Below are 54,249 nucleotides of genomic sequence, written 5' to 3'. Positions count from 1 at the left end.
TTAGATTTTTAAGTGGGGATAAAGAGTAGGAGCTTTACTCCTACCCCAACATTTGACTTAGAACCATTTTAATTTGCTTAGAGGTTTTGGCCTGGTCTTCAACATTTTTTCTATTTTATGCTAGGTATGGGTTGCAATCGAATTTTTGGTTTAAAATCGGAACGGTTTTATTTTTCATTACTGGCGTGATTCCACAAGTGACGATGGGTATCATTAACTTTATTGTCAACCGGGAAGTCGATATATTTACTGTAGTCATTGTGCTGCTTATTATTTATGGGGCTACAATTGGTAAAAAACAGGTCCGAAAATTAGATGCTTGGGCTCAGAAGAAGTTTCAAAGAGATTAAAGAAGCTGGGATAAGCTTCCTTGGGGGATGTGGTTTGAAGAGAGAAGTGTCATTTCCTAATTTAGAGAGTATCGTTAAGGATAGCAGGAACTTTTGGTAGAGAAGTTGAAGGTTATAACTAAGTTTCTTTACTATCCATTTAACCTAGATTATAGTTTGTTCTATTCTATTGAATAATCTTTTCAATAACGCCTATGATTATTTAAGCGATTTAAAGGAATTCGGAAATAGGGCAAATAATCTTCTAAAGACAGTCTGAATCTTATCTTCTGGAGTTTCACTTTTAATTGTCTCCTTGCTTTATCAAAAAATAATATAAGGATAAAAACTCGAATAATTGGAGGATGAATACAATGAGAAGCGAATCTGAAATGATGAAAATGGCAATAGACTTTGCTAGGCATGATGATCGCATTCGATTGGTGACATTGGAGGGTTCCCGTACAAATAAAAATATTCCCCGTGATGCCTTCCAGGATTATGATATTTCTTATTTTGTCACTGAGATGGACACATTCAAAGAAAATGACAAATGGCTCGATTTCTTTGGTAAGCGCTTAATCATGCAAAAGCCAGAAGATATGGAGCTTTTTCCACCAGATTTAGGAAATTGGTTTTCTTATCTGATGTTATTTGAAGATGGCAATCGCATAGATTTAACCCTTATTCCGATAAATGAAGTGAATGATTATTTTTCTAATAGTGATGGACTAGTAGAATTGCTGCTTGATAAAGATTCGCTCATCAAGGAGGATATCATTCCTAGTGATCGCAAGTATTGGATCCAAAAGCCAACAGCTAGAGCATTTGATGATTGCTGTAATGAATTTTGGTGGGTTGCAACCTATGTAGTCAAAGGATTGGCCCGAAGAGAGATCCTTTTTGCGATGGATCATTTACATGAGATTGTTCGGCCGAATGTGTTAAGAATGATGTCTTGGCAAATTGGACTAGAAAAAGGCTTTAACTTCAGCGTGGGTAAAAACTATAAATTTATCAATCACCATCTTCCCAAAGAAGATTGGGAAGTACTTCTTTCAACATATTCGCAGGAAGACTACTCAAAAATGTGGCTTGCTTTATTTACATGTTATGAATTATTTAGAAAATACTCTAAAGCTGTAGCGAAGGACCTTGGGTATAGGTATCCAGATTATGATGAGGCGATTACGGAATATACGACAAACATTTATAAGTCCCTGAACGGATAGAGGGAGAGGAGTAAATATCAAAAAACAAATGGTCGTTCCAATGACCGTTCAACAAAAAGCGATGAGTTTAGGTATTGAGGGTGAACACTGGCTGAGGGATCTAGGTGAGGTCATTCAGTTATTAGAACAAAGATGGAAAATACGGATTGGCCCAAGCTTAAATGGTGGATCTGAGGCTTTTGTTTCTGAGGTTACAACAGAGTGTGGAGGTCAGGCAATACTAAAATTATCCATGCCATCAATGGAAGGAAACACAGTATTCGAACAGGAAATAGCAGCTTTATCTATTGCTGATGGAGAGGGTTATGCCCGATTGTTGAATCATGATCTGAATCATCGTGGAGTTTTATTAGAAAAATTGGGTTCTCCTCTAAAAGATCTAGGCTATTCCATGGAAACTCAGATTGAGATCATTTGTAAAACGCTGAAAAAATCATGGGGAAAATCTATACCGAAGGACCATAAACTACAAACAAGTAAAGACGTTATAAATTGGTTTGCAAATTTTGTTCCCGAACTTTGGGCAGAGCTTAATAGTCCATGTTCCAGACAGTTAATTGATAAAGCTCTAGAATTCTTAAGTTCTCGTTTATCTCATAGCAGCATTGAAACCTCCGTATTGATTCATGGGGATGCCCACAGTGGAAACATACTACAGGATAATATACAACCTCACACCTCGTTTAAATTGATAGATCCTGATGGTTTGGTTGCTGAACCCGCTTATGATCTTGGAGTATTAATGCGTGAATGGCTCGATGATTTATCCAATCATCCACTTAAGAATGGCTGGAAGCGGTGCCTCTTTCTAAGTGAAAAAACTGACGTAGATCCCAGGGCGATATGGGAGTGGGGATTGATTCAGTCAGTATCGACTGGGTTGTTCCTAATAAAAACCGGTCAGGAAGCCATGGGATTACAAATGCTAACTATTGCTGAGGCTTGGGAAAAGGGTTAACCATTTTAAGTTACTTTTCACGGAGGAAGAGCATAGGGGTTTTTAATAGAAGAAATCGTCAGCATGTATAATTTTATGGAGAATTTTACAAGGGTAAATTTGGATTTCGTCATTAAGGCTTGGCAACAAACCTTAATATGTGAGTACGAAAGCACGAACATCAGGCTGTACTTAACGAAGCGGTGAAGTCTAAGCCGAGTTTTCTAAAAGGAGAGCTTGTGATGAATAAGAAATTATCTTTTGATGAAATCAAAGCTTTAATAAAAATACATTATCCTCATGTGACCTATATTAAAGAACTAAGTGGTGGTTTGGCTTCACAAACTTATTTATTTGAAGTAGGTGAACAGCGTTTTGTTTTTCAAGTAGGTAGTGATTTGGAAAGCTATAAAAAAGAAGGCTTCATTGCTAAAACGTTCAATGCAATATTGCCAGTTCGCTGTGTATTAGAAGTTCACAGGACAGATGATAGGATGGCCTATTCTATATCCAAATATATAGAAGGTGACAAATTATTTGACCTCAACAGTCAACAGTTGTTCGATATTGTCCCTGCTGTATTAAACACCTTAGAATCATTGGAATCCATTGAAGTGTCTAATGATCATGGTGGGTATGGTTATTTTGATAGTACAGGTCATGCTCCGTATCCCACTTGGTTAGATTTTGTGACGGCAGTTTATAACAGCAACATTTATAGTTGGGATGTGTTAGAAGAAAGAGGGCTGGATTCAGAAGTTGTAAATAAAGCAATGGAAGAGTTGAAGACCCATATTAAAAGTATTCATTTTAGCGATAAAAATATTGTTCATGGAGATTTAGGGTCATATAACTTATTGGCAAAGGATAATCAAATCACAGGCATTATTGATTGGAGCTTGTCAATGTATGGAGACCATTTATATGATAAAGCAAATTTCCTTTTTTGGAATGAAGAAAAGCTACAACCCCTCATTAAGGAAATAAAAAATCAATATATGACAACCACCCAAACAAAAGAAATCATTTATTGCTATATGCTTCGGATTGGATTAGAAGAAATCTATAACACTGTCATTCGTCATGAGGTGGGCTATGACATCGACTGGGTAACCAATAGGTTGAATGAAATTATCGATCATTTTTTGTAGCCACTTGCAAAGATAGCTAGCCAATATAAGATGGATTCTTATTATGCTAGCTGTTCGGAAGTGTTGAGAATAAGAAGAGGCACAGGTGAGTTGAATCCAATAATAAATATAGGAAATAGCCTAATTTATTTTGAAACTGGGCTGTTATATTTTATTTTTAACAAGGCCTCGTGTTGCTTTGTACTTTAGTTGACCGTTCACGCTTTGCTTTTTCAAGCAGCGCGCTCATTTTGTAGTAGGTGTCTCAAATCAAACGGTTTGAATTCCACCAAAAAATGTTAATCACTCTCAATTGATATCCATATCGTCTTAGTGCCAGTCTTTCCTGTTCAATTCTTTGATATCACGGATATTTCTACTCCATTTTCTTTGCCTCATTTATTTGATCATAGTAAAGTATATAATGTTCGAAATTTACTATCGTTTGATTAAAAGTACTTGAATCTGCTATAAGTGTAGAAGGAGCATTAGCTTTTGCTTTGGAATTTTTGGACGAAGTTTGACCTGGTATATAGTAAGGAGAGAATGTGAATATGATCGATAATTTTTGGCGTGATTTGCCACGACCATTTTTTATACTTGCACCTATGGAAGATGTGACGGATGTTGTTTTTCGTCATGTTGTGAGTGAGGCGGCAAGGCCTGATGTGTTTTTTACAGAGTTTACGAATACGGTGAGTTATTGTCATCCAGAGGGGAAGCAAAGTGTGCGTGGGCGCCTAACTTTTACAGAAGATGAACAACCCATTGTGGCCCATATATGGGGAGATCAGCCTGAACATTTTCGGGAAATGAGTATTGGTATGGCGGAACTGGGATTTAGTGGCGTGGATATTAATATGGGCTGTCCGGTCCACAATGTGGCAAGCAAAGGGAAGGGAAGCGGCCTTATCCGACGCCCAGATGTCGCTGCCGACATCATCCAAGCGGCAAAAGCAGGAGGATTACCTGTTAGTGTGAAGACAAGGCTAGGTTACACGAAGGTAGACGAATGGCGAGAGTGGCTAACCCATATATTGAAGCAGGACATTGTGAATCTTTCCATACATCTGCGGACAAGAAAGGAGATGAGCAAATTCGATGCCCATTGGGAGCTGATTCCGGAGATTAAGAAACTTCGTGATGAAGTAGCACCTGATACACTATTGACGATCAATGGTGATATTCCTGACCGTCAAACGGGTTTGGAGCTTGTTCAGCAATATGGCGTGGATGGGATCATGATCGGACGGGGTATCTTTAAGAATCCATTTGCCTTTGAAAAAGAGCCGAAAGAGCATGGCAGTGAGGAATTCCTTGAGCTCCTAAGATTGCAGCTGGATCTTCATGATAAATATTCAAAGGAATTTGAGCCACGTCCATTCAAACATCTTCTTCGCTTTTTTAAGATATATGTTAAAGGATTTCGAGGGGCGAGTGAATTGCGAAATGAGTTGATGGACACGAAGTCTACAGACGAAGTGCGCACATTGCTCGATCGCTGGGATGGGACGGAGGGACAGGTTCCTTGTCCCACAGAGTATAACTCTCTAACAGAAAACTAAGGTGTCAAAACAGTCCATCATTTTCAACCCTGAGATCGTGAAAAGTTATTTTTCCGGTTTCGGGGTTTTTTGTAACATCAGCGGTTATAACTTTTCGGAAGAGCTTATAAGAGCAACTTTGGTTTTTGCCATTATGGCTTAGCGATAAATCAAGTTTCTAATGGGTAAAAACATGAAAAGGCATCCCACATAGAAGATTGAAGAAAAAACACCGTATATAATAGTGAAGAAATACGTGAGAAAAAGTATGGATCACCCTTATCCTACTTCTTATCTTTACCTCTACTCTACAATTTAAAATCATTGTATAAATGCAATTGTGTTTTATATGAGTACAATATAATTAAAGCATGTTGAATTATTCGGAAAATCTGTCGAAATAGGAACACACGTTTGTTATGATGAAGTAAAGAACGAAGGGAGCGTTTTGATGAGTAACATACTACTTCGGAATGTGATTGAGGATGATCTTCGTATTTTTTTTAACTACCAACAGAATCCTGAAGCCAATTATATGGCTGCCTTTACAAGTAAAGATCCCAGTGATTGGGATGGCTTCATTTCACACTGGAACAAAGTTCTTATGAGTGAGAACATTATTAAGCAAACAATCCTTGTCGAAGAAACTGTAGTTGGGAATATTTCAAGTTTCGAGCAATTTGGGGAGCAAGAGGTTAGCTATTGGATTGGAAAGGAATTTTGGGGAAAAGGGATTGCAACTAAGGCTTTACAGGAATTTTTAAAATATGTTACAATTCGTCCGCTTTATGCTCGCGCAGCAAAAGACAATATTGGATCTCTCAGAGTTCTCAAGAAATGTGGATTCATGCTCACTGGTGAGGGTAGTGGGTTTTCGAATGCACGTGGCGAAGATGTGGAAGAGTTTATTCTCACACTCAAGTGAATCTAAGGTATGTTTCTATTTTTACATTTGAATATATTTTGCTAAACTGTCAGATTACAGATATATCGGCGAACAAATGAATAGAATTTAAACTTTTTCTCAAAGGTAACATCAATACAAATGTAAGTGGCTTCTAATAATGGAGCTTTTTTTTATGTTGACATATTCCTATAAGGACTTGGTGGTTAAGTTGCTCAAAATAACAATTAACAATATCAATAACAAAATTAATTTTTTTAATAAAAGATGTTGATTTTATTAATTTTTTTATATATAATTTTAACAAAATAATGAAGGGTGTTATTATGAGCTATCCAATGCTTACGACTTGTCCAGTATGCAATGAAGCATTGACAATTACTAAATTGCAATGTACCCACTGTCATACAACGATTGAAAATGAATTTCAGCTATCGAAACTCGCCTCTCTTTCCCAAGAACAGCTTTACTTTGTTGAAACATTCCTAAAGTGCCGTGGAAATATAAAAGAAGTTGAAAAGGAACTCGGCATTTCTTATCCCACTGTACGGGCAAAATTAAATGACATTGTTGAGGGTCTTGGGTATACAAAACAGAAAAGTCAAGAGAGTGAAAGTAAAGTTATTTCGATGTTAGAAGCTGGGGAAATTACCCCTGATGAAGCGATAAAAATGCTAAAAAAGGATTTATAATCCACTAACAAAGGAGCTTGTCACTATGAAAGAGGAAATTTTAAAAGTGATAACCATGGTTCAAGAAGGAAAGATTGATTCTGAAAAGGCCTCTGAACTCATTGCAGTACTCAATGAAAAAGAGACAACAGCTTCTCATAACCCCTCTTCTGATTACCTAGATAAAACATTGAAAATTCGTGTTTCGTCGGAAGAAGGGGATAATGTTAAGGTAAATTTACCTGTGCGTTTAATCAAGGTCGGTTTAAGAACAGGGCTAAGCATTGCCGAAAAAATTCCAGAGTCTGCTAAATACATTAAAGATATTAACTCTCAGGACATTGAGCTTATCTTAGAAGCTATCGAAAATGAAATGACTGGACAAATTGTGGAAGTAACAAGCCCAAATGGTGAAAATGTCTCCGTTATTATTGAGTGAGCGATATGATTAAAATTAAGTTAAAATTAAACAATAAACGGTTTACCTTCCCCATTCCATATATCTTCTTGCGATTCGGTGGGCGTGTCATATCTTCACGTGTCTTTTATAAAGTGATTAATCGGTCACTCGATAGAAAAGGCCAATTAGAGCCCTTCCTCCTAGACTCGATTGATCAAAAAGTAATGAAGGAATTCTTAAAAACAGTCCGTTATTATAAAGGATTAACAATCGTGGAAGTAAAAGAGAAGAACGGGACAGAGGTTATTATAAGATTATAATAAATAAGGACTTGTGTTGAACCCATCTCCTATCACTTTGAAAAAGAGATTATATTAAAAAGACATGGCGAAATGGATGACGAGGCTATTCGATTCTGTTACAGTACTAAGCTTTAGTTTAAAAACTGCTCATGATGCATAAACGTTATCATTATGCTATAATGCTTATAGATAAAATATTCAGTCATAACTAATAAAGACCGCCACATGCTGGAACGTGGGCGGTTACAATAGACCTAACCCATCAAGAGGGGCTAGGCGTATAAGGAAAAATAATCCCTCAAGGCCTGGCTAAAGCACATGAGGGATTATTTTTTGTGGTTTTTATTGATTTTAAACCATTCGTATAGGTGTTAAGTGGTGAGTCATTCAATGAGACTTACTTCCTCTAACAGTTTAACTGTTTTTTCCTCCTGCGAAAATCACATTTTTATGTCAAATAAATTTTGCCTTACCAGCCCTAGCTTCGTGAAAAATGCTTTTTCCGATTTTGGGGCCTTTTCTTTTATCTCTTGTTCTTCCTGTTTTAAATTCGTTATTAGGATAGGGGTATAATGTGATAAAATCTAATATAAAGAGTGTGAATTTTATAATTAAGCTCATGGTTTAAAAGTCGGATGAGGATTAATGATGACATCCACAAAATTATAGGGGAAGTATAATGGGGACATTTAATTGGATAGTACTCCTATGGCAAATATCATTAGTGATTTCAATAGCGACTTTCATTTACGGTGTATTTAAAACCTCTTGGATTTCGATGCTGGTAAGTCTTATAGCATTTTTACCCATAGCGTACTACTTCAATGGAGCTGAGAACGGTTGGAGATTAGTGGCTTTAATCCCAATATTTTTATTGTGGCTGACTTTTGTTTTTGGGAGAAAGCAAAGATCATTAAATTAATGTTGTCACTTCGAGGGGCTATTTCTCTTTCCTTTAAAATAAGACTTTATTACTCAGGATTGTTGCTTGAATATTATTAACATTATAAATATTAACAAGGAGTTGTTTTATATGAACACTCAAGTCTCTACGAAAATGAAAATATTAAAGCCAGCAAGTGATGTTTTTGAAGCGATAGTGAATCCTGAAAAAATCGGGAACTTCTGGTTCTCAAGGAGCTCTGAAGGTTGGGAACAAGGGAAAATCATTACCTTGAGCTATGATGAATACAATGCTCAAGGAGATATTAAGGTATTAAAAGTAGTTGAAAATAAGGAAATCGTATTCTCGTGGGGAGAAGACGGGCAAGAAACTGTTGTTAATATAAAACTCATTGAGTTGGATCATTCGACCACGATTATAGAAGTAAATGAATCAGGTTTGAAAGAAGATGACCCAGAAATCGTAAACAAAATGATGGGACAAAAAGAAGGTTGGGTGTATACACTAACGTGTTTAAAAGGATACTTGGAAAATGGCGTGAATACATTAAGAGCGTCATTAATTCATTAGTTAAGTGCAATGCCTGACTATTCATCATCTACATAGGTGTTAAACGCGTAGGGTTCCTTCAAAGAGGAGAAACACATAATCGTACGGCATTTATAGATACTGTTGCTCGTTGGCTATTGAGGCAGAAAGGGAGGAAACAACGATGGCAATGAATAAAGAGATAACTCTAGAAGGAAGTACGGTTTCGCTCATTCCTCTTGATATCACATATAAGGAATCATTGTTTGAGGCTTTACAAAGTCCTGAAGTATGGAAGTATACTTGGCGAGAAGTTAATACGGTGGATGATTTGGAACAACTATTAATCACGGCTGTTGAGAGTAAAAAGGAAGGTAAACAAATCCCTTTTATTATTATGGATAAGGTGACAGGTCAAGTCGTAGGGACAACCCGTATTGGTGATATTGATAGAGTCAATCGAAATGTTGAAATAGGATGGACGTGGCTATCACCAGAAGTTTGGAGAACAAAGGTCAATACCGAGTGCAAATTTTTATTACTTAAGTATTGTTTTGAAGACTTGAAGGTCATTCGTGTCCAATTTTCAGTGAGTGGACAAAATTTGCGTTCTCAAAAAGCGGTTGAACGCATAGGGGCAACAAAAGAGGGGACCTTTCGTAAACATAGAGTAAAGGCAGATGGCAGCATTCACGACAATATTTTTTACAGTATTATTGATAGTGAATGGGACTCAGTGAAACAAAGGTTAATAGATTTATTAGCGAAGGAATATTAATAAAGATGCGTCTATACCCCTGCTTAACTCCTTATTAGCAAAATAGAATTTAGCAAGGAATATGTCCGCATCCATTAGATTTTCTACAAGTGAAAATAATTTTTACTAGAGTGTAAATGACGATCACTCATAATTGGTTCCCATAAATTGTGTTGACTTCCTCTAATAATCTCCTTTAATAACAAAAAACGAGCCTCGGATGGTGCCTGCGAGTTTTGATTTCTGACGAGCAAACTTAAACTTGCCTTCTAACTCTTTTGGAACGTCCATCCCCTCAGACAGCTTGAAACCAACGGCTCGTTTCTTAGGGTCATCAACTGTGTACATGACGTTGATCCCAAGACCATCCTCATAAAAGACGTAGGCAAATTTGATATTTTCCACTTGAAAGCGTGATGTTTCTAGAGGTTTGGCGGCAAATTCAATCTCGCGTTCTTCCTTCAAGATGTGATTGACATAGTCAAGGGTCTCCTGGCTTTCGCTCGCCGGTACTACTGTAAATTCATGCTTGTATTTATTCATAAAATACCGGGCTTCATTCGCGCGTAACCCCGCAAGTGCTTCTGCTACTGGTGAAGATTCTAGACCTACTGTAGACACATTTTTAAAATCAACGGTATAGGACATTCCCACTACTCCTTTTATCTCTTATTTCCTCACAACAGGAATCCACATTTCACCGTATACTAAACCGTCGCGTTGCTCGATCTCAACCGTTGTATTAGGTCCACCCACATAGGCAACTTCCTTTGCTTCGGGTAGGGCTTGACCAAAGGCGATACCAGTCAGTGTATCGCTCAACTCATCTGGGGTCTTCGCTTCACCTTTAACCACGAGGTATTCCCCCTTAGGAAATTGGATCACTCTAGTGGCCTCTGGTAATGATGTATCTGTCATGACCCCAGCATAATGCATCATCTTGTTATTTACCGCTTCGTTGACGGCAAAAATGTAGTCATTGGTGGCTACCGCTTTTAAAGTGTCAAGCGTTCCGTCCTCTTTGATAGTCCGCCAAAAGTCTGCCTTTTCCTTACTTATGCCAGCAAAGTCTGTGTAGTCGCTTTTAAGCTCGGTACCAAAACCTAAAACGGTAAAGCCGTCTTTTTCTTCTAAAGTATAATCCGTCATTTTTCCAACCCTTTCTTTAAGTAAAAGTTGTGTTCTTCCTTTGATAATTATATGATAGCTTTAAATCATGTCAAAAAATGATACTGTTTAGGAGTTCCGATGAAAAAAATTGAACGAATTAATACCATTATGCGCTATATCAACAATCGTGCCCACTTTACCATTTCTGAAATCATGAGAGAATTTAATATCTCGCGTTCAACAGCGATAAGAGACATTCGAGAAATAGAGGCCATGGGTATGCCGCTTGTCGCTGAAGTTGGGCGGGACGGGGGCTATTTCGTCATGCGGAACGCTGTCCTACCTGATGTTCATTTCACAGATAATGAGCTTAAAGCTCTTTTTATTGCCTTTATGGCCACACGAAATCAACAGCTCCCTTATCTCAAGAGTCGCCAGTCTTTGGCGGAAAAATTACTGGGCCTTATTTCAGAAAATCAGCAAGAGGATCTGCTCATTTTAAATGAGGTTTTGCTTTTTGAGGGGACTAACCCCAATAATCCCGATCTGCTCGAGTTGTCAGATCTTCCTCACCCCATGTTAGAAGAACTCATCCAAGCACTGCTTTCAGATCGCTATTTGCTCGTGATCATCGAAGCCGAGAGGGGAACTCAGTCGTTTCCTCTTTATCTCTTGCACCTTTACAAGGAAAAAAGTATGTGGCTGATCGAAGGCTTTCACTTAAACGAGGAAAAGAAGATGATTTTTCCCGTTGATCATCTTATTCATGTCGAACCCTTCCCGACCAAAAAAAGATTAAGTAAGAAAAAGATGTTAGAAAAACTAAATAAGCAAGAAGAGGCGATCAACCTTGTCCTTGAACTCGGTCCAAAAGCAATCGCCCAGTTCAAAAAATACCATCCTTTAAAGGTTTCCATTTCCTACACCGATCCTTATCAAGCCACCGCCATTTTAAAGATGTTTATCAATGTGAATAATCCAGAGGAATTGACTGAAATTACAAATTGGCTGCTTTTCCTCGGTGAAGATATCGAGGTCAGGGAAGTGCCAGAAGAGGTTTTGAAAGGTTTACTTGAGAGGTTAAACTTATACGGCCCAAAGGGTTAAATTTTGTGTTATTAAGTAAAAAAATTGCAACGTTTTGATGGCTTGCTAGGTCTAACCAATAGAATGTGAAAGGAGGAGAAGATTTGTGGCCTTTCGGAGAAAAGTAAAACCTCCAAAAGATAAAATGGAGAGGACCTTTGAGGAGCTAATACGGCAAGAAAAGAATAAGCTTTACCGAATCGCTTTTCTTTATTTGAAGGATAAGAATGATGCGCTTGAAATTGTTCAAGAAACCCTATTTAAAGCTTTTCGAGGCAAGGAAACATTAAAAGAGCCACAGTATTTTTCAACTTGGATTACCAAGATCTTGATCAATACCGCCTTAGATTTTATTAACCAAAAGAATCGGGTCCAACTTTTAGAGACCATCGAGAAATCAAATGACAGAGAAAGTGTGTCTCTTGAAGAAAAAATTGATTTAGTGAATGCGATACAGCGATTAAAGGAACCTTACAAATCGGTGATTATTCTAAGGTACTATAGGGACTTCACGATAAAACAAATAGCTGAGACGTTGCATTATCCAGAAGGCACAGTCAAATCTTATTTACATAGAGGGATGGGAGAGTTAAAGGTTGATTTAAAGGAGGATATCAAATGAGTGCGTGGTCAAATTACTTTAAAGAAGAAATTGACAAGATTCAAGTTCCTCAAGACGAGTTAGATATATTGGTAGAGAAAACGTTTAAGAAGGCAGGCAAAAAAGAGAAGAGTATAGACTTAAAATGGATAACCGTATCTGGAGTGGCTATTTTGCTCATTGGACTCTTTATTAGCTCCACCTTTGTCTCTCCCGCAATGGCCAAAGTGGCTTCAAAAATCCCCATCATAAAATTAATGTATCATCCGGATTCAGAGAGGATTATCAGTGTTGTTCAAAGTAAACTGAAAGAAAAAGGATATAAAGTCGATTCAGTAGGCTACAGTGTAAATCCCAAAAAATTATATATTCATATTGATGGTTCGGCAGCGTACATGAGTGAAGTAAAAGCAGCGGTGAAAAAGGAGACGCAAAACATCTTAGACGCTAAAGGCTACGACGCTTTTTCAATAAGTGTTAGTAATAGCTCTAAGAAATTAGAGGATGACGAAATAAATAACGGACAGAACCAAGAGAACACACCGCTTGCAAAGCTTGTTTCCACCAAATTAAAACAATTGGATTATCCCGGATCTGTTTCTGTTGATGAGAATCGAAAAATGATAGATATTACGTTGGATTTGAATGATTTTAAAGGAGATTTTAAAAAGGCGAGAAAGGCTATACCGAAGCAAATCAGAGCAATGTCTGAGTTTAAAGAAGGGTATTCAGGCTATGTGATTAATGTTATGGGTATGAGTGTTTCTAAGACGGATCCAGCTTCAACAGTTCTTTCTGACTTAAACGAAATCTTAATATCTAAAAAGGATTACAAAGTGACTGGGACAGGATACAAGAACCATCCATTGCAGTTTATGGTTTATACAGCCGTATCAAGTTCCGATCCCAATGTTAAAGCATATACTCATCACTTAGAGTCAGCCATTCAGCAATATCTTAAGTCAGATGATGTTTCCAAAATCTTGGACGGTAAAACGTATAAACTCATCATATATAGTAAGGGAGGGACAAAGATTAATTAAAAGTAACTATAGGAGAAGTGAATCAGAGCCACCCGGTCACACGGGTGGCTCCAATTTGGAAGAAAGCATGAAGGATCTTTGTGTCCAGCATAGATGTCATAAAAAAAAGTCGTCATGGCAAACGCCGTTCTTTGGAGAGCAAACACAGTGGTCAGAACTTCTCCTTGCTTCTCCGCAAAAAGCTTGCTATTCGGTCGTTTTCTTTACTTTAAATTGGGAAAACCCTGTTGGCTCAAAGCCTCATACACCAATATAGCCGCTGTGTTTGAAAGGTTCAGTGAACGCACATGTTCACTCATAGGGATTCTCAGAAAGTGATCCTCATTTTTTTCTAGCAAGTTTTTAGGTAGGCCCGTTGTTTCACTGCCGAACATAAAATAATGCTCTATCGATTGATCACTAAAATCAAAGGCTGAATGTACCTTTTCACCAAAGGTCTCAATATAATAGAACTCTCCTTGATTTTTGGAAAAAAAGTCATCTAATGAGTCATAATACGATAAGTTAACAAACTCCCAGTAATCGATACCTGCTTGTTTGATCATTTCTTCATCGGTTGAAAAGCCGAGCGGTCGGATTAAATGCAAGGCTGTATCTGTAGCCGCACACGTGCGTGCAATATTTATAGTATTAGATGGAATTTCAGGTTGATATAGTACAACATGTATTGCCAAGAGTGGTCACCTCAATTATTATTTACTCTCAAATTATAGCATAGTGATGATGAGGAGATGTACGAAAGATAACGGGGAGGTATCTGAATAAAAGTGTCCTATGGAGAAGAATACATAAAGCCTCTAAAATGATTTGTTTTATATTCGCAATAATATTATAATTTTTATAACTTTATAGAAGTGGGTGAGATGAGTTGAGAAGAGTAGAGCAGAGCGATATGATAACACATTATAGAAAGGCAAGAAATAGTGATAAGGAAGCATTATATGTCCTTGCAAAGTGTTTAGCTATGAGCTTTTATGTTAATCAAGATGATTTTTCAAATGTTTTTAATGCCCTGATTATAGACATCAATGTTGATGTTATTGTTGCTGAAAGGGACCAAAAACTGATTGGATACGTCTTTGTACTTCATCATCCTGCTTTTTATGCCAATGGCAATATCAGTTGGGTTGAGGAGCTTTTTGTAATGGAAAAACATAGAGGGCAGCATGTGGGGAGACATTTGATGGAAGCAGCAGAGCAGCTTTCAAAAGAACGTGGCTCTAAATTAATTGCACTAGCGACGAGAAGGGCCAGTCAGTTTTATAAATCCATTGGGTATAGTGAATCTGCAACCTATTTTAAAAAACATTTTGATTAAGGGAAGTTGCTTTTAAATAAGATAAGAAAGACTGACGAAGGCAGCAAGTATATCTATCTACTTGTGATGCTTTTTCTTTTACAGGGAAACTTTACAATGACTTTGAAACGTTTATAAAAATTTCATATAAGGTCATGATGATTCAATATCTTTCAGTGTATAATTTAAAACTATAATAATAGGATTGCGGTGATTATGAGAGTGAATAAAATAAGCGTTGAAGACTTAGTCCAGCAGTTTTCATTGAAAGTATTAGCGGGTCAGGACCATCTACAAAAATCGATTACTCAACCTCGTGTGCACCGACCGGGTTTAGAATTTGTGGGTCATTTTGATTTCTTTCCAACTGAACGCATTCAAATTTTAGGGAGAAAGGAAATCAACTTTTTACATAAACAAACGAAAGAGGAACGTAAAATCCGTATTGGGAATATTGTTCATTATCATCCCCCTTGCTTTATCGTGACGACGGGTGAAGATGGGCTGACCTATTTAAGGCATCATTGTAATGAAGAAGGTATTCCACTGTTAGTCACGGAGATCCCTGAAACGACATCAGAATATATCACAAAACTAGATACCTATTTAATCAATAAATTAGCAGAAGAAACCTTTATTCATGGCGTTTGTTTAAATGTGTTTGGGATGGGCATTCTCCTGCGAGGAGATTCTGGAGTAGGGAAAAGTGAAACAGCGCATACGCTTATTGGTAGAGGGCATCGACTGGTAGCTGATGATATCGTCAAACTAAAGAAGCTTAGTCCACAAACCCTTTTAGGGACACACGATGAAAAAACAAAAGAATTTTTGGCACTTCGAAGCATCGGATTAATTAATGTTGTCCGTTCATACGGGCTGAAGGCTTTTCAAAATGAAACACGCATTTCACTCGATATTAAATTAACCCGATGGCAAAAAGATTCGTTGAACAATGAATTAGAGCAGCACCCTGAATTCAAGGAATATCTAGGTGTTAAAGTGCCTTCAATAGAAATACAACTTCAGCCCGGGCGAGACGTCGCTGGATTAATTGAAGCCGCTGCAAACAACTGGTATTTACGACAACAAGGCTACAGCGCCGCCTCAGACTTTATGAACCGAATAGAGGAAGAAGGGACATAGGGACAGGTTTATTGTCCCAGCCTCTAATAAGGCGGAGCGGGAAAACTTTTTAACAACACATTTTTTGTAACTTTTTTTGGCTTTCCTTAAAACTTAGGTTTTAGGAAGCCTTTTTGATTTTAAGTTAGGTTGGCGTCTTCGCCTTTTCATATCACAGGTATATCTGTTCATGCTCTAAATTCATCTAAGGATGGCCATGCAGGAATAAATTATCAAGGGTAAGAAAAATGAAAAATATAATATTGCATATTTAGTGAAAATTCTTTACTGAAGTAATACACTATTTAGAGTGGCACTTTGTTCTTTTCTTCTTTAGTGATTTTAAGAAATAGATGGCGCAAGAGGGTTCCTGTTAACAATGGCTCAGCATAAGTTTCTAGTTAATTGGAGTGGGGGACGAGAAGTCCTGCGTGAAGCAGGCAAACATGTTGACTTATGTAAAGCAGGCACCCTGGAACGGTAATTAATACAAAATTCTGTGTAGAAAGGCGATAGAAAATTGAACACATTGTCAAAGGCTAAACGATTACAATTAGCTTTACTGTTGGGATCACTTTCACTTTTAGGGCCATTTACCATTGATACATACTTGCCCTCATTTCCGACGATTGTAAAGGAATTGCATACAAATGCTTCTTTAGTACAAATTAGTTTAACGACGTGCTTGCTTGGTTTAGGATTGGGGCAATTAGTTATAGGACCAATGAGTGACGTAAAGGGTCGGCGCAAGCCGCTGATTATTTTTCTCAGCTTGTATCTAGTGTCATCGTTCATTTGTGCAGTTGCACCTAATATTTATACGTTAATTGTTTCTCGTTTCATACAAGGCTTTGCAGCCGCTGGTGGTCTTGTCATTTCAAGAGCGATTGTTCGCGATCTCTATAGTGGAAAGGATTTAACGCAATTCTTTGCGCTGTTGATGTTAGTCGGGAATCTTGGTCCGATTGTTGCGCCAATAATGGGAGGGGCAATCCTCACTTTTGCCAATTGGAAAGGCGTTTTCCTTGTCCTAGCTTGCGTTGGTATTGTTTTAACTTCCATAGTTTCATGGAAATTAGAAGAAACATTACCCACTGAAAAACGTATCCCAAGCAATTTTAAACAAGTCGTTAGCAATTTTGTTTCTTTATTAAAGGACCGCGAATTTGCAGGTTATGCCTTCACACAAGGGTTTACTTCTGCAGGAATTTTTGCTTATGTATCGGGGATATCTTTTGTCTATCAAAATATTTATGGTGTATCACCTCAAGTCTTTAGTTTATTATTCGGAGTCAATGGTTTAGGTTTAATCATAGGAACGCAGCTCGTGGGGCGCCTCACTGATGTTATTCCTGAGAAAACGTTTTTAAAGGTTGGTTTACTTATCTCCAACTTAGCTGCTGTATTATTACTTGTCGCTCTTTTTCTAAAGGCACCATTAGTGGCTGTGGCCATTCCCATTTTCTTTTTGGTAACGTGTATTAGTATTATTGGCACATCGTCATTTTCTTTGGCTATGGAAACCAAGGGGCATATTGCAGGAAGTGCATCAGCTTTATTAGGGTTGTTACCCTTTTTACTCGGTTCTTTAACCGCGCCACTTGTTGGAGTGGGCGGTGAATATACAGCCATTCCAATGGGTATTGTGATTTTCTCAGCAAGCTTTTTGGCGTTTTTATCCTATTTCCTATTGGTCCGAGGCGCGAGATTAAAAGTAAAAACGACAAAAAAGCTGTATCAATAACGCGCACATTAAGTTTTACGGCTTGGAATCAATAGATGAGTAGAAAAATAGAACCCTGATATCGTGAACATAAAGACTTCCGATGTCAGGGGCCTTTTATTAATGGGCGTGTAAGCAAACCTGCCAATGCCCATCGCAATCATTAAAGAGACCATTCCGGATAGAAGAACAGAGAAGGGACTCATGACTCCCATCCTTTTCTACTGCTTTTGATAAGCTGTTCCACTTGAGCCACGAGGTCGGCGATCAGTTCACCTGCTGGTAATGGCTTGCTTAAGCGCGGATTTTGCCCACACCATAAGGACATCCATTCAGGTCGATTTTGTTTAGCGGCTTCACTTCGGATCGCTTTTGTTAATGTGTTTTGAATGGGGTACGGAGGAAGCTCTTTTTCATGTTTAGCCATTCTGGTTATGAAGGCATTTCGAATGCCTCTTGCTGGTTTTCCACTAAATGTTGAAGTCACAACCAATTGATCTTCACTGCTTGTCAATATCGCTTCTTTATGTGGATTTTGTGCGCCACTTTCTAGGCTGGTGACGAAGGCTGTACCCATTTGAACCGCTTGGGCTCCCAATACCATAGCAGCCAGAATACCTCTCCCGTCCATAATACCACCTGCTGCAATCACTGGAATGGTGACATGGTCCACTGTTTGTGGGACAAGGGCCATTGTTCCAATCATGGCTTGTTCAAAAGAGCCCATAAAGGTGCCACGATGGCCTCCGGCTTCACTTCCCTGGACAACCACCATATCCATTCCGTTTTCCTCATTGACGATGGCTTCTTTTACACTCGTTGCAGTTCCAATGACCACAATCTCTCGCATTTTTAGTCGCTGGACTGTTTCTTTTGATGGGATGCCAAAGGTAAAACTGCATACGGGCACATTTTCTTCAATAATGATGTCTATTTGTTCTTGGAAAAGGGAAGCGGTTGGTTTTTCCACCTCTGGTTTTTCCGGTAAACCTAAGGTCTCTCGGACAGGCTGAAGCCACTCGTTTGCCTTGGCAATTTCTTTATCGGACATGTCTGGTATTTCCGGGATGAATAAGTTCACACCAAAGGGCTTGGTCGTGAGCTGTTTGATTTTTCGAATGTCCGCCCGCATGTGTTCGGGGCTCATATAGCCAGCTCCGAGAGTGCCAAGACCACCGGCATTGGAAACGGTTGCCACAAGCTCAGGTGTGGTGATCCCACCAGCCATTCCTGCTTGAATTATTGGATATTGAATTCTTAAACCTTGGGTCACTCTATTGTCATACCACATATTAATCCTCCTCGGTATCTTCAAATCCTTTACTTACACTATAAATGGAGTAAAATATCTTGTAAAATGATGGTTTTTGGTAGTTATCATCAAAAATAATGATATTTAAAGCGTTAAGGGGGTCTAGACATGAATCTTGAAGATCTGCGCGTCTTTAGGGAAGTGGCAAACGAAGGGAATATCACAAAAACAGCTGTGAACTTAAATTTTGTTCAATCTAATGTCACAGCAAAAATGAAGCGATTAGAACAAAAATATGAAACAAAGCTGTTTTATCGCCACAAGCATGGGGTCACGTTAACGTCTCCGGGTAGAGTCTTGTTATCTTATGCGGAACAGATACTTCATTTGATGGATGAGGCTGAAAAAACGTTAAAAACCTCTGGAGTCCCGAGTGGCACTTTATCTTTAGGGTCTATGGAGACAACTGCGGCGACACGCTTACCCGATATTTTATCAACTTATCACGATCACTATCCACAGGTTGAATTGTCGCTCCAAACTGGGACGACAGAGGAACTGATCAAGGCGACTTTGGATCGCAACATTGAAGGCGCCTTTGTTGCAGGTGGAGTTAATCATCCAGAGTTGGAAGTGACTGAAGTGTTTGCGGAGCAACTCATTCTCGTTTCAAAGGAAAATAGCCTTTCGAGCCTAGAGTTTGACCAATTGAAAGATCAAACGATTATCGTCTTTAAGTCGGGTTGCTTTTATAGAGAGGTCTTTGAAACATGGTTGAGGTCCAAAGGGATTCGGCATGCAAGAATGATGGAGTTAAACACTTTGGATGGTGTCATAGGCTGTGTTAAAGCTGGATTAGGTATTTCGCTGTTAACAAAATCGGTAGCTGATCAGTTGTGCAAAAATGATCATATTCAACAGATGCGCCTGCCAGGAGAAGTCAGTACGATTTCTACTAAGTTTATTAATCATAGGGAGATTGTGAAAACCTCTGCATTCCATGAATTTATTAAAGTTATCGATTCAGCTGCAGGTCTAAATATTCCTTTATAAACTGCAAGCGGCAAGGGAATCAGGGGAAAAAGCGGAAGGGCCATGATGGTGAACGATGTGGCCCTTCTGATGCCCGTTTTCCAAATTTTAATGAAAAACGGTCACCAAGGGGCCATGCTGATGCCCGTTTTCCAGACTCTAATGAAAAACGGTCACCAGGGAGCCTTTCTGATGCCCGATTTTCAGATTTAAATGAAAAACGGTCACCAAGGAGCCTTTGTGAAGCCCGATTTTCAGGTTTCTTTGAAAAATGGTCACCAAGGGGCCGCACTGAAGCCCGATTTTTCAGATTCTAAAGAAAAATGGTCACCAGGACCCCTCGCTGATGTTCATTTCCCTGTAATGGAGGAATTTACAACTCAATGGAAAGACCTTTATAAGGACAACTTTGGCTTTTGCTATTTAGGCTCGGAGGAGTCAAGTTTTCTAAAGTCGCTTAGTGGGCCACCGATACGGACGAGTGTTTCATCTGGATCCGACAAGGCAAATTCATACATGCCCCAAGGTTTATTTTCAGGAGTAACTCCAAATGCTTTAGCCAACGCATCGACATTCTCGCTATAAAGGTACACTCCAAACGGATTTCGGCCTGGGATGAGCCAACCCTCCACAGCCTGTGTTAGATGAATGCGGGCTCCTTTCCCATCCGATAGTATGCGGTAGTCTGGTTCTCCTCCTCCATTGATCTTGAATCCGAGTTTCGCGTAAAAGGCTTCACTTGCGTCAATATCATTACTGGGAAGGATGGCCACGAATGAGTTTGAATCCATTAGTATTCCTCCAATCTTTTGATCAGGCTTGATGTAACCATACAATGCGCCATAGGATTTGCACAATAAAATTTTTCCCATACTCTTTTTCAAAGAAAGACCTAGTTAGGCTTTCGTTGCTCCGGTTCATTACTATTTGATACTTATTCATTATGCAAAGTATTATTGTCTTCATGAAAATAATACTTTGCTTTTTTATAACGTCATCAGTAAAGAAAATTTCTGGTCATCAGGATGATGTGGTGTGGATTTACGCTTCAGAACGCTCGCTTTCCTCATGCCCACACGACTAAGGAAAGCTGCTAAGAGAATAATCCTCGCAGAAAAATCGTGTTTTACGATTTTTTGATGTGGGTAGGGTCGGCGTTGTCACAGGACGTGACGTTTTTAGCCGATCGTCCTTAGTGGCCTCAGCTAACTTGGGATGATAATCGAGTTTCCCAAGTGGATCTTCGGACACGTGCTGTTCCCGAAGGAGCCAGAGCGTCTTCAGCTCCAATCCACTTGATATTACGTTGCCTTTTGGTTTAATGCTCAACTGAATGAGGACCGGGCATGCAGTTCATTTTCGCCCGGTTTTTCTAAAAGAATAAGAAAGCTGTCAAAGCAATAAAGAGATCGGTAGAAAAATTTGTCTTCTCTGATAAGGATTTAGCGGAAGCCAAGTTTTCTAATGACCTTCGGAAGTAGGTATATGGTTATTTTCGTCCTTTCGCAGGCTGGCCTCATAAAGAGTTTTAATTTTTTTGTGCGCTGGAGGGATTGACTTTATAATCACACCGGTGTATATTGTGCATATACGATATACACAATTAATTAAGGAGGTCCACTATGCTGGCCTTAGATGTTCGACATTTAAATAAAAGCTACCAAAATTTTGGGTTGGAGAATGTATCGTTTCAACTGGAAAAAGGTTATATTATGGGCTTTATCGGTGCCAATGGCGCAGGGAAAACGACGACGATCAAATCCATTTTAAACATGATTCGCCCCGACAGTGGTGAGGTTCATATTTTTGGCAAGAATATTGCTGAACATGAGATTGAATTGAAGCAGGATATCGGCTATGCCTTTGGAGATATTGACTTTTATACACGAAGCAAAATGAAGACATTGACTGATGTGATTAAGAAATTTTACACCCATTGGGATGATGAAACCTATTATAACTACTTGCGCAGATTTAAATTGGATGAAAACAAGAAAATCATCGACTTATCAACGGGAATGAGGGTCAAATACAATTTGGCACTGGCCTTATCTCATGGGGCAAAGCTTCTCATTCTCGACGAACCGACAAGCGGACTCGATCCGGTCGCTAGAGATGATCTGTTAGATATTTTTCAAGAACTCGTAATGGATGGAGAGATCAGTATTTTTTTCTCTACACATATTACATCTGACTTGGAGAAATGCGCGGATTTTATAACCTTTATCGAAAACGGGAAAATTATTCAGAGCGCCGAAAAGGAAGAATTTATGGAATCGTATCGCCTGTTGAACGGTAGTGAAACCCAGTTGAGTCAGGTGAGAGAAAAATTAATTGCCTACAAAGTAAATTCATTCGGCTTTACGGGATTGATTCATGCTAGAGATTTTGATTCCTCTTCTGATATTAAAGCAACCACGCCGAGTCTCGAGGAAATTATGATTTATTTCGCAAAAAGGGAGGATATGTATGTATAACTTAGTGATTAAGGATTTAAAATTAGGCGTTAATCCTATGTTTTTTGTGTTTCCCTTTCTGATAGGCGCTTTAATGCTTGTTCCTGGCTGGATCTACTTTATTGTTCCACTGTATTTTTGTTGGATAACAATACCAAATATGTTTAGCGGATATAGAACTCAGAATGATTTAATATTTACTACTATGATGCCTGTCACTCGAAAAGATATGGTGAAAGCAAGACTGTTTGTTATTGTTCTTCTAGAATTGATGCATATTGTGATTGCCATGATCTATGGTATGATAACGCTCCGCATATATCCAAATGTGAACTATTATTTCTTCGCGCCACACATGGGTTTTTGGGGACTCTGTTTTGTTATGCTGGCGATCTTTAATGTGATCTTTATTCCCATGTTTTACAAGACGGCTTATAAACATGGACCGGCAGCATGGGGTGCTATCACCGCCACTATGGTTTTTGCTGGAATTGCCCAGTGGCTTGGCATCCAAAATGATTTTGTATCAGATGTTTTTAATGGGAGCGGTGCTGATAATAATGTGCTTCAAGCCTCTATTTTGATCGTGGGAATCGTAATATTTATTGCCTTTAATGTGGTCGCCTATAAAATGGCACTCAAGCGCTTCCGGCAAGTAGAGATAAAATGAATATAGCGATTTCGAACACCTCTGAAAAGCCAATTTATCAGCAGCTTTTTGAACAAATCAGCGCCCAAATTTTAAAAGGCGATTTAGAAAGTGGCTATGGCTTGCCACCGATCCGACAAGCGGCCAAGGAGCTTGGAGTCAGTATCATCACTGTAAAGAAAGCTTGGGAAGAACTCGAACGATTAGGATTGATCAATACCATCACGGGTAAAGGCTGTTTTGTAGCCGAATTCTCATCTGATGAAATGGTAAAATTACGCAACGAAATGGTCCTAAAGCAAATGGTGAATGATCTTTCATATTACAAATCTTTTGGTCTCACACTAGAAGAAATGATAGAGCTCTTGAAGCAGGCTTATGACTTTGAATAAGCTGTTGTGGGACTAAATTCTAAATGTGTTTTGAGGTGGGGGAGAGATACTCCTTTCCATTGAAATCAGTGAGAATTGCCCCGATCCTTAAGTTCCAAGACTCCCTTGCTCAAAAATGAAGTCCTTTATATTTAGATTCTGATTTTCATAGTTTATTCCTCAAAATCCCTGATGTTGTGGAGCAGCCTTGTTCACAACTTTCAGGGGTTTTTCTCTTTTATCTCCTTTTTGTCTTTGACAATATAGAGCTATTGTAAGAATATTGTATCAAGTGAGAGACTGAATAAACAGGACCTCTTTACATCTCATTAAACTGTTTCATTAATGATTGAAAGGTGTGATAGCTTATGGCATATAATCCAAAAGCAAAGGGTTTTGCTACTGGAAAATATTCAATGCTAAGGAGATGTCCTATTGAAAACAGACAAGCTGCAATCAGAAACAGAGCGATTAGCTTTACGGTTATTGCAAAATCATGATTATGAAAGTTACATAGAAGGCTATCAAAATTGTCTTCCGAAACAGCATAAATACGACGACGATAAAATAGATTTAAGCGAATGGACACAGGCGAAGTTCAATGGTATTGTCACAAAACTTCATAACTTAGCTGATCAGGACCGAGCGTACGTTTTTGCTGTTTTTCGAAAGTCGGATGGAAAGCATATCGGCAAGGTTGAAATTTCAACAATCATGAGAGACGAGTTCCAGTGGGGGCTTCTAGGTTATAGAATGCACAATCAACATTGGCGAAGGGGCTATGGTAAAGAAGCGGTAGGAGAAACACTTAATATTGCCTTTGATCTTCTCAACTTCCATCGAATTGAAGCTCATATAAATGTTGATAATTTTCCTTCCATACATTTAGTAGAAAGTATAGGAATGGAGTTGGAATGCACCAGAAAGAAGTTTATTTATGAGTTCGGAGAGTGGACGGATAATCTTGTATATTATTTAAATTCAGGATGTCGTGAAGCGAGTAGTAAAAGAAAGATCTAAGAGCTTTGAAAATAATAACCTAAGGGAGGGAAAGCAATTGATTCAAAAGCATGAAATTGATGTACCTACATTAGAAACAGAGCGTTTAATACTGAGAAAACTCACTCTTAATGATGTCGAGGATTTATTTGCATATGCCTCTAAACCGCAGGTCTCTCGCTACGTGCCATGGGATGTTCACAAGTCCATTGAGGATAGCCAACACTTTTTAGAATCCATTACCAATGCATATAAAGAAAAAGGGAAGTTAACTTGGGCCATAGAACTTAAAAGTGAAGGGAAAATGATTGGCACTATTGATTATGTTAATTGGAGTCCTGACCATTTTAAAGCCGAAATCGCTTATGTCTTATCCCATCATTATTGGGGGCGTGGAATGACAACTGAAGCTTCTCAAAAACTATTAGAATATGGTTTTGGAACATTGGGACTCAATCGTGTGGAGGGACGAATCATGTTGGAAAACAAACAATCACAGCGGGTATTAGAAAAATTAGGGATGACCTTCGAAGGCGTTGCAAGGCAGACACTTTTTATAAAGGGAAAATTTATAGACATTGCAAATTATGCTCTTTTGAGGGAAGAGTTTACACCGTCTTTGTGACAAAGGGTTGGGTGCTCCAGACATTATTTATTTTGAATGTTTTGTAGGTGAATAGGAATTCCTGAAATTTTGCTGGCAATAATGAAATTTTATCAACAGGGGTAATCTTCATGAAGGAGATTGTCCTTTTTTATTGAAGTAAAGGACAAAGAGAATGAACAAACAAGAATAAAAAGATGATTTTTAAACGTAACAAATAGGGAGTGTATGAAATTAAAAATTCATTACAAATAAGGACAGAGGCTTCTTATTCATTAAACTTTTTGGTTTATATTCAAAATATCTTTCTAAACCAAAAACAGGATAAGGATGAACTAAAATTTCCTTACATACCCAAGGAATGTGGATTTCGGAATGACTTTGCTAAGCGCTACAGTGAATTATGGGATGACATATTGAAGTCCATTTCTGAAGACCCGATCAATGATCAGCAAGTGTTTATTAAAAAGAAAAACTTATTTTACCAAGTCTTATTCACTGAAGCGGAGGATACATTAAATCAATTTAATGAAATATACCAATCCTTTAGGGTATGGTTTGGGAGCCTTGCTGGACGTTTTTCATTAGAACGATCCATTGATGAATCTAGTCAGACATTATATGTAGAACTGTCAAATGATCTCATGAAAAATGAAATAGAGCCTCTAAAAGAATTAAATATAAGTTTGATTTATGATGACTGTTTACTAGCAAATACTGAGGCAACTCCTTATTTTATCGTTCTCCCAATCAGAGACTTTATCGTTAATAATAAAGAGCTCTCCCTTAAATTACGAGAATGTTTTTAATCGCTGAATTCGGTTGTTCATTCAAGAAGAATAGGATACTATAAAATGTCATTTTTTAGGGGGAGAATAGTGGCACAAAAAAGCGATGAATTACTTACAAGGGCAAGAGAGTTTATTAAAGAGGAAAAGAGAGACATTACTTATGCCTATGTAGGGGGCTCAGTAGGAAGAGGAGAAGCTGATGAATATAGTGATATAGATTTAACGGTATACAGAAACATTGAAGTGCCCCCGACAAAGACAGACATTATTTTCAAAGGTGAGATCATTCAATTAGAACAATTACATATCATTGAGTTACCAAATAAAAGTAGGATTGAGGCATCACCTTGGGATTTCAGGTTTCTACTAGAGATTTCAATTATAAAAGATGAAGGAGGCACATTAAATGCGATAAAAACATGGGCGATAGACTATTTTTACTCAGAGATAGGGAGAAACAAGATGATGGAACATGTCTCTATGATCGTAAGAGAAAGAAGAAGATTTGCCTTAGAGTGTGTAAAGCAACAGCATTATTATTCTGCAACAATTGCTGCTACAGGGGCTTGGACGGAGGCTGGTTTTTTATACTTACTCTATCACTATCATTCTCTGGCAAACGAGCATCTGATTCCTAGAACTCAAGACTTAGAGGTCTTCCATCAATTTGAATCCGTTTCCCCCTTTAAATTAGATGTAAATGTTTCAGAGGTTCAGCAAATAATGAGCCATTTCCGCAAGCATCTTAGAGAGAAAGGATATGCTTTTAATGATCTCTTTGAACTTCATGATCGTTTATGTGAAAGAAAGATCCAACGATTATTGAATAAAAAAGAATATCTAAATATACTCTTTCAGATGTATAGTGAAGCATTATGGTTATTTCTTGAAACTTCAGAAGGGCGCTCCTTTGAGACGTATTATGATCATTTGCCGAGGGATTTACAAAAAGGCTTGACGAAAATAGGATTTGTTCCTTTAGATGACAATAAGGTAAAAGAAATATGTAGGTTAAGTGAAGAACTCTTGAGCCTCTCGATTTAAACATAATCACAGACCGTTCTTTTTGTAGAGAAGGTTTGAATGAAGTCTTGGGGTTAAAGGACGGGAGAGAGTGGAAAACGGTCAAGTCAGGAATGTTCATGTTAATGGTTAAGCGCGTTTATCACCGTTCCAAAATCTTTTAAATTTCCTCTTTTTACTAAACAAATCAGCAGTTTGACCGATATAATAATTGACTATATTTAGGAGTTTAGTGGAGTGACGGTCACATTGTGTGGTGATATACTCGATATTCTCTAACGTCAAAGATTCAATAGTGAGCAGTGTAGAAGGAGGAGAAGAATGAAAAGAAACAAACAGAAAATTTTTATTGGTGCATTGGTGACCATCGCGATCGGTTTAATTGTAGTTTTGGTCTTTTCGAGTAGAGGGGCAGAAAAACCGCCAACATTATCTTCTCATCAAGCAACACCAAAAGTGGAGAAAACGGATGTCGTCAAGGCAACCCATGAAGAGGCAAGCGATAAAAAAACGGACAAAAAAGAGACTACTGAAAAAAAGTCCGACGCTAAGAAAACTCAAACTGAAAATACCAAGGACCCTGCTCAAGAAGCCAAAAAAGTTGAAGCGGAAAAAGAAGAAACGGCAAAGAAGGAAACCTCTACTTCCGCTACGCCTACAAAGACAGTAGAAACATCTACAAAGTCAGCAGAAGAAACTATAAAACCAGTAACGAAATATGTGACAGTCAGTTCTTTGAATGTAAGGAGTGGCGCTGGAACCAATCATCCAGCCATTATGATGATAAAACAAGGACAGGCAGTTACAGTCTATGAGTCAAGTGGCTCTTGGAGTAAGATCAAGGTAAATAATAAAACGGGTTGGGTGTCTAATAAATATTTATCTACAACAAAACCCGTCGTCAAAAAGACAGTAACTCAGAAGACATCTACCACGACATCTGTTAAAAAGTCGCAGCCTGCTCCAACAACGACAAGCAAACCGGCGCATAAGAGTAATGTGGCAGATCAATTAAAAACAGTAAGCAGAAACCGTCAGCTTATTCTCGTGACCACAAGCAGCTCTAGCACGAATGCGGCTACAATTCGCACCTTCGAGAAAAATGCAAGTGGAAAGTGGAATCCTGTGCTCACGATATCTGGGCATGTAGGTAAGTATGGACTCACATCAAGTATGAGTGAGGGCGGTAAGAAGTCACCGATTGGTAAGTACACGATTGGAACGGCCTTTGGACGTTATGCGAATCCAGGAACCAAATTGTCGTATCGAAAAATCACGAGCGACGATGTTTGGGTGGATGATCCTAAATCCTCGCTTTATAACACCTGGCAATCAAGAAGTAAAACGCAAGGACAATGGAAGAGTGCTGAAAATATGAATATCTCTGCTTATAATTATGGCTTTGTGATTAACTATAATACGAGTCGCACGCCATATAAAGGGAGTGCGATCTTCTTCCACGTGGGAAGTGGGTATACACTGGGCTGTACTGATACAGCACAATCGAACGTCTTAAAAATATTAAAGTGGTTAGATCCTGCTAAAAGCCCGGTGATCATCCAAACCCCGGTTTCAGGATTAAGTAACTATTAAACAAAAAACCTACATGGGATATGCTACACTCCTGTGTAGGCTTTTTTTTATACATTTATAAAATTTGAAACGGTTTTAAAGCCTTGTGCGTCTTTAGTATATAAGGGGGTGGAGGTCAGTGCCAGGCTTTTTTAAGAAAAGAGATGCAAGCAAAAAGAAGGCGTTTCTAGCTCAAGTCGAGCCAATAAAAAATAAACTGTACAGAACGGCCTTTTTGTATGTGAAAAATAAGCATGATGCCACAGATATAGTGCAGGAAACGATGTTTAAAGCCTATCAGAACTATGAAAATGTAAGAAGCATAGAAGCTTTTAACACGTGGATCACTAAAATATTGATTCATAGTGCACTAGATTTTATTAGAAAACAAAAAAGACTCGTTATTCATGAAGAAATCGACGAGGCCCCATTTATACATAGTGAGTTATCTACAGAAGTTGTTAATCATTTAGCACTGAAAGAGGCACTAGAGACATTAGATTATGAAACAAGAACCGCCATTATCCTTAGATATTATTATGATTTTAAAATTAAAGACATAGCAGAAACACTGAACACCCCTGAGGGTATGTAAAGACAAGAATACATCGTGGCTTGAAGGCGTTAAATCTCTTTTTCAAGGAGGAATATTCACATGGATTATGATGCCTTTAAAAAAGAAATTGATAAAATTGATATTCCCGAAAAATTACTAGATAGATCAATGATGAAGGGCATTAAGCGCTCTGAAAAAAGCCAAAAAAAGAAGTGGGAAATTTATTTTGATAGAGGCGTCCGTGGAGGGATGAGTGCAGCAGTGGTATTCATCTGTTTCTTGTTGTTGTACAGTTTGACCCACCATAGTCATACGCCTTATTCTTCTGAAGGCGTCTCTAAGAACACTCATCAAGCGGAGTCATTACAACCCCATCGCAATCAAGAGGGGGATACTTCTACTCAGGCTTCGCCATCGGAAGATCGCAGGACTTTAACGAAAGCTGAAGTGCTGTACAGAATGATGAATACAATGGACTATTTTAATTCAGTACAAGGGTCTTTTATTACAGATATGGGAAGCGTTAAAAAGGATGATAAGGATACAGTAGACTATTCCTTGGCATTCCAAAACAATACCTATGAATCTTATGTCAAGGTAAGGAGTACAGATGAAACACAAATTCAAATAAATACAGGTAAAAAGCATATTAATCTATATCATGATAAGACTTATAATACGTCAGGTCAGATAGGCTATCAGAAAGGAAAACCTATAAAGCTAGATGAAATTAAAGGGGCTTTGAGTGATGGGCATACAGCTTGGAGTCCAAGAAATAGACCCGTTATGTTATATGGAAGCAGTACCTTGTTTCCGTTTGAAATTGCAGAATCTTATTTGATGAAAAATACAGATTGGGATATCGAAAGCCAAAATGCGAATTACCTTGGGCACGAAGCAGTGATATTAACAGGCCATATCAACCGATTGTCCGCAGATAAAACACCGATCACCTCATTTAAAATGTGGATCAATAAGGGGACAGGTATCTTGTTAAGAATGGAAAACTATGACAAGAAAGGGAACCTAATAGAGTTTATGAAGACGACGAGGCTAAAGTTTAATAAAGGCATAGATGAAAAATTACTTACCATTCCTGAGGGCTATAAAAAAGTGAATTAAAAATTGTGGAAGCTTTGTCATTTGGAGCTTCCGTTTTTATTATAGTGAAGCATATTTTTCAGTTAGGACAAAGTCAATTAGTGAAAGTATTTTTTGGTCAAGTAAATGTTTATCTGCATATTTAACAAGATGTCTCTTTTTCTCAGTGAGAGGAAGACCCACTGCAGTAACTTTACCTGTTATTTCCTTTATTATAACAATATATATACAAAATCCCAATGGAAAGTATTTAATATTCTGTTATATTAAAAATACCTTTGTATTAGTGGTTCCTAAATGACGAGAAAAGCATTGGGATGAAAATATTTATTTTTATACTTCAGGATCCAAGTTGTTGTATTGGAATATCACAAGGATGATGTCTAGAGAGGTGATTCGAAATTATTAATTTGTGGTATATTATGGTAAATGGTTTTCGGCGAGTGCGCAAATTTTGCTCAAATAACAGGGGATGACATCAGTGCAACCTGAAGTTGACAAATTGTCTTTGATAAAAGATAGCTGAGTGAGCCATGTTTTAATACACTTTAGTTATCAAATTAATTGGAGGTCCTGTATATGGGATTTGGAGAAAAACTTTATAAATTAAGAAAAGGCAAGGGGTTTTCTCAAGAGGCTTTAGCTGAAAAATTAGGCACAACAAGACAAGCGATTAGCAAATGGGAAAACGGTCAAGGCTTTCCGGAAACGGAAAAGCTTCTCATGATCGGAAATATCTTTGAGGTGTCTATGGATTATTTGTTAAAGGATGTTGTGGAACAACATCCTGACGATGAAGATGGCTATTACGTAAGTAAAGAAATGGCGGAAGGATTTTTACTAAATCAACTCAAACTGGCTAAGTCAGTTGCTTGGGGTCTCAGCCTAATTGCATTAGCCTTTGTCCCCTATTTTATTTTTGAGAATCCAGCAGTATATTCATTTCTCATCATCATTATTGCGGCATTAGGCTTCGTCATGTTTCTGTCTTCAGGATTCATAGAGGACAGTCAATACAGAGTGTTAAAGCAAGAGCCATTGATGTTCGACGAAAAGTATCTTAAAGCGTTGGAGGCGAGGTATGAAGGGATTAAGAAAAGATATATTCCTATAATAATGGCTGGACTTTGTCCACTTTTTGTCGGCATAATCGCTTATGGATTAGAAAGGAAAGGGGTTGCCCAAGGCGTTTTGGTGCCTTATTACCCAATTTTTATTTTTTTCATTAGTATTGGTGTTTACGTTTTAGCGCGTACGACAACTATTATTGAAGCCTATAAACTCCTGGTGAAAAATGAGGAGCATGTGAACAGATTAAGTTTTAGGCTGAAAAAGAAAGTAAGAAATAAGGTCAGCCATTTTTAATGTTAAAAAAGTGTACTTTTTCCATAGAGACATTAGAAAACTTGCCCTGCGCTTCACCGCTCGTTAAACTCAGTTTGATTTTCAGGCATACGCCTTCACAAATTAAGGTTGCACCGTACCGGCACCCCTGATGTGATTTAAAAAATCACGTCAGGGGTGCCGCCAAGCTGTGTAGCAATTTAAGAATAAGAGATGAATCGTTGACTTACTGAGGGTTATCTTCAAAGGGAAGATAACCCTATTAAACTTTCTTAAAATTTCATCTATTTTTTTTACTGTTTCAAATTCATTTTGATTTACCTGATGTTTTTTCTTACATGATCCGTTAAGATGAAAAGTATAAATAAATAGAATTTTAAAATATTAGAATGGATTCTTGAAAAACTTAAAGCAAGCTGATGCTGATGAACGATGGAGAGGATGGAAAACGATGAGGGTGATTGAGCGACCGAAATTGCATTTCACAGCCCGTGAAAACTGGCTAAACGACCCGAATGGCTTAGTGTATTACCAAGGTGAATATCATTTATTCTTTCAACATCATCCCTTTGGAACAACCTGGGGAACGATGCATTGGGGACATGCGGTAAGTCAGGATTTGCTTCATTGGGAACACCTGCCGATTGCTCTGTTTCCGGATGAATTGGGAACGATTTTTTCTGGAAGCGCAGTCGTGGATTGGCAGGACACAACCGGTTTCTTCGATGGGCAACCAGGTTTAGTGGCGATCTTCACACATCATTTGGATACGGATACAGGTGTTTTGGAACGGCAAAGCCTGGCCTACAGTAAAGATGCGGGCAGAACATGGACGAAGTATGATGGCAATCCAGTATTGGTTAATGAGCAGGAAACTGATTTTCGCGATCCGAAAGTGTTCTGGCATGATGAGACGCAGTCTTGGATTATGGTAGTAGCCGCAGGACAACGGGTGCTTATTTATACCTCCTCTAATTTAACTGACTGGTCTTACCGGAGTGCATTTGCCAGTTCTAATCTAGGAAAATGGGATGGCGTATGGGAATGTCCCGACTTATTCGAATTACCCGTTGAAGACAAGGATCAGGTGAAAAAATGGGTATTGCTGGTTAGTGTAGGGAGTGTTCATATCCCAGGAGCACCACGCACTCAATATTTTGTCGGGTATTTTGATGGGACTACCTTTGTAAATGAAAATAAGGAAGAGACTGTGTTATGGCTGGATTATGGTGGAGATAATTATGCGGGCGTGAGTTGGTCGGATATTCCGGAAGAAGATGGTCGCAGAATGTATCTTGGCTGGATGAGCAGTCCTAAATATGCGAATGTGACTCCTACAAAGGAATGGAGAGGGGCTTTGACACTACCTCGACAGCTGGAACTTCGCACGACGGCAGAAGGGATCCGATTATTCCAACATCCAGTCGAAGAATTGGTGACTGTTAGGCAACTCGTGAAAACTATGGAGGCCAGTATAATCCAACCGGATGCCCCATTGATTTCTTTGGTAGAACACGAAGCCTTTGAAGTGATTGCAGAGTTTGAATGGAAAAATGCTGCAGGGTTCGGTATTCAAATCAAAACGGCTGATCGTGAACACACGTCTATTGGTTATCGATGTGACGAGAACTGGCTCTACATTGATCGCAGTTGTTCTGGAAAAGTCGACTTCCACCCAGAGTTTTCTGAAACGCAAGGTGTGGCTATCGCTTTAAGAGAGAAGCGATTGAGTCTTCGTCTCATTGTCGATCACTGTTCTGTAGAATTGTTTGCAGAAGATGGAGAAGTTGTCATGACAAGCCTGATATTTCCAAGTCAGGCATGCAAAGAGATTCACTGGTTTGCTGATGGCGGGACTGTTAAACTAAAACACTGCGAAATATACACACTAAACAGTTAAACGACTCTATATTAAAGACTTGGGCGCACCACTCACTTCATAAGCGAGTGGTGCCGAAGTGATTTAAGTTGGAACTCAAGATGACTTTTCTAATAAGTCCGGAAGCTCGATTAAATCGGAAATGGTATAGGTGCTCTGTGGGGATTCAAATGACGGTAGGATGTTTTCGGGATTAAACCATACTGAATCAATGCCGGCATTGACTGCCCCTTGAACATCTGAGGTGAGGCGATCCCCGACCATAAGGACATTTTCTTTTTGATCTGTTCCTAGGGCCTCAAAAATATAGGTGAAGAATGCTGCATGAGGCTTTTGAACACCCATCTCATCAGAAACAAAAAGCGCCTCAAAATAGTTTTCTAGATGCGCATCTTTTAATCTTTTTCGCTGCGTTACGCCGACACCGTTGGTTCCAATATAAAGCTTAAAGCCTTTTTGCTTTAAAGCCTTTAAGGCTTCGCGTGCATGGGGCATCGTCTTATGGCCCTCATTTAAATGCTCACGGTAGAAGGCTTCTACCTGTGCTCCGTCTTCAATGATTTGAAACTCCTTTAAAAAAAGAGAGAAACGGTTTGTAAATATGTCATTCTGAGAAATAACGCCTTCCTCGAATTGGTGCCATAATGTATTATTGATCTGCTTATAGCAGGCAATGGTTTCTTCGGTATAGGGAAGCTTATAACGCGTGATGATTTCCTTTAAAGCGACTTTTTGCGCTTCTTGAAAATTAAGGATTGTATCATCTAAATCGAAAATAATATGTTTGTACATGTTCATGTCTATCCACCTCTTGATAGTAATATAAAGGCAAGACGATAATAATAGAGGATATCTCACATTGCCGTGAGCAAGGGGAGATAATCATCTTGACGGATTATAGTAAACAATTATACACTGCATGAGTTTTTAAAAGAAGGATGAATAGAGAAAAAAGGAAAAGGCTATAGCCTCCTTAATAAAGTAGCCTTACAAAAACTTAGTTTAAAAGGAATAGATTAGGCGCCATCGTCTTGAAAGGGGATGAACAGATGAGATGTGGGGCAAAATGCTTTCTCGTAGAAACCGAAGTCAACGGGCAAAAACAAATCAGCTCCGTCACGGCTAGAACACCAGCGGATGTAAGGAAAACCATTCGTTTGGAGTACGGCACAGAGGCGAATATCTTAACGGTTAAAGAAGAGAGAAAGAAATAAGCAGAGATCCATTTGGGAATGTGATAGAAAGGGGGAGTCTATGAAGAAAGGTGCTTCGTTATATTCATTTGGTTTTAGCTTTTTTCTCGTATTAGTGCTTTCCTTTATTCCTAGTATAGGGATGAGAACTGAAGGGAAGTATCGCTTTTTTGAGGAGTAGAAAATTCTGGACATTAGGACGGTGTGGATTTCCGCTTCAGAACGCTCGCTTTCCTCGGGCACGGCCTCAGCTAATTTTGGAATGGACAATTTGTGTTCCAAAATATTTAGGCTACAAAACCCCTGTTCCTGCGTCTACGCGTATCGCTTCGTCGTCAGCTTTCTCGGAACAACTCGAAGTTTATTCGAGAAGTAACGCTGGTTGCTGTTCCCGAAGGAGTCTCGCGTCTTTCGCTCCAATCCGCTTGCTACTTCATGACAGTACATCTTGGTGTTAAAATCTTTTTGGGGTCACTTTCTAAGACTTCCTGCTCTTTGATATCGCTGTCTTCTATTTTATTTATTTAATAGTGATTAAAATATTTAAGAAACTTGCCTATAAAAAATAACGTCACACCTATCCACTTCGCAGCTTTTGATCTCCCGTGGTATACTGATCTTTAAATAGAGAATTATTTGATTTTCATATTTTTATGACTTTTGGAGTACGAAGGGAGAAGGATAGCGATGGCAGGGAAATTACCATTGAAGGCGGACCATGTTGGGAGTCTTCTTAGAACAGAGCCCGTAAAGCAAGCGAGAGCAGCTTATGCGAGTAAAACAATTGATAAAGCGGCTTTAACTGATGTTGAGGATAGAGAAATCGAAAAGATTGTACAAAAGCAAATTGAAGTGGGTCTAAAAACGATCACAGATGGCGAGTTTAGGCGAATCGTTTGGCATCATGATTTCTTTTCTGGGTTTGAAGGCATTGAGTTGATCGAGAAAGAAAGAAAAGCAACATTTGGTGGTGGGAATACACCTAAGCCGATTACTTCGATCATTACAGGCAAGATTAAAAATAACCAGCATTATATGCTAGAGCATTTTAAGTTTTTGAAGCGAGCAGTGGAGAAGTATGGCGATGGTACACAAGTCGCTAAGTTTGCCATTCCCGCTCCGAGTGTGATTATGTACCGCTCTATCGATGAAAAGGAAAAAGAGATTTATCCCAATGCCGTCGATCTATTTCATGATCTCGGGGTGGCTTATCGCGAAGTTGTGCAGGCTTTATATGATGCGGGCTGTCGTTATCTTCAATTTGATGATACGACTTTTACAGGGTTTAACGATGAGACGTTTACTCAGCGCATGATAGATGCGACAGGATTAAGTAAGGATGCCATTTTACAGTTGATCATTGACACGACGAACATCGCTCTGCAAGATAAACCCAAAGATTTGATAACCACCGTTCATATGTGCCGTGGAAACTTCCGCTCGAAGCATCTGCATTCAGATGGTGGCTATGATTATGTCACGCCTATCTTTGATCAATTAAATTATGATGCTTTCTTTTTAGAGTATGATACTGAGCGTAGCGGTGGATTCGAACCTTTAAGTGCAATTAAACGCCGTGATATCGAAGTAGTCTTGGGATTAATAACTTCAAAACACCCTGAATTAGAGGACCCAGCTGTTATTCAAGAAAGAATTCAGGAAGCAAGTCAGTATATTCCTTTAGAAAACCTAGCGATAAGTCCGCAATGTGGCTTTGCGAGTTCGGAAGAGGGGAATCTACTAAGTGAAGAAGAGCAATGGGATAAACTCAAGCATGTCATTCATTTAGCAGAAAAGGTTTGGGATAAATCAGCGACCAAACTGTCTATGAGATGATTGTTTACACTCAAGGCCTATCTATTGTAACGGGCGCCCCGTTTCTATAGGTAGGTCTGTATGTTTATTTAAGCAGGATATAAAAATTCTTGATGTTCTCGAATGGATGTTGTCGATTTTTTGATCTAAACGACTTGAGTGTTGATGAGCTCACTCAGCCTTTATGTTGCATATAAATGACGTGTCATTTATTATTAAACATAAATAGATGATGTGTCATCTAATGGGAGAGTGATGGATCATGAGAGTCCATATTCTGCACACGGGGAGAGTCTACATTGATCGTTCTTTAGCTTACAGAGAGAAGAGTCTTCATCCGGCACCCTATACAGGCTGGTTCAGAGGAAAAGAGAAAAAGCTATGGGTTCCAGTTTCCTCATATTTAATTGAACATTCCAAGGGGACAGTTTTAGTCGATACGGGGTGGCACGAAGAGATAAGAGTCAACCCAAGACGTCATTTAGGAAGCTTTGCTTATTCGATGTTTAAGGGGGAGCTCCCTAAAGGGGATTCTATAGCGGAGCAACTACAAAGATTAGGAATAAAGACTAAGGACATAGACTATGTGATTCTCTCACATATGCACTCTGATCATGTGAGCGGCTTAAGGCATGTACAAGACGCCAAGAAGATTCTTACTAGTGAAATGGAATGGCGAGCTGCGCAAAAACAGTTGGGCTACATAAAGTCAATGTGGAAAGGGATTCCCATAGATACCTTTAAACTCGAGGGTATCCCCTTTGGACCTTATCAAAAGGGTTATGACTTATTTGCTGATGGCACACTGTACCTGGTTCATACGCCTGGGCATAGTGAGGGCATGGTCTCATTGTTAATTCGATTACAAGATCAATGGCTACTGCTGGCAAGTGATGTTGGCTATGCTACAAGGTCCTGGGAGCATTTGATTTTACCAGGGCTCACAACAGATAAAAAGGCAGCCTACCAATCCTTACAATGGGTGCAGGATTTTTCGCAAAGAGAGGACTGCCTGAGGGTAATTGCCAACCATGATCCGAACGTAAAACCTGAAGTGATGGCATAAAAGGAGTAAAACAATGAATACAGAATTTAAAGAGGCAGAGGCTTTTAGATATCTCATTTTAGCGGTACAAAGACAAGGAAATAAAATGTTAAAAGCGTATCTGAAAAACATTGGTGTAACCCCTTCACAAGCTGAAGTGATGAGTGTCCTGAAAAAATACCAGCCTATTGCACTGAAGGAGCTAGGACATCTCCTAATATGTGAAGAGGGAAGTCCTTCAAGATTAGTAGAAAGGATGGTCAAAGAGAATCTGATAGAGAGAATAAGAGATCAAAGGGATTCAAGGTATGTGAGGCTGGTGCTGACACCATTAGGAAACGAAAAATATGAATTGATTATTAAAGCAGAGGCCGACATGTATCATCGAGTAGAAGCCTTATATTCAAAGGAAGAACTGATGACAGCGAATCAGATGTTAAGGAAAATTATATTAGGAACCCCATTGGAACAAGCGCTCGAGGATAGAGGATTTGTTTAACAACCCTCAACTTCGCGCTGAGGGTTGTTTATTTTCTTCTATGTTATATAAACAACCCACCAAATCTTACTGTGGGATGACGGTTCCTTCTTCATGCACTTGATAGACTTTTTTATCCTCTTGTTGTGATGAATCGGTGACTGTGACTATATAATATGCTCCATACCCGTTTGTCGCTTTGTGAAGTGATCCATCTGTTGTAAGTTTAATATTGGTTTTGCCATCATCATTTAATTGCTTTCTCAAGTATTGCTTAGCTTCTGAACTACTAGTAATATGGACACTTTTTGGCGTTGGGTTGCTTTCATTCGTTTCATCCTGCTCCGTGCTCGGGTCAATGAGGGAATAGGAGCCACTTTGATAGACTTTATATAGACCTAGTGTTCCTGAACCTCCTTGTTGTCTTACGGAGGTATCTACTACTTTTATCTTGTAGTAGGGTCCTTTTTTGTCTGTCTCAAGTTCTCCACCGATGTTGCTATAGGAGATGGTATCATCAAGTTTTAATTGCCTTTTTAAATAGGTGATAGCTTCACTTCCAGAGGTGATTTTCACACTTTTTGATGCTGGATTTTGTGTTGAGTCGTTGGAGGCTGTGGACGATGAATTATTATCATCGGTACTATTCGTCGGAGTTGTAGAGGTGTTCTGGCTATCGCTGTTGTCTATATTGACTTTGGAAGCAGCCGTTTTAGTAGATTCGGCGTTGGCGCTTGCCTTGTTGGATTGCGCGGAGGTCGAATGATCACCACACCCAGCTGTCATTATTAAAATGCCACTTAAAAACACGGATCCTATCAATTTTTTCATAAATATTTCCTCCTCACCTAGTCAATTCTACACCTCGTTCTTTTAACGGGTCAATAACCAAATAAATGAAAAGGTTTAGAAATAAAAATAATGTCCGAATGTCTTTATTCATATTCAGTTCATATCGCTCCCCTATGATATCACTGGGCTGAAATGGGAGAGCAAGCCGGGAGTTACGCTTATTGGCGATGCGGCACATTTGATGCCACCTGCTGGTGACGGAGTCAATCTTGCGATGCTCGATGCCATGGAATTAGCCCTTTCCATCGTACGGCACGAAGGGGAATGGGATAAAGCAATAGAAGCCTATGAACAAAAAATGTATGCTTATTCTTCTGAGACTGCTAAGATGGCGTATGCCCAATTTAAACTCATGATGTCCGAAAACGCTGTGACCAAGATTAAACAGTTATTTGAGTAGAGTTTAGGGGGTTAGAAAGACTATAGGCTGTTTGTTTGAAAATGGATGAATATAAAGTAACAGAGGGGAAGAAGTGAATTAAATAGCGCTTTGTGAAAAAAGAATTTTTATGTGCGGGTTTATGCATATGATATAGTAATAGAAGGCAATAGATCGGTTTCACAAGGGGGTGGCTCACTTCCCGATAGATTGGGGGTGATGCCATGAGTGTATACGAAAGCTTAATGGTGGCAATAAATTTTGCATCATTAGTTGTCGTTATCTTGGCTTTTCGCCAAAAAAATAACCCCCCTTGTGCTTAGCGGCTAATTAGGGGATTTATTTCTACCTAGGAGCCAAACCCTTTTGATGGGTTCGGTCTTATTGCATGCCGTCGGTGTTCGTGCACTGGCGGCTTAATTTAGTTTATGCAAATGGACTTGCTTCTATGTAAAAGTATACCACAAATTGCGTATTTGTACACCTTAGGTAAAAGTGCATCTTTAACAGCATATGTGTAACTTTTGTAAAAAAGCCAAATTTCCATAGTAAATGCTGAAGGTGTATTTTATTTATTCGCAATTTAATGTAATATTATGTTAAAATTAGTAGAGCGTCTTAGAAGGAATGTCCGTTTGTATTTAGTTTTATCGCGATTTCTAAAAAGGAGAGAGGAAATATAAAATTTATTTCATTCACTTCTTTTTTTATTATCCTGTTTTTTATTACTTGGTTTCAGCCCTTCCATATTATTATCCACCATGACTTGACTAAAAAATATGACGTATTTAATGGGGCATATCTTTAAGAAGGATAATGTCATCATTTTAATAGGCAAAAGAAAGGCGAGGCTCTTTTTATGCAGGAAATGGGACTTGAATACCGAGTGATTGGTGAGAAAGGGCCACTCATTGTTATCGAAATAGGAATAGGAAATTCTTTTTATAGCTGGCTTTCCTTTATAGAGAAAATAGAAAACAAATATAAGATTTTAATATATCATCGGGCAGGATATGGTAAGAGTCCAGAGTCAAAGGCACAAAGAACGGCCGGGCATATTGCTAGTGAACTTAATGCATTAATTGATGATCTGAATATTGATGAAACGTTTATTTTAATCGGGCATTCTTTTGGGGGATTATGTGCTCAACAATATGCGAGAATGTTTTCTGAAAGACTTAAAGCGGTTATTTTGCTAGATGCAACCTCGCACCATTTTAGTCGATTATATGACCTCAAGCTCCCTGTCATGTATTCCTTGATATCCTTAGAAAAAATGATAGAGGAGAATATTGAATCAGCAAATAAAACAACAGAAGAACTTAGTCAAAGATTCTCAGGCCTGATTGAAGGGTCTAAAGCTATTTTGCAAAATGGGGACTTTGAAAATTTTAAGTGTTTTATAACAGATCCTACTTTATTCCGCACCATCGCCAATGAATTTATGAATTGGGACCAAAGCAGCCAATTAATAGAAGACTCAGGTGAATTCCCCGATATCCCTTTGGTGGTAATCGCAAGAGATAAAGAGTTGGCAGCTGAACCTTTTATTGAACATGGCATTCCAAAAGAAGAAGCCTTTCTATATGAAGCGGTGTGGCGAGATTTACAGATTGAGTTATCACAGCTATCGCCTCGTGGAGAATTCATAATTGCAGAAGGTAGCGATCATGAAATACATAAAGATAAGCCAGAAGTTCTTATCCAGGCTATTGAAAGATTAATTTTGCAAAAGTAGAATTGACAATTTGATTAGTGTAGGTGGGTTATAATGAGCGATTCAAACAGCTTCGAATACCAAGATAGTTGGGGGATTATCGGTTCTTTCTGGCCCTCATTTTTTGTTGTTTTGTTAGGTGTTATCGCTATTGTTGGTATTATAGGTTGTATTTTCTTCATTAGAAGGCGGAGAAAAGAAAGGGATAAGTGATTGAGTCTAAAAACGGATTTTAAACTTGTGAAGAGGAGGCTTAACTTGCAGGGGCTATTCTAAAGCAGGTCCATTATTATGTAAAGGAGGGAGCTTGTGCTAGATCGTGTCTTTCAGCAATTTGGAATTCAAGTACTGTCTATTAATGAGGTTGAGGACTCCCATAGTTCAATAGTCTATAAATGTACTTTACTTAACGGAGAAACTGTTTTTGTGAAAATTCCTTATACAAAATTGAAATATCAGCGGGAGTTAGAAGCCTATGACATTTTAAAGGGAAGTGTCTCGATTCCTGAATTGCTGGATTATTGGTCTGGTGATGAGGAATTTCCGGGTGCCTTTTTATTATCTGAATTAAAAGGGAGACCGTTATCCTTGCAAGCTTCTCCAACCCTAGCGTTTCAGGTGGGGGTCCTTCATGCGACGATGCATACGGTTCGTCCACCTGCTGAAAAAGTGTTAACGGGCATACAAAATGAATATCCAAATTGGTCAACCTTTGTTGAGCGCCAGTTTCATAGTTTTGCGGAGGATGTAGAGGACGTTCTGGATGAGCGTTTATTCAAACAAGCGATTGATCAGTTCGAGGACATGAAAAAGCAGCTCCCTACTCCGGATGGACCAAGCTTCATACATATGGATTTTCGTCCGGCAAATATCATTGTGAATGATGAGAAAGTTTCAGGCGTGATCGATTTTGAAAGCGTGAGATTTGGTTCAACAGAGGTCGATTTTACCAAGCTAAATCGTGATTTTCTAAGCTCAGATCATACCCTTTATCACTCCTATCAAGAAGGCTATAGCAGTATCAGACCATTAATTGATCTAGAAGCGGTATTGCCTTTTTACCGATTTACAGATGCCTTTAATAGTATTGGCTGGTGTAAACGACGGGGCATTGAGAAAAATGCAGTGTTTCTAGAACAGAATATGGTGATTCTAAGAAAGTTTTTACAATGAAATGGTACTGTATAAGTGTCTTGCTTTTGTACCCTTTGGAAGGTGGAGAGAAATGAAAGCCTTTGATTATGAGAATTTTTATGAGAGGGTCGGAAAAACAAACGGTTGGGATTTTAGTCATCTAAAATCCTTCTCTGAAGGTGTTCGTTGGGATTTTTACGATGAAGTCGTCAAAAGATGTGAAAAAACAGATATCCTTTTAGATATTGGTACAGGTGGCGGTGAAAAGCTGTTAAGCATTGCCTCTTCGTTATTTCTCTTGGTTGGCATAGATCTCTCTCATAGCATGATAAACACAGCTTTATCTCACTTGAAAAAGTTGAAGGTTCCAAACGTCAAGTTTTTCCAAATGTCATCGGATGAATTGCAATTTCCTATGCGTTTTTTTGATGTCGTCTCAAGCTGCCATGCCCCATTCTCTTCACTAGAAGTGGCTAAGGTGTTAAAAAGTGGTGGGTGGTTTTTGACACAACAAGTCAGTGAAGCAGATAAATGGAATATAAAAGAAGCCTTTGGTCGAGGACAGGCCTACGATAAAACCGATGGCTCATTAAAAAAACGATATATTCGTGAACTGAATGAGGCAGGGTTTTCTGAAATCCAATCCTTTGAATACGATGCGATCGAATATTATGAGAGACCAGAAGATCTAATTTTTTTACTTAAACACACCCCTATCATTCCTTATTTCGGACAGGATAAAATGGACTTTGAAATATTGAAAGACTTCATTGAGAACAATAAAAGTGAAAAAGGCATTCAAACCAACTCAAAAAGATTTCTTATAATAGCTAGAAGGTAAAAAAACGCCAAGTGAAATATTGTACTTAAAATAATAGTAGGGTTGGCTAATTGACCTCAGTCGGCTTTTCATAGACGAGTGGCAATAATAAAGCATTTATCTCTGCCGAATACCAAAACATTAAGAGAGGTGGATATATTGCCGATTAGAAACTCAGCAAAAGCTATTATAATTAACGAGGGTAAGATATTGCTGACCAAAAACCAGGATGAAGATGGTTACTTTTACCTTTGTCCTGGTGGTGGGCAGGAACAAGGTGAGGCACTGAAGACAACTGTTTCAAGGGAATGTATGGAAGAGATTGGGGAACAGGTGACTATCGGTGATCTATGTTTTGTTCGTGATTATATTGGTAAAAACCATGAGCACTCGTTTGACTTTGATGTTCATAGAGTTGAATTTTATTTTCTATGTTCCTTGGAAAATAAACTGAATTTTGAGCGAAAACCAACAAACCCTGATCACCATCAAATAGGGATAGAATGGGTTCATTTCAATCAAATCAACCAATATAGAGTCTATCCAAAACAATTAATAAGGCATATAAAAAAACATTTTAATGGTGAGAAAACCCAAGTGTATGTAGGAGATATTAATTAAGAAAGAACTACCTTTTTAAAATTTAATGGGTGAGGGGCTCGATGTATGACGATACCAAAGCACATTGTCTCAGCAGCTACAATTGTATTAAATGATAAGAAAGAAATTTTGTTAATTAAGGGCCCGCGCAGAGGTTGGGAAATGCCTGGAGGTCAAGTTGAAATTGGAGAATCACTAAAGGAAGCGGCCATAAGAGAAACAAAGGAAGAATCAGGGATTGATATTGAAGTCATAAAGTTCTGTGGCATCTTTCAAAATGTGAGCCGTTCAATCTGTAATACTTTATTTTTAGGCAAAGCTATCGGTGGAGAACCTACCACTAGCTCTGAAAGTTTAGAAGTCGGCTTCTTTCCCTTAGATGAAGGGCTTGAAATGGTCACATGGAAAAATTTTAGACAAAGAATTGAATATTGTTTAGAGGAAAGTCTCCATCCTTTTTATGTAGAATTTTGAGCGGGGATTTTCATGATAATCATTGTTTAATAGAGAAAGTCCTAAAAACGGGGAGTTTGATATGGATACAGTAAAGCAGAATAGTAGTGCGTGGGATAAGAAGGTTGAAGAGGGTGCTAAATACACCCAACCGGTAAGTAAAGAAACCATAGAAAAAAGTAAATCTGGTAATTGGGAAATTACTGTCACGGGAAAGCCTGTCCCTAGAGATTGGTTTCCGCAATCACTAAAAGGTTTAAAGATTTTATGTTTAGCTTCGGGTGGTGGGCAACAAGGGCCTGTCTTAGCGGCAGCGGGTGCCGACGTCACTGTTACGGATATATCTAAAAAGCAATTAGAACAGGATGACTTTGTTGCGCGCCGTGACGGGTTGAAGTTAAGAACTGTCCAAGGGGATATGTCCGATCTCTCGGAATTTCCTGATGGAGAGTTTGATATGATTATCAATCCCATTTCGAATCTGTTTGTGGAAGAGTTAAAGCCTGTTTGGCAAGAGGCCTCAAGAGTTTTAAAAGATAAAGGTGTTCTTATCGCAGGATTTGTTAACCCTATTTTATACATTTTTGATGATGAAGAGGATATGAAAGGTCATTTGGTTGTGAAAAATACCATTCCCTCCTCCTCACTGGATGGCTTAACAGAAGAAGAAATCAATGACTATATTAAGGCGAATAAAACGATTGAATATGGCCATACATTAGAGGAACAAATTCAAGGGCAAATAGATGCGGGCTTTGTCATCACCGGAATGTATGAAGATGATTTCGGCGGAACACGTCCTTTAGATCAGTACATCAAATGCTTTATCGCAACCAAGGCCGTTAAAATGAAGATCGATTGATAAGACGGAATGAGAATGAGGCTGTTCAAAAAGGAGTATGCACTTTTGTGTAGGGCCTCCTATTTTTGAATTGGAAATATGATCGTTTAGAGGGAGTGGAATAATATTTGACAATCTCTGATGAATTGATCAAGGCTTTAGTAAAGAGGGCACCACAACTTGGACTCTCAAATATCGACCCTGTCATTCTGAGTGACGCAGGAAACCTTATCGTACATCTCTCACCCTATCCAATTGTAGCTAGAATAGCAAAATTGTTTGATGGCGATAATTCTACTTTTTGGAAGAATGTTTTACTCCAAGAGTTAAAGGTCGTTGAGTATTTAGAGCGACACAAGGTCCCCGTAATCTCATTAGTAAAGGATGTTTCACCGGGGCCACATAAAATAGATTCGACCTGGATGACTTTATGGGAGTATATTGCCCCGGTAGAACTGCCACCGCTTGAAAGTCAAGAAGCGATAAGCATGTTAAATGTGCTGTCAAAAGCATTGAAAAGCTATGAAGGACCTATGCAGGTTTTAGGTGCTTGGAAAAATGTGAATCAAGCGGCGGAGTACTTAACGAAGAGAGAGGATAAAGATGAGCGAATTTTAGTATTGCTAGAGGAATATGAAAAGGTGTACAAGGACATAAGGCGTCTTGAATTGTTTCCAGCCCATGGGGATGCTCATCCTAATAATCTTATACCAAGCTCACAAGGGTGGAAATGGATTGATTTCGAAGACGTTTCATTAATGCTTAAGTTCTGGGATCTTGCTTCTTTTATAGGAAATACCTGCTTGTTCCAAGGTCTAAAGCATCCTACCGTCACTCATGTATTAAATCTTGAAGACGTAGTGGCTGACAAAAGCACGTTTATATTTATTTTGAAGGCCAGGGTGATCATGTCCGTCACAACCAATTTGGCATTAGCATTAGAGGGAAACGGAGATTTAGACTTTGCATTTTCCCAACTTCATCTCTTTGATTCATTTATAACATCCATTGAAGACTTGTAAGGAGAAATAAACGCAGATAAAACGAAAGGACAGCCAGGAGACCAATCCAGACTGTCCTTTACGATACTTTTGACGACTTTCCAGTGTTTCTTTCAAACGACCCATTTTAATTACGTCTTAATTATAATAATTTCAAGGATTCTTAGCAATACTTCATACTTCATCTTATAAGTAAGGCTGTAGGAGCTCGAACACCATACGACCGCACAACAAAAAATGAGCTTGGAGAAAATCCAAACTCATTTAAAGTGTATAAACAAAGGGAACTATTATCCGTGAAAATCACCCGTGTTTTGATTGACTGTGACATAGGGATTCTTACCGGTGTCATTTTCCTTCACCCAAACTTCCCAATTTCCGTTTCCGATGTACTTATAGCGACGGGGTGTCACGTGATAAGCCTTATATAATTTATTTTCAAAGGTTTTCACCCAAGCCCCTGTTGGATGGCTACTCCCTAATTTTTCTGTATCGGTTATTTTTGTCGTATAGACAACTTTCTCGGTTGATGTATCAATCAAAGATAATGTATTATTATCATCTATTTTCCACTGAAATAAAGTCACATTGTGTGATTCGTCTCCATTGTTGACGACTTCCTTCACTAAACCTTCTTTAAAATCATCTTGATGGTTTTCTGCAGGGTCAAGGGTCAGTCTCACCTTTTTCCCACTTTGTGTCATGGTATAGGATGGATAATCGACAGTGGTATCGGGTTGTTGACTCTCATATTTTAAAGTGGCGTTTAGGACAGCCCCTGTACGTTGGTCTAACTTACTCTCGCTATTATCCGTCTTGGAGGTCGAGTTTGGACTGTTATTAGCTGTATCCCCAGTAGAGCTATCAGATGTATTTGTTGAATCCTTCGATGTTGTATTGTTATCTGAGCTTTGGGTTGTTTTATCGGTTTTTGACTGACTTTTTGTGGACGTGTCAGGGTCAGATGAATGACTACAAGCCGACATGCCTATTAATAAAACGGCGAATGCAGATGCTGCGATAATATTCTTACCTTTCTTCATAATGACAACTCCAATCATTTTAAAGCTTTTATTCCACTTCATTCCATTTTAACATAACCCGTTTCTCTTTTTAAAAGGGCTGATGGGAATTCCATATATTAGGTGTTCTTAGCTTTAACTTAACTTCAAAAATCATTCATAGGTTTTGACCAAAAGATGTTGTATAAAGTGTAAAATTGTCTAACAACAATAATATATAAAAAATCAATAATTATTTATTGTAAAACGATAAATAAGATGGTAAAATCAATGAGTAAATAAATGGAGTGAGGTGCTTGTTATGAATCGCGTGTCAACGCTCTTCTTAAAGATCGCTGTTATTTTTATTGGAATTCCGATTCTTGCTTTGTGTATTTTTGTGGTGCCCCACATCGCCACCTATGCGGCAGGATTTTTCCCCAATATATCTTTTTATATGGAACTGCTTGTTTTCATCGTTTTTTATGGGGCGGCCGTTCCGTTCTATATTGCCCTTTACCAAGCTTTTAAACTTCTGAGCTATATTGACAAGAACAAAGCATTCTCAGAACTGTCAGTCAAGGCGCTGAAGGTTATAAAAATTTGTGCCGTCACCATCAGCATTTGGTATGTCGCCGCTATGCCGCTTTTTTATCTCGTGGCAGACAAGGACGATGCCCCAGGGGTCATTTTCATCGGATTGATCATTATTTTTGCTTCATTGGTGATTGCGGTCTTTGCTGCTGTCCTTCAAAAACTGTTAAAAGAAGCGATTGATATAAAATCAGAAAATGACTTAACGGTCTGAGGTGAAAACAATGGCAATTATAATCAATATTGATGTGATGCTGGCAAAAAGGAAAATGAGTGTAACAGAGCTTTCGGAGAGGGTAGGTATTACGATGGCTAACCTTTCGATATTAAAAAACGGTAAGGCAAAAGCGATTAGGCTTTCTACGTTAGAGGCTATTTGTAAGGCATTGGATTGCCAACCGGGTGATGTATTAGAGTACCAAAGTGATGACGATACAGAAGCTGAAGCTAAGGCTTAAACGAGGTGACTCATGAATATCACCATACAAAATGATTTTCAGAGAAAAACATTGAAGGCACTGGTCTTGAGAGGGATAACACAACTTGCGCGTTTTGGTTGGGAGCAGGCGCTGTCTTGTGTGTTTCCTGTCGTTATCTTTGCGTCGTTAGCTCTGACGCAAATTATCCCACTTCCTTTCCTACCGCGGTATGATTGGATGCTCATCATCTGTTTGCTAATGCAAGTGTTAATGGTACGTTTTGGTTTGGAAACACGGGATGAACTCAAGGTGATTACCTTGTTTCACCTTATTGGACTTGCGCTTGAACTTTTTAAAGTACATATGGGCTCTTGGGCTTATCCAGAGGAAGGCTATTCGAAAATCTTTGGAGTCCCTTTGTACAGTGGATTTATGTATGCGAGTGTCGCGAGTTATCTTTGTCAGGCATGGCGGAGATTGAAGGTTGAACTGGTCAAGTGGCCACCGTTTTTGCTCGTTATCCCTCTAGCAGCGGCGATTTATTTAAATTTTTTCACTCATCATTTTTGGATGGATGTCCGCTGGTGGTTATCGGCACTTGTTATTATTGTCTTTTGGAAATCATGGGTCACGTACGAGGTTGGTGGCACACGCTACCGCATGCCACTTGCATTTTCTTTTGTACTCATTGGTTTTTTTATATGGATAGCCGAAAATATCGCAACGTTCTTCGGGGCTTGGGAATATCCCAACCAAACCGAGGCTTGGAGCCTTGTTAATTTTGGCAAGGTAAGCTCCTGGCTCTTATTAGTCATTGTGAGCTTTCTTATTGTTGCGACATTAAAGCTTGTTAAGGAAAAAAGACCAAAAGGATAAATGCCTATCTCACGTTTAATCAACCACAGTCGAATCCTTACTCCTGTAGGGCGTTCGACTTTTTGCGTTAGGTGACAAACGTCCTATGTATGCTTTATTTTTGATGGAAAATTTTTTATAGGAAGCGAAGGGGTAGAAGAGAATCTCTTGGGTATTAGTGCTCTATCATTTACTGGTGACAGTATTATGGCTAGCGAATTCAGCGCATTTATTTTCATTTTGGGGCGTCAGTATATGGTTAATCGCAATTGCCTTAGGATTTGTCGCTTATAAATGATTAAAGCTGCCGACGATAATAAGAAAACTCATCCTGTTTTCAAGTGCCTTTATAGAATTCCTGACTATTATGACACTTTTGATTTACTGCGCCATTCAATATATGCCATAATTAAATGGAATAAAAGATACTAGCTTGGGGGAGAGACCATGAAGGCGCTGTTAGTGATTGATGTTCAAAATGGGTTAGTGGAACAAGGTGATTTTAGTCAGGCATTAACTTTAATGGAGAAGCTCATTAAGGATTTTAAAAAGGATAACCATCCTGTTATTTTCATGAGGCATTTTGATGAGAATGAAGAAAGTCCTCTTTATAAGGCGTCTGTTGGCTCGGAATTGCACCATTCACTTAAAGCGTACGCAGACGTTGTCCTTGAGAAACAAACACCTAGTTCATTTTTTAATACAAAGTTAGCGGAAGTACTAGAAAGCGAGGGGGTAGATCACCTCTTTATCAGCGGTTTTAACACGGAGTTTTGTTGTATGTTTACAGCTATTGCGGCGTTTGACCGGGGCTATAAGGTGACTTTCATTGAAGACGCGACAGCCACAGTGAATACAGACGAGACTTATGAGATGAAGGGTCTGGATATAAAAGATTTTGTCGGCACAGTCTTGCACTGGTCAGAGGCGATTGAAGTACTAGATTATGATGAATATGTCGAGATATATAAATAATTTTATTTATCAAGAGATATTGTTCTTATTGAGCCGGCGAGGCGTTTGATTACGACTGCTATAAAGGTCAATAGGGGTCGAAGCCTGGTCAGGTTCAGACAAAAATGAGAGCGATTAGCCGATTAGAGTCCGAAGTCAGGGCGCCTTCGGACAAAAATGAGAGGGAGAAGCGAAATAGAGTCCGAGGTCAAAGCACCTTCGGACAAAAGCGAGAGCAAGAAGCGAAATAGAGTCCGAAGTTAAAGCCCCTTCGGACAAAAACGAGAGCAAGCAGCGAAATAGAGTCCGAAGTTAAAGCCCCTTTGGACAAAAATGAGAGCAAGCAGCGAAATAGAGTCCGAAGTTAAAGCCCCTTTGGACAAAAATGAGAGCAAGCAGCGAAATAGAGTCCGAAGTTAAAGCCCCTTTGGACAAAAATGAGAGCGAGCAGCGAAATAGAGTCCGAAGTCAAAGCCCCTTTGGACAAAAATGAGAGCAAGCAGCGAAATAGAGTCCGAAGTTAAAGCCCCTTTGGACAAAAATGAGAACAAGCAGCGAAATAGAGTCCGAAGTCAGGTGAGGTTTGGACAAAAATGAGAGCGAGCAGCGAAATAGAGTCCGAAGTCAAAGCCCCTTGGACAAAAATGAGAGCAAGCAGCGAAATAGAGTCCGAAGTCAAAGCACCTTCGGACAAAAATGAGAACAAGCAGCGAAATAGAGTCCGAAGTCAGGTCAGGTTCGGACAAAAATGAGAGCGATTAGCCGATTAGAGTCCGAAGTCAGGGCGCCTTTGGACAAAAATGAGAGCGATTAGCCGATTAGAATCCGAAGTCAGGGCGCCTTCTGACGCGTGCTGTTCCCGAAGGAGTCGCACGTCTTTCGCACCAATCCATTTATTTCTGGCGGTTCATTTTAGTGAAAAAACATTTTAATTCAACTGAATGAGGAGCGAGCGCCCGGTTTTTTCTTATTTTTAATATTTCTATGGGTATTGTTTTGGATTGAGTAGAATTTATTCTTTAACTTTTGAGGTGATACTTGCTTTTGGGTGAAAGAGTGTGGTTTAATAAAGAACATAAAGCGTAATTATTACGATTTACAAAATGGAAGGAGCAGATGTACATATGGTTAAGCAAATTCCAGTGACTGTGCTGAGTGGCTATTTAGGATCAGGAAAGACAACGATTTTGAATCATGTCTTAAATAATCGTGAGGGCTTAAGAGTAGCTGTGATTGTTAATGACATGGGAGAGGTTAATGTGGATGCCACATTGGTTGAAAATGACGGGAGTCTATCTAAAACCGATGAGAAGCTTGTCTCCTTGTCCAACGGATGCATTTGCTGTACCTTACGTGAAGACTTGTTGATTGAAGTTGAGAAATTGGCGAGAGAGGGAAAGTATGATTATATTCTGATCGAATCAACAGGGATTGGCGAACCTGTACCTGTTGCTCAAACCTTCTCTTATGTTGATGAAGATCTTGGCATTGATCTTACAAGATATTGCCGATTAGATACCATGGTGACGGTTGTGGATGCTTTCGGATTTATGAAAAACTTTCAATCAGGGGATACGCTTGTCGATCGAAAGCAAGGGATTAGTGATGAAGACGATCGAGAAATCTCTGACCTTCTCATTGATCAAGTCGAGTTCTGTGATGTGCTCATCTTAAATAAATGTGATTTAGTCGATGAAGCATCATTGGATAAGCTAGAAAGTGTCTTACGGACCTTACAACCTGAAGCGAAAATTATCCGTACAGTCCATGGTAAGGTGGATATGCACGAGATTTTAAATACCCACCGTTTTGATTTTGATAAAGCAGCGGAGTCGGCCGGATGGGTGAAAGAATTAAATGCACCAGAACATACACCTGAAACAGAGGAATACGGTATAGGTTCCTTTGTCTATTATCGGAAGCAGCCTTTTCATTCTGAGAGATTTAATCGCTTTTTACACAATCTAGATGACACGACAATCATTCGTTCTAAAGGGATTGCTTGGTGTGCAACCCATAATAATGTAGCCTTACTCATGTCACATGCGGGACCATCTGTGTCTATGTCTCCTTTAGCCTATTGGGTGGCTTCAATGCCAAAACATGAACAAAAGCAAATTTTAGAAGCAAACCCAGAGGTATTGGCGGAGTGGAACGAAGAATATGGCGATCGCCATACGAAAATCGTATTTATCGGGACAGAGCTTGATCCTGAGGGAATTACAGAAGAATTAGATCGCTGCTTATTAACCGATTCGGAACTCATGAGTGATTGGGAGACCTTTGACACACCTAGAGAATGGGTACCCAGTGCCTAGTTCTGTGCATTAAAATTTAAATTGAAGAAAACAAAGCCAGATTCGAGAGTGAATCTGGCTTTTTGCATTGTGAGGGAGGTATCTATGAATAGGGGTTTTAAAACGCTTGATGCCTGTCACTAGGCGTGTGTTTAATTTCTGCGTAAGCTTTATGTAGATGAATCGATTCATCATTTTCGCATCTCACATGAAAGCTTTCTACCCAAGGTAATTCACAGAGCTCGGCTGCCACGAGACGTACAAAATCCTCTACAAATCTCGGATTTTCATAGGCCTTTTCGGTGACATATTTTTCATCCTCACGCTTTAATATTGGATAAATGGGGGAGCTACTGTTACTTTCGATGATTTTGAGAAAAGGTGTTTTCCAATCGCCATCCCAATGTGCAGGTAATTCTGCTTGTATCTTCACATGCCCTCTTTGATTATGCGCACCATATTCACTAATCTCTTTTGAACAGGGACATAGTGTGGTTGCGGTCCCCTCTAATTGAACAGACTGCTTGTAGCCTGCGTTAGGATCGTAGGTAAGATAAATCTCTCCATCTGCTATATTCATGCCTGTTAATCCCGTTACCGGTGCTATTTGATCATAGAACCAGCGAAACTGTACTTTCATGGCTATGGTTGGAAGCTCGCAATATTCGGCAATTTCTTTAATTAAAAGACGTAGCTTGGATAAGTCGAGTGAACCCTCATTTTTACAATAGGCTGTTACTTTTTCTACATAACGACTCATATTCACGCCCTTGCGCTCTCTTGGTAATTGAGAGGTGACTTGAAATGTGGCCTGAACAGCTTGCTTAAAAGGGGATGTATCACTATTTAGGAGAACAGGTAATGTTAATTCTGAAACCCCAACTTGAGTGATCGAAAATAAATAATCAGCTAATGCATTCTGTAAATCTTTCATGTCTTCTTTTTTCGTTGGCTTTTGCTTTTTCGAGGGCTCTACCGAACCGAATAACTTCAGCCTTTCTGTTTTTGAAAGAGTTGTCATTTTAGCACCACCTAGGCTTGTTCTATTCATCTGAAATTTGCGTCTTGCTCAGCAACTGCTTCGCCATCAAGATAGACTTTACTCTGTGTCGCTGTGGTTTGCCCATTATATTTTCCTGTATAGGGCGGGGCGTCTTGATCGAGTGATGCGAGCACTAATTGGCAGAGGCGTCTGCCCGCTTGTATGTCTATGGGCACACTATTGGAATTATAAAGTTCTAAGGTGATGTGACCCTTAAATCCAGGGTCCACCCATCCGGCATTCTGAATAAATAATCCTAATCTTCCTATAGAGCTTCTTCCTTCTACAAAGGCCGTGATGTCTGTAGGCAAATCAATGTATTCGATCGTTGTCGCGAGGACAAAGGCTTTTGGGGGGATGATAATATGATCTGCGCTGACCTTTCTATATGAAGCTGGCTTGTCTAATGAAATAACAGGCGACGCATGTTCATCAATAATTAAAAATTCATTGCCAACCCGCAAATCAATGGAGGCAGGCTGAAGCTGTATGGCGGTAAGAGGCTTAACAATGAGTTCTTTAGCCATGAGTTTTTTCTCTAATGTGGGCTTAGATAAAATCACAAGTGGGTTCCCTCCTCGAGATGGTTGTTTTAAAATAGTAACCATTACGATTTATTTGTTGTTTCTAGATAATTTATCATTTTCTATGAAAAAAGGCAATGAACGGCTTGTTTTATAGAAAAGTATTTTGCCTGTCCTGAGGGCTTTATCTTGTTTTGCACTTAGGGTTTAAGACCCCCACCTCTTAGGGCAGCGTAGGTGGGATTTACCCAATCAGGTGGAGTAGACTCGCCACCTGATTTCACGATGTTTCAGCAACGCTGAAACGAGTTCGCTTGCATCTCACAAGGGGAAGCGCTAAAATGATTCAAAACGTAATAATTACGATATGTTTTTTGGAATTAAGAGGTGACCTTTTACTTTCAACTTGTGTGATAAGGCAATGAGGAAGAGAAGGAACTTATCAAACTATCTTTGCTAGTATGAAAGGAACCTATGTTATGTCTCGCTTTTTTCTTGATTTTTTAAGACCCTTTGCTATGAAAATGAAATCGAATAGACGCCTGCGCAAGCGGTTTTTATTCTACATATTGGGGATACTCTGTATCTTTTTAGCGAGTGCATTCACCAATCACAATGATTTTTTATATCACAAGCCAATCGCTGAAGTCATTAAGGCTAAAACGGTGAAAACAGTGAAGCAAGTGGATGCTCTTCATAATAAAGATACGGTATCTTCTCAAAGCATAACGGCCAAAATAAAGAATGGTAAAGACAAAGGCCAGTTGATCCATTTGAATAATACCTATTCTTCATCAGAAGCCTATGATCAAAAGTATGAGGTTGGCACCTCTCTTTTTGTTTCCATAGATAAGGAGGAGGGACATCCAAAGTTAACGGGAGATATTACAGGTGTAAAGCGGGACAAACCGCTTGTTATTATTTACGACTTTAGTCAGTTGAGCTCGCGATAGCGTGCGAAACAATAAACCACCTGCTATGCAGGT

General features: G+C 39.0%; 61 protein-coding genes. 51 read left to right on the top strand and 10 right to left on the bottom strand.

What is annotated here, in order from left to right; translation table 11 throughout:
• Positions 1-131: 131 nt before the first annotated feature.
• The 11 genes from IEV91_RS17190 to IEV91_RS17140 all read left to right on the top strand — a co-directional run bounded on the left by IEV91_RS17190 (position 132) and on the right by IEV91_RS17140 (position 9,659).
• A complete protein-coding gene (locus IEV91_RS17190; RefSeq protein WP_188498665.1) occupies positions 132-350 on the top strand; it encodes a hypothetical protein in 219 nt (72 codons plus the stop codon).
• A 353-nt stretch (positions 351-703) separates the two neighbouring features.
• Entirely contained in the window at positions 704-1,561 is an 858-nt protein-coding gene (gene ant(6) / locus IEV91_RS17185; protein WP_188498664.1) for an aminoglycoside 6-adenylyltransferase, read from the top strand.
• 40 nt (positions 1,562-1,601) lie between these two features.
• Positions 1,602-2,519 carry an aminoglycoside phosphotransferase family protein gene (locus IEV91_RS17180; protein WP_188498663.1) on the top strand — a complete coding sequence of 306 codons (918 nt, stop codon included), beginning with the start codon at positions 1,602-1,604 and terminating at the stop codon, positions 2,517-2,519.
• 221 nt (positions 2,520-2,740) lie between these two features.
• Positions 2,741-3,649 carry a phosphotransferase family protein gene (locus IEV91_RS17175; RefSeq protein WP_188498662.1) on the top strand — a complete coding sequence of 303 codons (909 nt, stop codon included), beginning with the start codon at positions 2,741-2,743 and terminating at the stop codon, positions 3,647-3,649.
• A gap of 533 nt (positions 3,650-4,182) precedes the next feature.
• Entirely contained in the window at positions 4,183-5,193 is a 1,011-nt protein-coding gene (locus tag IEV91_RS17170) for a tRNA dihydrouridine synthase (protein WP_188498661.1), read from the top strand.
• A gap of 430 nt (positions 5,194-5,623) precedes the next feature.
• The gene (locus tag IEV91_RS17165) at positions 5,624-6,097 is read left to right on the top strand and encodes a GNAT family N-acetyltransferase (protein WP_188498660.1); all 474 of its coding nucleotides are present in this window, start codon (positions 5,624-5,626) and stop codon (positions 6,095-6,097) included.
• Positions 6,098-6,402: 305 nt separating this feature from the next.
• Positions 6,403-6,768, top strand: a complete 366-nt coding sequence (locus tag IEV91_RS17160; RefSeq protein ID WP_188498659.1) for a DUF2089 domain-containing protein — start codon at positions 6,403-6,405, stop codon at positions 6,766-6,768.
• A gap of 25 nt (positions 6,769-6,793) precedes the next feature.
• The gene (locus IEV91_RS17155) at positions 6,794-7,186 is read left to right on the top strand and encodes an SHOCT-like domain-containing protein (RefSeq protein WP_188498658.1); all 393 of its coding nucleotides are present in this window, start codon (positions 6,794-6,796) and stop codon (positions 7,184-7,186) included.
• 5 nt (positions 7,187-7,191) lie between these two features.
• Complete coding sequence (locus tag IEV91_RS17150; RefSeq protein WP_188498657.1) at positions 7,192-7,467, top strand: hypothetical protein; 276 nt, start codon at positions 7,192-7,194, stop codon at positions 7,465-7,467.
• 1,015 nt (positions 7,468-8,482) lie between these two features.
• A complete protein-coding gene (locus IEV91_RS17145) occupies positions 8,483-8,923 on the top strand; it encodes an SRPBCC family protein (RefSeq protein ID WP_188498656.1) in 441 nt (146 codons plus the stop codon).
• A gap of 142 nt (positions 8,924-9,065) precedes the next feature.
• Positions 9,066-9,659, top strand: coding sequence for a GNAT family N-acetyltransferase (locus IEV91_RS17140; RefSeq protein WP_188498655.1), 594 nt, complete (start codon positions 9,066-9,068; stop codon positions 9,657-9,659).
• A gap of 162 nt (positions 9,660-9,821) precedes the next feature.
• Here the strand turns inward: IEV91_RS17140 and IEV91_RS17135 are convergent, their stop codons facing one another.
• Both IEV91_RS17135 and IEV91_RS17130 read right to left on the bottom strand, forming a co-directional pair.
• Positions 9,822-10,286 carry a DUF8821 family protein gene (locus IEV91_RS17135; RefSeq protein ID WP_188498654.1) on the bottom strand — a complete coding sequence of 155 codons (465 nt, stop codon included), beginning with the start codon at positions 10,284-10,286 and terminating at the stop codon, positions 9,822-9,824.
• Between the two features lie 21 nt (positions 10,287-10,307).
• The gene (locus tag IEV91_RS17130) at positions 10,308-10,787 is read right to left on the bottom strand and encodes a GyrI-like domain-containing protein (protein ID WP_188498653.1); all 480 of its coding nucleotides are present in this window, start codon (positions 10,785-10,787) and stop codon (positions 10,308-10,310) included.
• Between the two features lie 99 nt (positions 10,788-10,886).
• Here IEV91_RS17130 and IEV91_RS17125 point away from each other — a divergent pair, with 99 nt between their 5' ends.
• The 3 genes from IEV91_RS17125 to IEV91_RS17115 all read left to right on the top strand — a co-directional run bounded on the left by IEV91_RS17125 (position 10,887) and on the right by IEV91_RS17115 (position 13,478).
• Entirely contained in the window at positions 10,887-11,855 is a 969-nt protein-coding gene (locus IEV91_RS17125; RefSeq protein ID WP_188498652.1) for a helix-turn-helix transcriptional regulator, read from the top strand.
• 85 nt (positions 11,856-11,940) lie between these two features.
• Positions 11,941-12,456: a sigma-70 family RNA polymerase sigma factor gene (locus IEV91_RS17120; RefSeq protein ID WP_229745632.1), complete on the top strand. Its 516-nt coding sequence runs from the start codon at positions 11,941-11,943 to the stop codon at positions 12,454-12,456.
• Positions 12,453-13,478, top strand: coding sequence for a DUF4030 domain-containing protein (locus tag IEV91_RS17115; protein WP_188498651.1), 1,026 nt, complete (start codon positions 12,453-12,455; stop codon positions 13,476-13,478). The genes IEV91_RS17120 and IEV91_RS17115 overlap by 4 nt, the downstream gene beginning before the upstream one ends.
• Before the next feature lie 203 nt (positions 13,479-13,681).
• On the opposite strand, the gene trmL is transcribed toward IEV91_RS17115, so the two are convergent.
• Positions 13,682-14,152 (bottom strand): tRNA (uridine(34)/cytosine(34)/5-carboxymethylaminomethyluridine(34)-2'-O)-methyltransferase TrmL, encoded by a 471-nt coding sequence (gene trmL / locus IEV91_RS17110; protein ID WP_188498650.1) that lies wholly within the window; start codon positions 14,150-14,152, stop codon positions 13,682-13,684.
• Between the two features lie 218 nt (positions 14,153-14,370).
• On the opposite strand from trmL, the gene IEV91_RS17105 reads away from it, so the two are divergent.
• The 3 genes from IEV91_RS17105 (at position 14,371) to IEV91_RS17095 (ending at position 17,641) form a co-directional block, all read left to right on the top strand.
• A complete protein-coding gene (locus IEV91_RS17105) occupies positions 14,371-14,796 on the top strand; it encodes a GNAT family N-acetyltransferase (RefSeq protein ID WP_188498649.1) in 426 nt (141 codons plus the stop codon).
• Positions 14,797-14,991: 195 nt separating this feature from the next.
• Positions 14,992-15,918, top strand: a complete 927-nt coding sequence (hprK, locus tag IEV91_RS17100) for an HPr(Ser) kinase/phosphatase (RefSeq protein WP_239541409.1) — start codon at positions 14,992-14,994, stop codon at positions 15,916-15,918.
• Positions 15,919-16,417: 499 nt separating this feature from the next.
• The gene (locus IEV91_RS17095; RefSeq protein ID WP_188498648.1) at positions 16,418-17,641 is read left to right on the top strand and encodes a multidrug effflux MFS transporter; all 1,224 of its coding nucleotides are present in this window, start codon (positions 16,418-16,420) and stop codon (positions 17,639-17,641) included.
• 181 nt (positions 17,642-17,822) lie between these two features.
• On the opposite strand, the gene IEV91_RS17090 is transcribed toward IEV91_RS17095, so the two are convergent.
• Complete coding sequence (locus tag IEV91_RS17090; RefSeq protein WP_188498647.1) at positions 17,823-18,911, bottom strand: NAD(P)H-dependent flavin oxidoreductase; 1,089 nt, start codon at positions 18,909-18,911, stop codon at positions 17,823-17,825.
• 129 nt (positions 18,912-19,040) lie between these two features.
• Here IEV91_RS17090 and IEV91_RS17085 point away from each other — a divergent pair, with 129 nt between their 5' ends.
• The gene (locus tag IEV91_RS17085; protein WP_188498646.1) at positions 19,041-19,925 is read left to right on the top strand and encodes a LysR family transcriptional regulator; all 885 of its coding nucleotides are present in this window, start codon (positions 19,041-19,043) and stop codon (positions 19,923-19,925) included.
• 42 nt (positions 19,926-19,967) lie between these two features.
• Complete coding sequence (locus tag IEV91_RS17080; RefSeq protein WP_188498645.1) at positions 19,968-20,117, top strand: hypothetical protein; 150 nt, start codon at positions 19,968-19,970, stop codon at positions 20,115-20,117.
• Between the two features lie 206 nt (positions 20,118-20,323).
• On the opposite strand, the gene IEV91_RS17075 is transcribed toward IEV91_RS17080, so the two are convergent.
• Complete coding sequence (locus tag IEV91_RS17075) at positions 20,324-20,695, bottom strand: VOC family protein (protein WP_188498644.1); 372 nt, start codon at positions 20,693-20,695, stop codon at positions 20,324-20,326.
• 831 nt (positions 20,696-21,526) lie between these two features.
• Here IEV91_RS17075 and IEV91_RS17070 point away from each other — a divergent pair.
• The 12 genes from IEV91_RS17070 to IEV91_RS17015 all read left to right on the top strand — a co-directional run bounded on the left by IEV91_RS17070 (position 21,527) and on the right by IEV91_RS17015 (position 33,270).
• Positions 21,527-22,381, top strand: coding sequence for an ABC transporter ATP-binding protein (locus tag IEV91_RS17070; RefSeq protein WP_188498643.1), 855 nt, complete (start codon positions 21,527-21,529; stop codon positions 22,379-22,381).
• Positions 22,374-23,030 carry an ABC-2 transporter permease gene (locus IEV91_RS17065; RefSeq protein ID WP_188498642.1) on the top strand — a complete coding sequence of 219 codons (657 nt, stop codon included), beginning with the start codon at positions 22,374-22,376 and terminating at the stop codon, positions 23,028-23,030. The genes IEV91_RS17070 and IEV91_RS17065 overlap by 8 nt, the downstream gene beginning before the upstream one ends.
• The gene (locus IEV91_RS17060; RefSeq protein ID WP_188498641.1) at positions 23,027-23,401 is read left to right on the top strand and encodes a GntR family transcriptional regulator; all 375 of its coding nucleotides are present in this window, start codon (positions 23,027-23,029) and stop codon (positions 23,399-23,401) included. The genes IEV91_RS17065 and IEV91_RS17060 overlap by 4 nt, the downstream gene beginning before the upstream one ends.
• A 414-nt stretch (positions 23,402-23,815) precedes the next feature.
• Complete coding sequence (locus IEV91_RS17055; protein WP_188498640.1) at positions 23,816-24,400, top strand: GNAT family N-acetyltransferase; 585 nt, start codon at positions 23,816-23,818, stop codon at positions 24,398-24,400.
• A gap of 37 nt (positions 24,401-24,437) precedes the next feature.
• On the top strand, positions 24,438-25,004 hold the full coding sequence (locus IEV91_RS17050) for a GNAT family N-acetyltransferase (protein WP_188498639.1): 567 nt from the start codon (positions 24,438-24,440) through the stop codon (positions 25,002-25,004).
• A 203-nt stretch (positions 25,005-25,207) separates the two neighbouring features.
• A complete protein-coding gene (locus IEV91_RS17045; protein ID WP_229745631.1) occupies positions 25,208-25,792 on the top strand; it encodes a hypothetical protein in 585 nt (194 codons plus the stop codon).
• Between the two features lie 69 nt (positions 25,793-25,861).
• A complete protein-coding gene (locus IEV91_RS17040; RefSeq protein ID WP_188498638.1) occupies positions 25,862-26,818 on the top strand; it encodes a nucleotidyltransferase domain-containing protein in 957 nt (318 codons plus the stop codon).
• Between the two features lie 300 nt (positions 26,819-27,118).
• Complete coding sequence (locus IEV91_RS17035) at positions 27,119-28,390, top strand: SH3 domain-containing protein (protein WP_188498637.1); 1,272 nt, start codon at positions 27,119-27,121, stop codon at positions 28,388-28,390.
• A 118-nt stretch (positions 28,391-28,508) separates the two neighbouring features.
• Positions 28,509-28,964 carry a sigma-70 family RNA polymerase sigma factor gene (locus IEV91_RS17030; RefSeq protein WP_188498636.1) on the top strand — a complete coding sequence of 152 codons (456 nt, stop codon included), beginning with the start codon at positions 28,509-28,511 and terminating at the stop codon, positions 28,962-28,964.
• A 60-nt stretch (positions 28,965-29,024) separates the two neighbouring features.
• Positions 29,025-30,047, top strand: coding sequence for a hypothetical protein (locus tag IEV91_RS17025; protein ID WP_188498635.1), 1,023 nt, complete (start codon positions 29,025-29,027; stop codon positions 30,045-30,047).
• Between the two features lie 558 nt (positions 30,048-30,605).
• Positions 30,606-31,391: a helix-turn-helix domain-containing protein gene (locus IEV91_RS17020; RefSeq protein ID WP_188498634.1), complete on the top strand. Its 786-nt coding sequence runs from the start codon at positions 30,606-30,608 to the stop codon at positions 31,389-31,391.
• Positions 31,392-31,821: 430 nt separating this feature from the next.
• A complete protein-coding gene (locus IEV91_RS17015; RefSeq protein WP_188498633.1) occupies positions 31,822-33,270 on the top strand; it encodes a glycoside hydrolase family 32 protein in 1,449 nt (482 codons plus the stop codon).
• Positions 33,271-33,345: 75 nt separating this feature from the next.
• On the opposite strand, the gene IEV91_RS17010 is transcribed toward IEV91_RS17015, so the two are convergent.
• A complete protein-coding gene (locus IEV91_RS17010) occupies positions 33,346-34,047 on the bottom strand; it encodes a YjjG family noncanonical pyrimidine nucleotidase (RefSeq protein WP_188498632.1) in 702 nt (233 codons plus the stop codon).
• 251 nt (positions 34,048-34,298) lie between these two features.
• Between IEV91_RS17010 and IEV91_RS17005 the strand changes: the two genes are divergently transcribed.
• The 4 genes from IEV91_RS17005 to IEV91_RS16990 all read left to right on the top strand — a co-directional run bounded on the left by IEV91_RS17005 (position 34,299) and on the right by IEV91_RS16990 (position 37,801).
• A complete protein-coding gene (locus IEV91_RS17005; RefSeq protein WP_188498631.1) occupies positions 34,299-34,463 on the top strand; it encodes a hypothetical protein in 165 nt (54 codons plus the stop codon).
• A gap of 666 nt (positions 34,464-35,129) precedes the next feature.
• Positions 35,130-36,278: a 5-methyltetrahydropteroyltriglutamate--homocysteine S-methyltransferase gene (locus tag IEV91_RS17000; RefSeq protein ID WP_188498630.1), complete on the top strand. Its 1,149-nt coding sequence runs from the start codon at positions 35,130-35,132 to the stop codon at positions 36,276-36,278.
• 241 nt (positions 36,279-36,519) lie between these two features.
• Positions 36,520-37,323 (top strand): N-acyl homoserine lactonase family protein, encoded by an 804-nt coding sequence (locus tag IEV91_RS16995; protein ID WP_188498629.1) that lies wholly within the window; start codon positions 36,520-36,522, stop codon positions 37,321-37,323.
• 13 nt (positions 37,324-37,336) lie between these two features.
• Positions 37,337-37,801, top strand: coding sequence for a MarR family winged helix-turn-helix transcriptional regulator (locus tag IEV91_RS16990; protein WP_188498628.1), 465 nt, complete (start codon positions 37,337-37,339; stop codon positions 37,799-37,801).
• A 66-nt stretch (positions 37,802-37,867) separates the two neighbouring features.
• Here IEV91_RS16990 and IEV91_RS16985 read toward each other — a convergent pair whose 3' ends face one another.
• Entirely contained in the window at positions 37,868-38,611 is a 744-nt protein-coding gene (locus IEV91_RS16985) for a hypothetical protein (RefSeq protein ID WP_188498627.1), read from the bottom strand.
• A 202-nt stretch (positions 38,612-38,813) separates the two neighbouring features.
• Between IEV91_RS16985 and IEV91_RS16980 the strand changes: the two genes are divergently transcribed.
• The 10 genes from IEV91_RS16980 to IEV91_RS16940 all read left to right on the top strand — a co-directional run bounded on the left by IEV91_RS16980 (position 38,814) and on the right by IEV91_RS16940 (position 45,598).
• Positions 38,814-39,032 (top strand): hypothetical protein, encoded by a 219-nt coding sequence (locus IEV91_RS16980; RefSeq protein ID WP_188498626.1) that lies wholly within the window; start codon positions 38,814-38,816, stop codon positions 39,030-39,032.
• A gap of 203 nt (positions 39,033-39,235) precedes the next feature.
• Positions 39,236-39,334 carry a putative holin-like toxin gene (locus IEV91_RS22150; protein ID WP_476748487.1) on the top strand — a complete coding sequence of 33 codons (99 nt, stop codon included), beginning with the start codon at positions 39,236-39,238 and terminating at the stop codon, positions 39,332-39,334.
• 536 nt (positions 39,335-39,870) lie between these two features.
• Positions 39,871-40,749: an alpha/beta hydrolase gene (locus IEV91_RS16975; RefSeq protein WP_188498625.1), complete on the top strand. Its 879-nt coding sequence runs from the start codon at positions 39,871-39,873 to the stop codon at positions 40,747-40,749.
• Between the two features lie 33 nt (positions 40,750-40,782).
• Positions 40,783-40,941 carry a hypothetical protein gene (locus IEV91_RS16970; protein WP_188498624.1) on the top strand — a complete coding sequence of 53 codons (159 nt, stop codon included), beginning with the start codon at positions 40,783-40,785 and terminating at the stop codon, positions 40,939-40,941.
• 96 nt (positions 40,942-41,037) lie between these two features.
• Positions 41,038-41,901, top strand: a complete 864-nt coding sequence (locus tag IEV91_RS16965; protein WP_188498623.1) for a phosphotransferase family protein — start codon at positions 41,038-41,040, stop codon at positions 41,899-41,901.
• 52 nt (positions 41,902-41,953) lie between these two features.
• Positions 41,954-42,703 carry a class I SAM-dependent methyltransferase gene (locus IEV91_RS16960; RefSeq protein ID WP_188498622.1) on the top strand — a complete coding sequence of 250 codons (750 nt, stop codon included), beginning with the start codon at positions 41,954-41,956 and terminating at the stop codon, positions 42,701-42,703.
• A gap of 78 nt (positions 42,704-42,781) precedes the next feature.
• Positions 42,782-43,303: an NUDIX domain-containing protein gene (locus IEV91_RS16955; protein ID WP_308420045.1), complete on the top strand. Its 522-nt coding sequence runs from the start codon at positions 42,782-42,784 to the stop codon at positions 43,301-43,303.
• A gap of 45 nt (positions 43,304-43,348) precedes the next feature.
• Complete coding sequence (locus IEV91_RS16950; protein ID WP_188498620.1) at positions 43,349-43,756, top strand: NUDIX hydrolase; 408 nt, start codon at positions 43,349-43,351, stop codon at positions 43,754-43,756.
• 61 nt (positions 43,757-43,817) lie between these two features.
• On the top strand, positions 43,818-44,597 hold the full coding sequence (locus IEV91_RS16945) for a class I SAM-dependent methyltransferase (protein WP_188498619.1): 780 nt from the start codon (positions 43,818-43,820) through the stop codon (positions 44,595-44,597).
• Positions 44,598-44,704: 107 nt separating this feature from the next.
• Entirely contained in the window at positions 44,705-45,598 is an 894-nt protein-coding gene (locus IEV91_RS16940; protein WP_188498618.1) for a phosphotransferase family protein, read from the top strand.
• A 269-nt stretch (positions 45,599-45,867) separates the two neighbouring features.
• Here IEV91_RS16940 and IEV91_RS21765 read toward each other — a convergent pair whose 3' ends face one another.
• Positions 45,868-46,620 carry a hypothetical protein gene (locus IEV91_RS21765; protein ID WP_229745629.1) on the bottom strand — a complete coding sequence of 251 codons (753 nt, stop codon included), beginning with the start codon at positions 46,618-46,620 and terminating at the stop codon, positions 45,868-45,870.
• 280 nt (positions 46,621-46,900) lie between these two features.
• Between IEV91_RS21765 and IEV91_RS16930 the strand changes: the two genes are divergently transcribed.
• The 5 genes from IEV91_RS16930 (at position 46,901) to IEV91_RS16910 (ending at position 51,718) form a co-directional block, all read left to right on the top strand.
• Positions 46,901-47,386 carry a DUF2975 domain-containing protein gene (locus IEV91_RS16930; protein WP_188498617.1) on the top strand — a complete coding sequence of 162 codons (486 nt, stop codon included), beginning with the start codon at positions 46,901-46,903 and terminating at the stop codon, positions 47,384-47,386.
• A gap of 10 nt (positions 47,387-47,396) precedes the next feature.
• Entirely contained in the window at positions 47,397-47,630 is a 234-nt protein-coding gene (locus IEV91_RS16925) for a helix-turn-helix domain-containing protein (protein ID WP_188498616.1), read from the top strand.
• A gap of 66 nt (positions 47,631-47,696) precedes the next feature.
• The gene (locus IEV91_RS16920) at positions 47,697-48,467 is read left to right on the top strand and encodes a DUF817 domain-containing protein (RefSeq protein WP_188498666.1); all 771 of its coding nucleotides are present in this window, start codon (positions 47,697-47,699) and stop codon (positions 48,465-48,467) included.
• A gap of 426 nt (positions 48,468-48,893) precedes the next feature.
• A complete protein-coding gene (locus IEV91_RS16915; protein ID WP_188498615.1) occupies positions 48,894-49,421 on the top strand; it encodes an isochorismatase family protein in 528 nt (175 codons plus the stop codon).
• Between the two features lie 1,103 nt (positions 49,422-50,524).
• Positions 50,525-51,718: a GTP-binding protein gene (locus IEV91_RS16910; protein ID WP_188498614.1), complete on the top strand. Its 1,194-nt coding sequence runs from the start codon at positions 50,525-50,527 to the stop codon at positions 51,716-51,718.
• A 97-nt stretch (positions 51,719-51,815) separates the two neighbouring features.
• Here IEV91_RS16910 and folE2 read toward each other — a convergent pair whose 3' ends face one another.
• The gene (gene folE2, locus IEV91_RS16905) at positions 51,816-52,718 is read right to left on the bottom strand and encodes a GTP cyclohydrolase FolE2 (RefSeq protein WP_188498613.1); all 903 of its coding nucleotides are present in this window, start codon (positions 52,716-52,718) and stop codon (positions 51,816-51,818) included.
• 26 nt (positions 52,719-52,744) lie between these two features.
• Positions 52,745-53,302: a dCTP deaminase gene (gene dcd / locus IEV91_RS16900; RefSeq protein ID WP_188498612.1), complete on the bottom strand. Its 558-nt coding sequence runs from the start codon at positions 53,300-53,302 to the stop codon at positions 52,745-52,747.
• A 440-nt stretch (positions 53,303-53,742) separates the two neighbouring features.
• Here dcd and IEV91_RS16895 point away from each other — a divergent pair, with 440 nt between their 5' ends.
• Positions 53,743-54,216, top strand: coding sequence for a hypothetical protein (locus tag IEV91_RS16895; protein WP_188498611.1), 474 nt, complete (start codon positions 53,743-53,745; stop codon positions 54,214-54,216).
• Positions 54,217-54,249 lie beyond the last annotated feature (33 nt).

The sequence above is a fragment of the Pullulanibacillus pueri genome (genome assembly GCF_014639255.1).
Lineage (GTDB): Bacteria > Bacillota > Bacilli > Bacillales > Sporolactobacillaceae > Pullulanibacillus > Pullulanibacillus pueri.
This window is presented reverse-complemented; position numbering and strand designations above follow the sequence as displayed.

What these genes read in the sequence shown, in the direction of transcription:
- IEV91_RS17180 (WP_188498663.1), top strand. Translation starts at nt 1,602, where the DNA reads ATGACCGTTCAACAAAAAGCGATGAGTTTAGGTATTGAGGGTGAACAC.
- IEV91_RS17175 (WP_188498662.1), top strand. Translation starts at nt 2,741, where the DNA reads ATGAATAAGAAATTATCTTTTGATGAAATCAAAGCTTTAATAAAAATA.
- IEV91_RS17170 (WP_188498661.1), top strand. Translation starts at nt 4,183, where the DNA reads ATGATCGATAATTTTTGGCGTGATTTGCCACGACCATTTTTTATACTT.
- IEV91_RS17165 (WP_188498660.1), top strand. Translation starts at nt 5,624, where the DNA reads ATGAGTAACATACTACTTCGGAATGTGATTGAGGATGATCTTCGTATT.
- IEV91_RS17160 (WP_188498659.1), top strand. Translation starts at nt 6,403, where the DNA reads ATGAGCTATCCAATGCTTACGACTTGTCCAGTATGCAATGAAGCATTG.
- IEV91_RS17155 (WP_188498658.1), top strand. Translation starts at nt 6,794, where the DNA reads ATGAAAGAGGAAATTTTAAAAGTGATAACCATGGTTCAAGAAGGAAAG.
- IEV91_RS17150 (WP_188498657.1), top strand. Translation starts at nt 7,192, where the DNA reads ATGATTAAAATTAAGTTAAAATTAAACAATAAACGGTTTACCTTCCCC.
- IEV91_RS17145 (WP_188498656.1), top strand. Translation starts at nt 8,483, where the DNA reads ATGAACACTCAAGTCTCTACGAAAATGAAAATATTAAAGCCAGCAAGT.
- IEV91_RS17140 (WP_188498655.1), top strand. Translation starts at nt 9,066, where the DNA reads ATGGCAATGAATAAAGAGATAACTCTAGAAGGAAGTACGGTTTCGCTC.
- IEV91_RS17135 (WP_188498654.1), bottom strand. Translation starts at nt 10,286, where the DNA reads ATGTCCTATACCGTTGATTTTAAAAATGTGTCTACAGTAGGTCTAGAA.
- IEV91_RS17130 (WP_188498653.1), bottom strand. Translation starts at nt 10,787, where the DNA reads ATGACGGATTATACTTTAGAAGAAAAAGACGGCTTTACCGTTTTAGGT.
- IEV91_RS17125 (WP_188498652.1), top strand. Translation starts at nt 10,887, where the DNA reads ATGAAAAAAATTGAACGAATTAATACCATTATGCGCTATATCAACAAT.
- IEV91_RS17115 (WP_188498651.1), top strand. Translation starts at nt 12,453, where the DNA reads ATGAGTGCGTGGTCAAATTACTTTAAAGAAGAAATTGACAAGATTCAA.
- IEV91_RS17105 (WP_188498649.1), top strand. Translation starts at nt 14,371, where the DNA reads ATGATAACACATTATAGAAAGGCAAGAAATAGTGATAAGGAAGCATTA.
- hprK (WP_239541409.1), top strand. Translation starts at nt 14,992, where the DNA reads ATGAGAGTGAATAAAATAAGCGTTGAAGACTTAGTCCAGCAGTTTTCA.
- IEV91_RS17090 (WP_188498647.1), bottom strand. Translation starts at nt 18,911, where the DNA reads ATGTGGTATGACAATAGAGTGACCCAAGGTTTAAGAATTCAATATCCA.
- IEV91_RS17085 (WP_188498646.1), top strand. Translation starts at nt 19,041, where the DNA reads ATGAATCTTGAAGATCTGCGCGTCTTTAGGGAAGTGGCAAACGAAGGG.
- IEV91_RS17080 (WP_188498645.1), top strand. Translation starts at nt 19,968, where the DNA reads ATGATGGTGAACGATGTGGCCCTTCTGATGCCCGTTTTCCAAATTTTA.
- IEV91_RS17075 (WP_188498644.1), bottom strand. Translation starts at nt 20,695, where the DNA reads ATGGATTCAAACTCATTCGTGGCCATCCTTCCCAGTAATGATATTGAC.
- IEV91_RS17070 (WP_188498643.1), top strand. Translation starts at nt 21,527, where the DNA reads ATGCTGGCCTTAGATGTTCGACATTTAAATAAAAGCTACCAAAATTTT.
- IEV91_RS17065 (WP_188498642.1), top strand. Translation starts at nt 22,374, where the DNA reads ATGTATAACTTAGTGATTAAGGATTTAAAATTAGGCGTTAATCCTATG.
- IEV91_RS17060 (WP_188498641.1), top strand. Translation starts at nt 23,027, where the DNA reads ATGAATATAGCGATTTCGAACACCTCTGAAAAGCCAATTTATCAGCAG.
- IEV91_RS17035 (WP_188498637.1), top strand. Translation starts at nt 27,119, where the DNA reads ATGAAAAGAAACAAACAGAAAATTTTTATTGGTGCATTGGTGACCATC.
- IEV91_RS17025 (WP_188498635.1), top strand. Translation starts at nt 29,025, where the DNA reads ATGGATTATGATGCCTTTAAAAAAGAAATTGATAAAATTGATATTCCC.
- IEV91_RS17020 (WP_188498634.1), top strand. Translation starts at nt 30,606, where the DNA reads ATGGGATTTGGAGAAAAACTTTATAAATTAAGAAAAGGCAAGGGGTTT.
- IEV91_RS17015 (WP_188498633.1), top strand. Translation starts at nt 31,822, where the DNA reads ATGAGGGTGATTGAGCGACCGAAATTGCATTTCACAGCCCGTGAAAAC.
- IEV91_RS17010 (WP_188498632.1), bottom strand. Translation starts at nt 34,047, where the DNA reads ATGAACATGTACAAACATATTATTTTCGATTTAGATGATACAATCCTT.
- IEV91_RS17005 (WP_188498631.1), top strand. Translation starts at nt 34,299, where the DNA reads ATGAGATGTGGGGCAAAATGCTTTCTCGTAGAAACCGAAGTCAACGGG.
- IEV91_RS17000 (WP_188498630.1), top strand. Translation starts at nt 35,130, where the DNA reads ATGGCAGGGAAATTACCATTGAAGGCGGACCATGTTGGGAGTCTTCTT.
- IEV91_RS16995 (WP_188498629.1), top strand. Translation starts at nt 36,520, where the DNA reads ATGAGAGTCCATATTCTGCACACGGGGAGAGTCTACATTGATCGTTCT.
- IEV91_RS16990 (WP_188498628.1), top strand. Translation starts at nt 37,337, where the DNA reads ATGAATACAGAATTTAAAGAGGCAGAGGCTTTTAGATATCTCATTTTA.
- IEV91_RS16985 (WP_188498627.1), bottom strand. Translation starts at nt 38,611, where the DNA reads ATGAAAAAATTGATAGGATCCGTGTTTTTAAGTGGCATTTTAATAATG.
- IEV91_RS16980 (WP_188498626.1), top strand. Translation starts at nt 38,814, where the DNA reads ATGCCACCTGCTGGTGACGGAGTCAATCTTGCGATGCTCGATGCCATG.
- IEV91_RS22150 (WP_476748487.1), top strand. Translation starts at nt 39,236, where the DNA reads ATGAGTGTATACGAAAGCTTAATGGTGGCAATAAATTTTGCATCATTA.
- IEV91_RS16975 (WP_188498625.1), top strand. Translation starts at nt 39,871, where the DNA reads ATGCAGGAAATGGGACTTGAATACCGAGTGATTGGTGAGAAAGGGCCA.
- IEV91_RS16970 (WP_188498624.1), top strand. Translation starts at nt 40,783, where the DNA reads ATGAGCGATTCAAACAGCTTCGAATACCAAGATAGTTGGGGGATTATC.
- IEV91_RS16960 (WP_188498622.1), top strand. Translation starts at nt 41,954, where the DNA reads ATGAAAGCCTTTGATTATGAGAATTTTTATGAGAGGGTCGGAAAAACA.
- IEV91_RS16950 (WP_188498620.1), top strand. Translation starts at nt 43,349, where the DNA reads ATGACGATACCAAAGCACATTGTCTCAGCAGCTACAATTGTATTAAAT.
- IEV91_RS16945 (WP_188498619.1), top strand. Translation starts at nt 43,818, where the DNA reads ATGGATACAGTAAAGCAGAATAGTAGTGCGTGGGATAAGAAGGTTGAA.
- IEV91_RS21765 (WP_229745629.1), bottom strand. Translation starts at nt 46,620, where the DNA reads ATGAAGAAAGGTAAGAATATTATCGCAGCATCTGCATTCGCCGTTTTA.
- IEV91_RS16930 (WP_188498617.1), top strand. Translation starts at nt 46,901, where the DNA reads ATGAATCGCGTGTCAACGCTCTTCTTAAAGATCGCTGTTATTTTTATT.
- IEV91_RS16925 (WP_188498616.1), top strand. Translation starts at nt 47,397, where the DNA reads ATGGCAATTATAATCAATATTGATGTGATGCTGGCAAAAAGGAAAATG.
- IEV91_RS16915 (WP_188498615.1), top strand. Translation starts at nt 48,894, where the DNA reads ATGAAGGCGCTGTTAGTGATTGATGTTCAAAATGGGTTAGTGGAACAA.
- IEV91_RS16910 (WP_188498614.1), top strand. Translation starts at nt 50,525, where the DNA reads ATGGTTAAGCAAATTCCAGTGACTGTGCTGAGTGGCTATTTAGGATCA.
- folE2 (WP_188498613.1), bottom strand. Translation starts at nt 52,718, where the DNA reads ATGACAACTCTTTCAAAAACAGAAAGGCTGAAGTTATTCGGTTCGGTA.
- IEV91_RS16895 (WP_188498611.1), top strand. Translation starts at nt 53,743, where the DNA reads ATGTCTCGCTTTTTTCTTGATTTTTTAAGACCCTTTGCTATGAAAATG.